This is a genomic window from Limnoglobus sp. (genome assembly GCF_059499385.1).
In genome coordinates this window covers 1-55,998 of record NZ_JCABYM010000028.1, presented here as the reverse complement: position 1 = coordinate 55,998, position 55,998 = coordinate 1, and the positions used below count along the sequence as shown (strand labels likewise).

53 protein-coding genes and 1 tRNA gene (1 of these 54 only partly in view) are annotated in these 55,998 nt (G+C 67.0%); 36 read left to right on the top strand and 18 right to left on the bottom strand.

The genetic code is table 11. The annotated features are described in order from the left end of the window. The 3 genes from AC5JJ2_RS05155 to AC5JJ2_RS05145 all read right to left on the bottom strand — a co-directional run. On the bottom strand, positions 1–415 hold the 5' portion of the coding sequence (locus AC5JJ2_RS05155) for a YybH family protein (protein ID WP_495856893.1). It extends 59 nt beyond the left edge of the window; only the first 415 of its 474 coding nucleotides appear in the window; it begins with the start codon at positions 413–415; its stop codon lies beyond the left edge, outside the window. A 124-nt stretch (positions 416–539) separates the two neighbouring features. Then, positions 540–1,682, bottom strand: coding sequence for a Gfo/Idh/MocA family protein (locus AC5JJ2_RS05150; protein WP_495856892.1), 1,143 nt, complete (start codon positions 1,680–1,682; stop codon positions 540–542). Positions 1,683–1,854: 172 nt separating this feature from the next. After that, entirely contained in the window at positions 1,855–3,291 is a 1,437-nt protein-coding gene (locus AC5JJ2_RS05145) for a DUF1501 domain-containing protein (protein ID WP_495856891.1), read from the bottom strand. Between the two features lie 147 nt (positions 3,292–3,438). On the opposite strand from AC5JJ2_RS05145, the gene AC5JJ2_RS05140 reads away from it, so the two are divergent. Then, positions 3,439–5,367: a DUF4129 domain-containing protein gene (locus AC5JJ2_RS05140; protein WP_495856890.1), complete on the top strand. Its 1,929-nt coding sequence runs from the start codon at positions 3,439–3,441 to the stop codon at positions 5,365–5,367. A gap of 288 nt (positions 5,368–5,655) precedes the next feature. On the opposite strand, the gene AC5JJ2_RS05135 is transcribed toward AC5JJ2_RS05140, so the two are convergent. After that, a tRNA-Pro gene (locus AC5JJ2_RS05135) sits at positions 5,656–5,730 on the bottom strand. A 233-nt stretch (positions 5,731–5,963) separates the two neighbouring features. On the opposite strand from AC5JJ2_RS05135, the gene AC5JJ2_RS05130 reads away from it, so the two are divergent. The 7 genes from AC5JJ2_RS05130 (at position 5,964) to wecB (ending at position 14,160) form a co-directional block, all read left to right on the top strand. After that, positions 5,964–7,643 carry a hypothetical protein gene (locus AC5JJ2_RS05130; RefSeq protein ID WP_495856889.1) on the top strand — a complete coding sequence of 560 codons (1,680 nt, stop codon included), beginning with the start codon at positions 5,964–5,966 and terminating at the stop codon, positions 7,641–7,643. 97 nt (positions 7,644–7,740) lie between these two features. After that, complete coding sequence (locus AC5JJ2_RS05125; RefSeq protein WP_495856888.1) at positions 7,741–9,975, top strand: hypothetical protein; 2,235 nt, start codon at positions 7,741–7,743, stop codon at positions 9,973–9,975. A gap of 194 nt (positions 9,976–10,169) precedes the next feature. Further along, the gene (locus AC5JJ2_RS05120; RefSeq protein WP_495856887.1) at positions 10,170–11,480 is read left to right on the top strand and encodes an SGNH/GDSL hydrolase family protein; all 1,311 of its coding nucleotides are present in this window, start codon (positions 10,170–10,172) and stop codon (positions 11,478–11,480) included. Between the two features lie 91 nt (positions 11,481–11,571). Further along, positions 11,572–12,270: a YHS domain-containing protein gene (locus tag AC5JJ2_RS05115; RefSeq protein ID WP_495856886.1), complete on the top strand. Its 699-nt coding sequence runs from the start codon at positions 11,572–11,574 to the stop codon at positions 12,268–12,270. A gap of 17 nt (positions 12,271–12,287) precedes the next feature. Then, entirely contained in the window at positions 12,288–12,761 is a 474-nt protein-coding gene (locus tag AC5JJ2_RS05110; RefSeq protein WP_495856885.1) for an SRPBCC family protein, read from the top strand. Between the two features lie 2 nt (positions 12,762–12,763). Further along, on the top strand, positions 12,764–13,012 hold the full coding sequence (locus tag AC5JJ2_RS05105) for a hypothetical protein (protein WP_495856884.1): 249 nt from the start codon (positions 12,764–12,766) through the stop codon (positions 13,010–13,012). 5 nt (positions 13,013–13,017) lie between these two features. Continuing rightward, on the top strand, positions 13,018–14,160 hold the full coding sequence (gene wecB / locus AC5JJ2_RS05100; protein WP_495856883.1) for a non-hydrolyzing UDP-N-acetylglucosamine 2-epimerase: 1,143 nt from the start codon (positions 13,018–13,020) through the stop codon (positions 14,158–14,160). A gap of 1 nt (position 14,161) precedes the next feature. Here wecB and AC5JJ2_RS05095 read toward each other — a convergent pair whose 3' ends face one another. The 4 genes from AC5JJ2_RS05095 to AC5JJ2_RS05080 form a co-directional block, all read right to left on the bottom strand. Then, a complete protein-coding gene (locus tag AC5JJ2_RS05095) occupies positions 14,162–14,596 on the bottom strand; it encodes a hypothetical protein (RefSeq protein WP_495856882.1) in 435 nt (144 codons plus the stop codon). A 90-nt stretch (positions 14,597–14,686) separates the two neighbouring features. Further along, a complete protein-coding gene (locus tag AC5JJ2_RS05090) occupies positions 14,687–15,958 on the bottom strand; it encodes a sulfatase family protein (RefSeq protein ID WP_495856881.1) in 1,272 nt (423 codons plus the stop codon). Then, on the bottom strand, positions 15,955–18,504 hold the full coding sequence (locus AC5JJ2_RS05085; RefSeq protein ID WP_495856880.1) for a sulfatase-like hydrolase/transferase: 2,550 nt from the start codon (positions 18,502–18,504) through the stop codon (positions 15,955–15,957). Before AC5JJ2_RS05085 ends, AC5JJ2_RS05090 begins: the two co-directional genes overlap by 4 nt. Positions 18,505–18,565: 61 nt before the next feature. Next, the gene (locus tag AC5JJ2_RS05080; RefSeq protein WP_495856879.1) at positions 18,566–20,098 is read right to left on the bottom strand and encodes an extracellular solute-binding protein; all 1,533 of its coding nucleotides are present in this window, start codon (positions 20,096–20,098) and stop codon (positions 18,566–18,568) included. Between the two features lie 203 nt (positions 20,099–20,301). Here AC5JJ2_RS05080 and AC5JJ2_RS05075 point away from each other — a divergent pair, with 203 nt between their 5' ends. From AC5JJ2_RS05075 to AC5JJ2_RS05065, 3 genes are all read left to right on the top strand, one after another. After that, the gene (locus AC5JJ2_RS05075) at positions 20,302–21,000 is read left to right on the top strand and encodes an FHA domain-containing protein (RefSeq protein WP_495856878.1); all 699 of its coding nucleotides are present in this window, start codon (positions 20,302–20,304) and stop codon (positions 20,998–21,000) included. A 70-nt stretch (positions 21,001–21,070) separates the two neighbouring features. Then, positions 21,071–22,189, top strand: coding sequence for an A/G-specific adenine glycosylase (gene mutY, locus AC5JJ2_RS05070; RefSeq protein ID WP_495856877.1), 1,119 nt, complete (start codon positions 21,071–21,073; stop codon positions 22,187–22,189). Between the two features lie 17 nt (positions 22,190–22,206). Beyond that, positions 22,207–23,100 (top strand): amidohydrolase family protein, encoded by an 894-nt coding sequence (locus AC5JJ2_RS05065; protein ID WP_495856876.1) that lies wholly within the window; start codon positions 22,207–22,209, stop codon positions 23,098–23,100. Between the two features lie 71 nt (positions 23,101–23,171). On the opposite strand, the gene AC5JJ2_RS05060 is transcribed toward AC5JJ2_RS05065, so the two are convergent. The 4 genes from AC5JJ2_RS05060 to AC5JJ2_RS05045 form a co-directional block, all read right to left on the bottom strand. Then, complete coding sequence (locus AC5JJ2_RS05060) at positions 23,172–24,491, bottom strand: DoxX family protein (protein WP_495856875.1); 1,320 nt, start codon at positions 24,489–24,491, stop codon at positions 23,172–23,174. 10 nt (positions 24,492–24,501) lie between these two features. Further along, a complete protein-coding gene (locus AC5JJ2_RS05055) occupies positions 24,502–25,569 on the bottom strand; it encodes an FAD:protein FMN transferase (protein ID WP_495856874.1) in 1,068 nt (355 codons plus the stop codon). A gap of 5 nt (positions 25,570–25,574) precedes the next feature. Continuing rightward, positions 25,575–26,417 (bottom strand): M48 family metallopeptidase, encoded by an 843-nt coding sequence (locus tag AC5JJ2_RS05050; RefSeq protein ID WP_495856873.1) that lies wholly within the window; start codon positions 26,415–26,417, stop codon positions 25,575–25,577. Positions 26,418–26,496: 79 nt separating this feature from the next. After that, positions 26,497–27,681: a DUF4912 domain-containing protein gene (locus AC5JJ2_RS05045; protein WP_495856872.1), complete on the bottom strand. Its 1,185-nt coding sequence runs from the start codon at positions 27,679–27,681 to the stop codon at positions 26,497–26,499. Positions 27,682–28,218: 537 nt separating this feature from the next. Here AC5JJ2_RS05045 and AC5JJ2_RS05040 point away from each other — a divergent pair. From AC5JJ2_RS05040 to AC5JJ2_RS04980, 13 genes are all read left to right on the top strand, one after another. Continuing rightward, positions 28,219–28,428 (top strand): hypothetical protein, encoded by a 210-nt coding sequence (locus tag AC5JJ2_RS05040; RefSeq protein ID WP_495856871.1) that lies wholly within the window; start codon positions 28,219–28,221, stop codon positions 28,426–28,428. Further along, on the top strand, positions 28,425–28,829 hold the full coding sequence (locus AC5JJ2_RS05035) for a hypothetical protein (protein ID WP_495856870.1): 405 nt from the start codon (positions 28,425–28,427) through the stop codon (positions 28,827–28,829). Before AC5JJ2_RS05040 ends, AC5JJ2_RS05035 begins: the two co-directional genes overlap by 4 nt. A gap of 6 nt (positions 28,830–28,835) precedes the next feature. Continuing rightward, positions 28,836–29,726 (top strand): F0F1 ATP synthase subunit A, encoded by an 891-nt coding sequence (gene atpB, locus AC5JJ2_RS05030; RefSeq protein ID WP_495856869.1) that lies wholly within the window; start codon positions 28,836–28,838, stop codon positions 29,724–29,726. Between the two features lie 40 nt (positions 29,727–29,766). Then, complete coding sequence (locus AC5JJ2_RS05025; RefSeq protein ID WP_495856868.1) at positions 29,767–30,063, top strand: ATP synthase subunit C-like protein; 297 nt, start codon at positions 29,767–29,769, stop codon at positions 30,061–30,063. A 42-nt stretch (positions 30,064–30,105) separates the two neighbouring features. Then, positions 30,106–30,765, top strand: coding sequence for a F0F1 ATP synthase subunit B (locus tag AC5JJ2_RS05020; protein WP_495856867.1), 660 nt, complete (start codon positions 30,106–30,108; stop codon positions 30,763–30,765). Between the two features lie 61 nt (positions 30,766–30,826). Continuing rightward, positions 30,827–31,426: a F0F1 ATP synthase subunit delta gene (locus AC5JJ2_RS05015; RefSeq protein ID WP_495856866.1), complete on the top strand. Its 600-nt coding sequence runs from the start codon at positions 30,827–30,829 to the stop codon at positions 31,424–31,426. Then, positions 31,410–33,128 carry a F0F1 ATP synthase subunit alpha gene (atpA, locus tag AC5JJ2_RS05010; RefSeq protein WP_495856865.1) on the top strand — a complete coding sequence of 573 codons (1,719 nt, stop codon included), beginning with the start codon at positions 31,410–31,412 and terminating at the stop codon, positions 33,126–33,128. Before AC5JJ2_RS05015 ends, atpA begins: the two co-directional genes overlap by 17 nt. Positions 33,129–33,258: 130 nt before the next feature. Further along, a complete protein-coding gene (atpG, locus tag AC5JJ2_RS05005) occupies positions 33,259–34,137 on the top strand; it encodes an ATP synthase F1 subunit gamma (protein WP_495856864.1) in 879 nt (292 codons plus the stop codon). Between the two features lie 20 nt (positions 34,138–34,157). Continuing rightward, positions 34,158–34,760, top strand: a complete 603-nt coding sequence (locus AC5JJ2_RS05000) for a hypothetical protein (protein ID WP_495856863.1) — start codon at positions 34,158–34,160, stop codon at positions 34,758–34,760. Further along, on the top strand, positions 34,757–35,242 hold the full coding sequence (locus tag AC5JJ2_RS04995; RefSeq protein WP_495856862.1) for a DUF1569 domain-containing protein: 486 nt from the start codon (positions 34,757–34,759) through the stop codon (positions 35,240–35,242). The genes AC5JJ2_RS05000 and AC5JJ2_RS04995 overlap by 4 nt, the downstream gene beginning before the upstream one ends. Positions 35,243–35,327: 85 nt before the next feature. Beyond that, entirely contained in the window at positions 35,328–36,791 is a 1,464-nt protein-coding gene (gene atpD, locus AC5JJ2_RS04990) for a F0F1 ATP synthase subunit beta (RefSeq protein WP_495856861.1), read from the top strand. Between the two features lie 109 nt (positions 36,792–36,900). Continuing rightward, positions 36,901–37,308, top strand: coding sequence for an ATP synthase F1 subunit epsilon (gene atpC / locus AC5JJ2_RS04985; protein WP_495856860.1), 408 nt, complete (start codon positions 36,901–36,903; stop codon positions 37,306–37,308). Between the two features lie 67 nt (positions 37,309–37,375). After that, positions 37,376–38,893, top strand: a complete 1,518-nt coding sequence (locus AC5JJ2_RS04980; protein WP_495856859.1) for an acyl CoA:acetate/3-ketoacid CoA transferase — start codon at positions 37,376–37,378, stop codon at positions 38,891–38,893. 93 nt (positions 38,894–38,986) lie between these two features. Here the strand turns inward: AC5JJ2_RS04980 and AC5JJ2_RS04975 are convergent, their stop codons facing one another. From AC5JJ2_RS04975 to AC5JJ2_RS04950, 6 genes are all read right to left on the bottom strand, one after another. Next, positions 38,987–40,876, bottom strand: coding sequence for a complex I subunit 4 family protein (locus tag AC5JJ2_RS04975; protein ID WP_495856858.1), 1,890 nt, complete (start codon positions 40,874–40,876; stop codon positions 38,987–38,989). 16 nt (positions 40,877–40,892) lie between these two features. Next, positions 40,893–42,971: an NADH-quinone oxidoreductase subunit L gene (nuoL, locus tag AC5JJ2_RS04970; RefSeq protein WP_495856857.1), complete on the bottom strand. Its 2,079-nt coding sequence runs from the start codon at positions 42,969–42,971 to the stop codon at positions 40,893–40,895. Position 42,972: 1 nt separating this feature from the next. After that, positions 42,973–43,284 carry an NADH-quinone oxidoreductase subunit NuoK gene (nuoK, locus tag AC5JJ2_RS04965; protein ID WP_495856856.1) on the bottom strand — a complete coding sequence of 104 codons (312 nt, stop codon included), beginning with the start codon at positions 43,282–43,284 and terminating at the stop codon, positions 42,973–42,975. After that, complete coding sequence (locus AC5JJ2_RS04960; protein WP_495856855.1) at positions 43,284–43,790, bottom strand: NADH-quinone oxidoreductase subunit J family protein; 507 nt, start codon at positions 43,788–43,790, stop codon at positions 43,284–43,286. The genes nuoK and AC5JJ2_RS04960 overlap by 1 nt, the downstream gene beginning before the upstream one ends. Next, complete coding sequence (gene nuoH, locus AC5JJ2_RS04955) at positions 43,787–44,923, bottom strand: NADH-quinone oxidoreductase subunit NuoH (RefSeq protein ID WP_495856854.1); 1,137 nt, start codon at positions 44,921–44,923, stop codon at positions 43,787–43,789. The genes AC5JJ2_RS04960 and nuoH (AC5JJ2_RS04955) overlap by 4 nt, the downstream gene beginning before the upstream one ends. Before the next feature lie 181 nt (positions 44,924–45,104). Continuing rightward, a complete protein-coding gene (locus AC5JJ2_RS04950; RefSeq protein ID WP_495856853.1) occupies positions 45,105–45,995 on the bottom strand; it encodes a sugar phosphate isomerase/epimerase family protein in 891 nt (296 codons plus the stop codon). Between the two features lie 189 nt (positions 45,996–46,184). On the opposite strand from AC5JJ2_RS04950, the gene AC5JJ2_RS04945 reads away from it, so the two are divergent. The 12 genes from AC5JJ2_RS04945 to AC5JJ2_RS04890 all read left to right on the top strand — a co-directional run. Then, a complete protein-coding gene (locus AC5JJ2_RS04945; protein WP_495856852.1) occupies positions 46,185–46,640 on the top strand; it encodes an NADH-quinone oxidoreductase subunit A in 456 nt (151 codons plus the stop codon). Beyond that, positions 46,637–47,236, top strand: coding sequence for an NADH-quinone oxidoreductase subunit B (locus AC5JJ2_RS04940; protein ID WP_495856937.1), 600 nt, complete (start codon positions 46,637–46,639; stop codon positions 47,234–47,236). Before AC5JJ2_RS04945 ends, AC5JJ2_RS04940 begins: the two co-directional genes overlap by 4 nt. A 132-nt stretch (positions 47,237–47,368) precedes the next feature. Beyond that, positions 47,369–47,866, top strand: a complete 498-nt coding sequence (locus AC5JJ2_RS04935) for an NADH-quinone oxidoreductase subunit C (protein ID WP_495856851.1) — start codon at positions 47,369–47,371, stop codon at positions 47,864–47,866. A gap of 9 nt (positions 47,867–47,875) precedes the next feature. Further along, positions 47,876–49,102, top strand: a complete 1,227-nt coding sequence (locus tag AC5JJ2_RS04930) for an NADH-quinone oxidoreductase subunit D (protein ID WP_495856850.1) — start codon at positions 47,876–47,878, stop codon at positions 49,100–49,102. 87 nt (positions 49,103–49,189) lie between these two features. Beyond that, positions 49,190–49,489 (top strand): virulence factor, encoded by a 300-nt coding sequence (locus AC5JJ2_RS04925; RefSeq protein ID WP_495856849.1) that lies wholly within the window; start codon positions 49,190–49,192, stop codon positions 49,487–49,489. 7 nt (positions 49,490–49,496) lie between these two features. After that, the gene (locus AC5JJ2_RS04920; RefSeq protein WP_495856848.1) at positions 49,497–49,976 is read left to right on the top strand and encodes an NADH-quinone oxidoreductase subunit NuoE family protein; all 480 of its coding nucleotides are present in this window, start codon (positions 49,497–49,499) and stop codon (positions 49,974–49,976) included. A 5-nt stretch (positions 49,977–49,981) separates the two neighbouring features. Then, the gene (nuoF, locus tag AC5JJ2_RS04915) at positions 49,982–51,349 is read left to right on the top strand and encodes an NADH-quinone oxidoreductase subunit NuoF (RefSeq protein ID WP_495856847.1); all 1,368 of its coding nucleotides are present in this window, start codon (positions 49,982–49,984) and stop codon (positions 51,347–51,349) included. A gap of 17 nt (positions 51,350–51,366) precedes the next feature. Beyond that, the gene (locus AC5JJ2_RS04910; protein ID WP_495856846.1) at positions 51,367–51,852 is read left to right on the top strand and encodes a hypothetical protein; all 486 of its coding nucleotides are present in this window, start codon (positions 51,367–51,369) and stop codon (positions 51,850–51,852) included. A gap of 111 nt (positions 51,853–51,963) precedes the next feature. Further along, positions 51,964–53,667: an NADH-quinone oxidoreductase subunit G gene (locus AC5JJ2_RS04905; protein ID WP_495856845.1), complete on the top strand. Its 1,704-nt coding sequence runs from the start codon at positions 51,964–51,966 to the stop codon at positions 53,665–53,667. Positions 53,668–53,814: 147 nt separating this feature from the next. Next, positions 53,815–55,047 carry an NADH-quinone oxidoreductase subunit NuoH gene (gene nuoH / locus AC5JJ2_RS04900; RefSeq protein WP_495856844.1) on the top strand — a complete coding sequence of 411 codons (1,233 nt, stop codon included), beginning with the start codon at positions 53,815–53,817 and terminating at the stop codon, positions 55,045–55,047. Continuing rightward, positions 55,047–55,520, top strand: a complete 474-nt coding sequence (locus AC5JJ2_RS04895) for an SMI1/KNR4 family protein (protein WP_495856843.1) — start codon at positions 55,047–55,049, stop codon at positions 55,518–55,520. The genes nuoH (AC5JJ2_RS04900) and AC5JJ2_RS04895 overlap by 1 nt, the downstream gene beginning before the upstream one ends. 12 nt (positions 55,521–55,532) lie before the next feature. Further along, the coding region (locus tag AC5JJ2_RS04890; protein WP_495856842.1) for a NuoI/complex I 23 kDa subunit family protein at positions 55,533–55,998 on the top strand (466 nt) is incomplete at its 3' end.

Sequence of the window (55,998 nt, the reverse complement as noted above, 5' to 3'; positions counted from 1 at the left end):
TCATCTGCAAGGTAAACAGCCCCTCCGGCTTCCCGGTACTCAGGTCGAGCTTCCACCGCCCGCGGACGAGGGCCACGTCGCTCGTGATGACTTCGATCCGCACGTCGTCGAAGGTTAGTTTGCCCATCTCCTTGCCGTCGGCCTGGTACCGCTTGCGGTAGCGGTCGAGGGTGGCCTGCCAGCCCTTCGTGACGGTGCCGCCGGAACAGAACGTCATCTCGTCGCTGTTCCAGTACCCGGCCATGAACCCGTCGAGGTCGCCGCGATTCCAGGCGGCGACTTGCGCGTCGAGGACGTACCGAATTTCGCCCGGCGCTTCCTGATAGCCCTTCACGACCTTGATCCGCCACAGGCCGAGTGCGCCGACGGCGACGAGTACCGCGAAGACGAGAAGGTACTCGGCGAACCGGCGCACGGGGCCTCGTGGCTCGTGGGACATGGGCAAATCCTGTAGGGCGGGTCAAGGCTTTGCGCCGACCCGCCGGGGCGCGGTTGGCGTCGGCGGGTCGGCGCAAAGCCTTGACCCGCCCTACGGGTCGTCAGAACTGCGGGATCGCGACGCGGTCGCCGCCCTTCATGGCGCTCTCGTGGGCGCACAGGCCCACGAGCGTCCAGTTCGCGCTCGTCACCGCGTCCGGGAACGCCGGCTGTTGTCCCAGCACGGCCATGAGGAAGTTGTGCGTCAGGTGCGGGTGGCTGCCGCCGTGCCCGCCGCCCTGGAGGAACGACAGGTGGTCGGCGTCCTGGATCGCCGCCGGCATCGTGAACTTCCGGATCGGCTCCGGCAGCCGGCTTGCGTAGTCGGGGACCTTCACGCGCTGCGGAATCTCCTTTTCCGTCAGCGGCCGCGCGGCCGTGTTCTTCGTGTGAATGACCGGGTCCTCGTCCTCGACCTGCTGCCACTCGAAGCTCTTCTTGCTGCCGGTCGCGTCGAAGCTCTCGCGGTACTGCCGGGCCACGTCGAACAGCGTCCGCGTCACCTCCGCGACCACGTCGGACCCCTTGATCTTGAACGTCGCCGTTTCCAGGGCGAACGGAGAGTTGTACTTCTTGACGAGGTCTTCGCGGATGCGGCCGGACCCGTGACAGACGACGCTCTCGGCCAGCGCCGGCTGCCCCGGCTTGCTCAGGAGTGCCAGGCACGGGCTGACGCAGTGCGTGGCGTACCACATCGGCGGCAGGCCGGGCCAGTAGTCCGGCCACCCGTCCATGTCCTGCTGGTGCGACCCGCGGAGGAACTGGATGCGGCCGAGTTCGCCCTTCTCGTACAGCTCCTTCACGAACAGGTACTCGCGGGCGTACACGACCGTCTCCATCATCATGTAGACCTTCCCGGTCTTCCGCTGCAGGTCGATGATCTGCTTGATGTCCTCGGCGTTCGTCGCCATCGGCACGGTGCAGGCGACGTGCTTGCCGGCCTTCAGTGCCGCGATGCTCTGCGGCCCGTGGTCCGGGATCGGGCTGTTGATGTGGACGGCGTCGATGTCGGGGTCGGCGAGGACTTCCTCGTAACTCGTGTACCGCTTCTTGATGCCGTACTTGTCGCCGACCTTGTCCATCTCGGCCTTGTTCCGCCGGCAGACGGCGGCCATCTCCGCGTTCGGGTGGGCCTGGTAGATCGGGATGAACTCGGCCCCGAACCCGAGGCCGACGATGGCCACGCGGACTTTCTGTGTGCTCATGAGAGGTTCCTACAGCGCAGAAAGGAGATGATGCCTGCGGAGAAGCCTACAGGAAGCGCAGGGGTCGGCCATAGTAGTAGGCACACTCCGTGTGCCGTCTGCTGAGGGTCGCAGCGACTCGGACGAACTCGCCGCGACGGTGAACGAGACGGCACACGGAGTGTGCCTACTACTATGCGAACAACTCGCGGATCGGCTCGCCGCCGTCCGGCAGGAGGTGGTACGGGCGGTTCGTCGCGTCCGCGTAGGCGCTGTCGAGCGGGACGCCGAAGTAGCGGTAGATCGTCGCCGCGAAGTCGCCGGGTGACACCGGCCGCTCCTGGACGTGGCCGCCGTCCTTAGTCGAACTGCCGATCACCTGGGCGTGCCGCAGCCCGCCGCCGGCGAGCAGCATCGACATGACGTAGGGCCAGTGGTTGCGGCCGTCGGTGCTGCCCTGCGTGCCGACGGTGGGCGTGCGGCCGAACTCGCCCATCGCGACGACGAGCGTGTCGTCCAACTTGCCCCGCTGCCGCAGGTCCTCGACGAGCGTGGTGAACAGGTGGTCGAACAGCGGCAGCAGCGGGCCGAGGCCCTTCTTGATGCCGCCGTAGGGCGGGATGTTGTCGCCGTGCGTGTCCCACGTCCCGGACGCGGTGTGGTAGCTCAGGTCGAGCGTGACGAACGCGGACCCAGCCTCCACGAGCCGCCGCGCGAGCAGTGCCTGCTGACACCACAGGTGCTTGCCGTACTTCTCGCGCGTCCCCTTCGGCTCCTTCTCCAGGTCGAGCGCGTCGCGAACGCGGCCACTCGTCAGCATCTCGACCGCCTGCCGGCCGTACTTATCGAGGCCGCCGGCATCGGAATCGAGGCTGTCGCGGAGCCGGTCGAAGTTCTTTAAGAGCGACTGCCGGTCGTCGAGCCGGTCGGTACTCACGCCGACCGGTAGCTCGAACATGCCGCCGCCGGATAGCTTGCCCGAATCCTTGCCGACGAGGTCGTAGACCGGCAGCTTCGCCGCGTCGTTGGCCAGGAACGGGTCGTACTGCTTCCCGGCCCGCCCGGCGAACGCGAGGTGCGACCGCGACTTGATGAACGCCGCGTAAGCGGGAACGGCCGGGTGGTTTGACCCGTGGAACTTCGACACCAGCGACGCGATGGCCGGGTAGCTGCGGGCCTCGGGGTTCGTCCGCGGCTCGGCGAGCAGGTTGCCGGTGGTCATCACGGTGTTCGGCTCGTGGCTGCTATGCCGGCAATCCACCGAGCGGATGACAGTGCAGCGGTCGAGCATCGCCGCGAGCTTCGGCAGGTGCTCGCACACCAGCACGCCGGGCAGCTTCGTCTTCGTCACGCCGAACGGCCCGCGGTTCTCCGGCGGCCGGTCCGGCTTCGGGTCGAGCGTGTCAATTTGGCTCGGCCCGCCGGTCATCCACAGGAGGATGACGCTCTTTTTCTTCGGCGAGGAACGACCGGCTTCGACCGCCTTCGCCGAGTTCGCGAGCAGCATCGGCAGCGACAGCCCCGCGAGGCCGCCGACACCCGCCTTCAGCAAGTTGCGGCGGGTCGGCAGCGTCAGCCCCTCACGGGCGTGCGGCAGGAGCGACGTGAAGGCGTGGGAATGGCGGTGCATGTCGGGTTCCGGCGAAGGAGAGGCCGGGTGGCGGGATGTCGAGAGTGTACCAGACACGGATGTGGGTTGGAAGAGACTAACCCGGCGGCTCACGCCGCTCGGCTCGCCGATATGGTACACTGGTGTCAACTCGTCACGGAACCCCGCATGGCCGCCGAGAAGCAATCGCAAACGATCACGGACTGGGTGGTCATCGCCCTCAGCCCGCTCCTCGTCATGTTGATGGTCGGCAGCCTCGTCTTCTTCCTCGTCGAGGTGCTGTACGCCGGGCAGTACAGTTCGCGTCTGCTCTACACGCTGTTCTTCTTCGTCGTCGGCGCGGTCCTCATCGCCCGCATCAGCATCGAGCAAGGGTCGCTGAAAGCCCGGCTCTACGGCATCGGCCTGGGGATCGCCACGTTCCTCGCGATGATGGCATTCGTCGAGTACCCGGCGAGCGCCGTCAAGCCGATCGCGCCGCTGATTAACCTCGTGCTCATGGCGATCGTCTGGTGGTCGGCGAACAAGCTGACGTGGGACTGCACGCACCTGGACGAGGACCGCAAGGCGTCCGGCCGCGGCGTCCTCGCGGCGGCGGGGTTGGGCGAGGGCAGCGCCAACGCCGCCGCCGACCGCGCGAAACAGAAGCAGGGCGAAACGGACGAGGAAGCGGCCGCGGCCGAGAAAGCGGAAGACAAGAAGCGGCGGAAGGACCCCGAGGGCTTTTCCGGCTGGCTCGCGCGGTGGAAGCGGTTCCGCGAGGCACAGAAGAAGAAGCCGCACACGCCGGGGACGTGGATCGTCTACTTCTCGCTCGCCGCGTTCCCGATCTTCGGCCTCGGCCAGTCGCTCATCGCCGCCGACGACGCGGCCCGACGCCGGGCGACCTTCATGCAGATGGCCGTGTACGTCGGCAACGGGCTGATGCTGCTCGTCACGACGAGCCTGCTCGGCTTGCGGAAGTACCTCCGCGAGCGGAGTGCGAAGGTCCCGGCCCAGATGACGATGGGCTGGCTCGGCATCGGTGCGGGGTTGATCCTGCTGTTCCTCGCGGTCGGGGCGCTACTGCCGCGGCCGCACTCGGAGACGCCGCTGATCGACCTGCCGCGGGCCGGGAAACAGGATCGCAAGGCGTCGAAGTACGCCCAGAAGACGGACGACGGCGCGGCCGGCAAGGGCGAGGGCAAGGCCGGGCAGAAGAATGAGGCCGGCAAGGACGCGAAGAAGTCCGGCAAGAACGGCGAGAAGGGCGGCAACGCCGGCGAGAAGGGCGACGGCGGCGGCAAGGGCGACGACCAAGGCGGCCGGCAGAACGACGGCGACAAGGGCGGGAAGCAAGGCGAGCAAGGGAAGAACAAGGGCAACGACAAGAACCAACAGAAGAAGCAGGACGATCAGAAGAACGGCCCGAACGCCAAGAAGGACGACCAGGGCGAGAAGAAGGACGGCGAGGAGGGCGAGCAGTCCGACGACGCCGACGGCAAGGCGGAAGAGCAGGACAAGTCGAGCGACGACAGCAGCTCCTCGCGGCCGAGCGTGTCGCAGATGATGGAGGCCATCGGCGGGTTCCTCAAGTGGGTGACGTGGTTCGTCATCGCCTGCCTCGTCATCGTCGGCGTGGTCATCTTCTTCTTGAAGTACCTCGCGCCGTTCACCAGTTGGGCGAAGAACCTCCTCGACTGGCTGCGGAACCTGTTCGCGCGGAAGGCTAAAGTGAAATCCGGTGGTGCGAACACGGACGACGAGGAAGAAGAGGCCGCGGTCGAGCGACCGCCGCCGTTCAGCGATTACCCGAACCCGTTCGAGGACGGCACGGCGAAGCGGATGACGCTGCCGGCGCTGATCGCGTACACGTTCGCGGCGTTCGAGGCGTGGGGCTACGACCACGATCTCGGCCGCACGCCGGACGAGACGCCGAACGAGTTCGCCGCGAAGGTCGGCGAGCAGTGCGAGGAGCTGAATGACGTAGGCCGGCAACTCGCGACCCTGTACGTGCAGTCGCTCTACTCGAAGGCCGACCTGCCGGCCGTGGAAGCGATCAAGACGCTGAAGGAGTTCTGGAAGGAAATCGAAGTCGCGGAGGTGGTGGCGACATAGTAGTAGGCACACTCCGTGTGCCGTCTGCCGTCGGTCGCAGCGAGTTCAGTGGACTCGCCGAGACGCCGAACAGACGGCACACGGAGTGTGCCTACTACGTTGGCTTCACCCCAGCACTTCACCCACGACGCCGCTGCGGGTGGTTCGGCCCCGACCACCGTGGGGGTAGAGTGCGTGAAATCTTGGAATCCTGGGAATCTTGGACATCTAGCCTGCCAGATTGGCAGATATTCCAGGGTCGAAGTGTGAAAAAACGAACCCCGGCGGTTTTCACCGCCGGGGTTCAGGTCGGACCGGGGAGATTTGAACTCCCGACCTCTTGCACCCCAAGCAAGCGCGCTAGCCAAGCTGCGCTACGGCCCGATGCGTTCGTTTTACCGGTTCCCGCCGCATCGACAATCGGACTTTCCGCACGATCACGACGGGCTGCCAACAAAGACGCCGCATTCCCCGTCGGGGTTCGCCGGCGGCTTGCATCCCATCGGGTTCGCTGATAGCTTGAACGAAATACGGGGGGCGGCCGCGCCAACACTTCGCCCGCACACCCGTTACGCCTTTACCAATCCGTGTCTTTCCACCGCCCGCGGACCCCGACCATGCTCCGACTCCGACCCGGACTCGCCGCGACCCTCTTCCTCGGTTCGGTCCTCGCCCTCAGCGCCCAGGCCCCGCCCGCACCCCCGCCGAAGGCCGATCCCAAGCCGGCCGTCACTCCGGCCAAACCCGCCCCGCCGCCCCCGGCCGCCAAGCCGCGGGCCTACGTCCCGCTCTCGGCGTTCACCCTGCCGCTGCCGACCATCCTGGGCAACGCCCGCGGGCAAGTCCAGGAAATGCGAGACGGCAAGATTGTCGTGCAAGACCCGGCCACGAAGAAGCCGCGGAAAGAGCTACAGGACTCGATGAACCTGATCGCGAAGGAGTTGGTGTACGCCATCACGGACCCCAAATACTACACGCAGCCGGGGCCGAACCGGCAGAACGTCCTCGCCCCGACGCCGGCGGAACTGACGCTCGAATCCCGGTTCGAGGCGGCCGAGCGGTTCGTCCTCGTGCCGTCGTGGGGCCGGAAGTTGACCATCGACCAGTACGACTACATCGTCGGGTTCGGGGAGGCGATGAACGCGGCCATCCTGGACATCCTCGAGCCGAAGCCGGCGAAGGCGGGCGACCCGCCGCCGGCCGTCCCGGACATCATGCGGGTGAACGCCGCCCGGATGCTGGCCACGGCCGCGAAGTCCGGCGCGCCGGCCCTCTACCCGACGATCCTCAAGCTCGTCGGCAACCCGGACACCGACCCCGGCGTCCTGATCTACGCGCTGAAGGCGGCGGAAGGGTTCATCGCGGCGTACAACCCCGTCCTGGTGAATGACGCCAAGTACGCGATCCACGTCGTCCGGGACGCCGAGATGCTGAAGCTGACGGAGGCGCTCGACGCCGTCGTGAAGCGGACGAAGCCCTACGGCGTCCAGCCGAAGAAGCCGACGCCCCCTCCCCCGCCCGCGCCGAAGGCCGGGGAGTTGAAAGGTGGCGAGTTGAAGTCGGGCGACCCGAAGGCCCCGCCACCGCCGGCGGCGAAGGCCCCACCGCCTGCCGCGAAGGCCCCGCCGGTTCAGCCGAAGACGGAGCCGAAGGCCGCGCCCCCGATGCCGCCGGTGCCGGTCGGGCAGCTCGAGACTGAGACCGTCTCCCCGGAACAGCAGATGGTAGTCCGCTACTTCCGCCGGGCGGCGCTGCGGGCGTTGGCCCAGTGCCGCTACCCGCAATTCATCGACCCGGCGAACGGGAACGCCTTCCGCCCGCTCGCCACGCTCGCGAAGATCGCCGTCGGCGACCCGTCAATCACCACGACGCCGGGGAACGACGAGATCGCCATCGCCGTCATCGGCCTGTGCAACCTGCACGACTACAAGGACGTGAACTTCGACGCGCTGTGCGACTGCATCGCCCAGGGCGTCGTGAACTTCGCCGGGAAGAAGGCCGGGAACGCCCAGGACAAGTCGATCCCGTGGAAGGTGACCGGCAGCCTCATCATGACCGCGATCCTGGACATGAAGAAGGCCCCGAACGCCGGCCGGTTCGCGAACAAGATCGACTCGCTGACGACCGTGCTCGTGGACCGGGTGCTGGCCCCGCTGGAGAAGGTCGGGAACGCCGGGCAGGCCCCCAACTTCGAGGCCGTCGCCCGGTGGCGGGAGCAGAACGGCGTCCAGGAGTTGAAGCTGTTCGTCGAGGCGAAGGAGCCGCCGGTGCGGCCGGGGTTCGTGTCGGCCCGGTGACGGAACCGGAATGGCCGTTGCGATTCCCCCGATTGTCGTCAACAATACAGGTATCTCATTCGGTCCGGGTCTTCCGGACCATTCGCGGAGGGCGACTATGCGACGCTGGCTCCTGCTCCTCGGGGCGGCCCTGGTCGGAAGCGTATCGACGGCTCACGCCCAGAACTCGCGGGACGTGACGTACCCCGGCTACCTGGTGATTCGCGTGGTCCTGGACGCCGGCGGGGCGGCCGCCCCGGTCGGCGGCGCGCCGCCGGGGGCCCCCGGCGACGGTGGCGAGGGGCAGTACGGCCCCGGCAGCGGCGCGCCGCCCGGCGACTCCGGTACTCCCGGCTCGTTCGGGTTCGGCGGCCCGATGGGTGGAGGCCCGCCCCGCCCGGCGGGGGCGGACGCGGTGAAGTCGATCTACGTCGTCGCCCCGTTCCGGTCGATCAACTTCAAACTCCTCTACACGGACCGCCGGCCGGGGCCGAACAACCCGGTTTACCCGGCCGCGAAGACGAAGTACGGAACGACGTACCTGTACCACGACGGCACGTCCGTCTTCGTCGAGCCGCTCCGCGAGGACGCGAAGGGGACGATCCAACGGCAACTCGACGCCGCCATCCAGGAACGTTACCGGAAGTGGACCAACAACCGCACGTTCGACCCGATTTTCGAACTCACCCTCGACGCGCTGGCGGCCGGGATGATCGACGACGCGTTCAAGTACGCGAACGAGACGCTGACGCTGATGGACGTGTTCAAGGACAAGACGCCGCCGCAGAAAGTCCTGGACTTCGCGAAGGCGTGGAAGGCCGTGGCGGCCAAGCTCGACGCCGCCGCTACCCAGCCGAACGACGCCGAGGAGTGGCGGTCCCGGCTGTCCGCCGCGGCGGTGAAGAACGGCAAGCACTACTCGATCGTCTACTGGGGCGACCGGCAGATCAACCCGGCCGAGATCGACCGCCGGCTGAACGCCCTCGAGCGGAACATGAAGGCGTTCTACCTCTGGCACGCCCTCCAGGGCATCACCCTGTCCGTGCCGGACAAGCCGATGGTCGTCATCCTCACCGACCGGGTGACGGACGTGACCCCGCTCCACAACAAGCTCGACGGCCTGGCCCTCCAGTCGGACGCCTTCTACTCCCCGTCGCACGACGTGCTCGTGCTCTCGCCGGAGCGGATGGACCAACTCGGGGCGGCGTTCGCGGACATGGCCCGCGCGTCGTACAAGAACGGCTGGAGCCGGGACGAGTTGCTCAAGGGCATCCCGCCGACCGGCGGGCAGAAGCAGTCCCCGCAGGAACTCGCGCGGATGATGACGCTGGCCCTCGTGGACAAGCTGCTCGAGGAGGAGATGGACCACTCGGCGATGAGCCGGGAGGCGAGCCGGCAACTGTACGTCGCGAGCGGGCTGATCCCCAAGAACGTGCAACTCCCGCACTGGACCGAGTCGGGCATCAGCAGCTTCATGCAGCACCCGAAGGGGCCGATGTTCGTCAAGGACTCGAAGGGTGGCCAGTCGATGGTCGTCGGGCTGGCGTTCGGGTACGGGTCGCCGAACTATATCCTGCACCGGCACTACAAGGAACTCGACAAGGAGCAGGGTCGCCAACTGCACCCGAAGGCCGAGGAACTCCTCAAGAACGTGCTGACGGACCGGTACTTCGAGGGGGCGAAGACGGGCGTGGACCCGGACCCGCCGCCGGCCAAGCCGACCACGAACCCCGGCGAGCCGAACGGCCCGACGGGGCCGGGGTTCGGCCCGATGGGCGGGGGCGGCTTCCGGCCCGGCGGCAGCGGGCGGCCGCCCGGCGGCGGCGGCCCCGGCGCGATTCCGCCCGGCGGCCCCGGCGAGGAAGGCGAGTCCTACGGCCCCGGCGGCGCGGCCCCCGGCGGGACCGGCGGGCCGGTCGTCCTGGAGAACGAGGCGGCCAACAAGCGGAACGCCCGCGAGCGGCTCCAAACGAAGGCCGACGCCACCGCCTGGGCGCTGACGTACTACCTGTCCCGCGGGCAGATGTACGGCGTGCAGAAGTATTACGCCGAGTTGCGGCGGATGCCGCGGGACATGCGGCTCGACGAGCAGTTCGTGCTGAAGACGTTCTGCAAGTGCTTCAACCTGATGGACAAGCAGAAGCCGGAGGAGATCGACCAGGCCGCGTTCAAGAACTTCGCCGAAACGTGGGTCCGGTCCATGCGGAACGTCCCCGTCTACGGCGTGGACCTCCCGCTCCAGGCGTCGAGTTCCGGCGGCGGCAACCCCGGCGGTGCCGGCCCGATGGGGCCGGGCGGTGCCGGCGGCCGGCCCGGCGGTCCCGGCGGCGCGCCGGGCGGGTCCGGGAGCTGATCCCGGCGTGCTAAATCTTCCGAATCCGACCCGACACCGCTCGGGTCGGATTTTTTATTGAACCGGTCCGCCGAATAGCGGAACATCTGAGACCTACGCTCGTGGAACCCGGAGCGGTAGCGACGGGGTGTCTTCTGCATAGCACCCCGTCGCTACCGCTCCGGGTTCCAAAAAAGCAACCGGAGTCCAGCCCGATGACCGTCCTCTCCCGCCGACCGTTCCTCGCCGCATTCGCGCTCGTCGCCATGACCCCTTTCGCGTTCGCCCAGGCCCCGCCCAAGAAGGCCGAGTTGAAGAAGGGCGTCCGGGTGGCCGTCGTCGGCGACTCGATCACGGAGCAGAAGCTCTACAGCCGGTTCCTCGCCGACTACCTGACCGCCTGTTACCCGGACTTGGAGGCCCGCGTCGTCCAGTTCGGCTGGAGCGGCGAGCGGGCGGCCGGGTTCCTGGCCCGCATGGACAACGACCTCATGCCGTTCAAGCCGGACGTGGTCACCCTCTGTTACGGGATGAACGACGGCGGCTACGCCCCGTTCAACGAGCAGACCGGCCAGAACTACGAGAAGCCGCTCGTCGCGATCGTCAAGAAGTTGAAGGCGGCCGGGGCGACGGTCGTGGTCGGGTCGCCCGGCGCGGTGGACGACTACTTCTTCCGCCGCGACCCGAAGGCCGACGGCGTCACGGAGCAATCGAAGATGTACAACCCGACGCTCGCGAAGCTGCGGGACATCGCGAAGAAGACGGCGGCCGACGCGGACATGCCGTTCGCGAACGTCCACGACGCGATGATCGACGCGATGCGGAAGGCCCAGGCGTCCGACAAGCTCGGCAAGACCTACGCCGTCTGCGGGGGCGACGGGTTCCACCCGGACGCCAACGGGCAGCTCGTCATGGCCTTCGCGTTCCTCCGCGGGCTGAACCTCGACGGCGACCTCGGCACGATCACCGTGGACCTGGCCGGGAAGTCGTCCGCCGAGAACGGGCACACGGTCGTCGGCGGCGAGGGCGGCACGGTCGAGGTCGAAAGCTCGCGGCTCCCGTTCGCGTTCGGGGACGACGCGAAGTACGGGAAAGTCACCGGCGGCATCACCCCCTTCCTGCCGTTCAACGAGGAGTTCAACCGCCTGACGCTGAAGGTGAAGAACGCCCCGGAGAAGGTGAAGGTGACGTGGGGCAAGGAGTCGAAGACGTTCGCGAAGGCCGAGGTCGAGCAGGGGGTCAACCTCGCGGCCCACTTCCGGAACCACCCGCTGGCGGCCGCGTTCGCGGAGATCGACAAGGCGATCGCGAAGCAGCAGGACTTCCAGACGTTCATGATTAAGAGCGTCATCACGAACCACCGGGCGCTGGCCGGGCTGGCGAAGGACGACGCGGAGCTGGCCGCGGCGCTCGCGAAGGTCCGCGACCGGCTGTGGGCGAAGGAGGACGCGAACCACGCGGCCGTCCGCGCCGCCCTGCCGAAGTTCCCGGTCAAGCACACGATTACCGTCGAGAAGGCCGAGTGACCGGCGGGTTCGTCGTCTAAACGGAAGGAACCGCGGCCGACCGCCCGCGTCCAACACCGTAACACCCACCCTCCGAATCAAGGACCGCGCGATGAATCGCCGACTGCTTGTTGCCCCGGCCTTGCTCGCCGGGCTGTTCCTCTGCTCGATTTCGGCCGACGACAAGGCCGACGCCGCGAAGGCGAAGAAGGCCCTGCAAGACGTGAGCGAGTTTATCGGCCAGTGGAACCTCGACGCCAAGCCCGCGAAGGGGTCGTCGTGGCGGGAGACCGCCACCTGGGGCTGGAAGTTCAAGAAGGACGACGCCTGGATCGAACTCGACGTGAAGGACGGCAAGTACTTCACAAAGGGGGAGCTGAAGTACCTCGCGGACAAGAAGCAGTACCAGCTCACGACGACGGACAAGGACAAGAAGGCGGACGTGTACGCCGGCGAATTCAAGCGGGGCACGCTGAAGTTCGAGCGGAAGGACGCGAAAACCGGCGACGTGCATCGGATCACGATCAACACCCTCGGCGAGGGCGTGCGGATGGCGCTCACCTACGAGGTGCAGGCCGGCGGCAAGGGGCTGTTCGCGGCCGTCTACAAGGCGAGCGGGAACAAGGAGGGCGAGACGTTCGCCGGCGGGACGGCCAACAAGAAGCCGGAGTGCGTCGTGACCGGCGGCGTCGGCACGAGCACCGTGTCGTACAACGGCAAGACGTACTACGTGTGCTGCTCGGGCTGCCGCGACGAGTTCAACGACAACCCGAAGAAGTACGTGGACGCGTTCGAGAAGAAGAACAAGTAACCGGGGGCCGCCCGCCCATGCACTTGCACCGGACCGTCACCATCGGGGCACCGCCGGCCGTGGTCTGGCGGTGCCTGACCGACCCCGACTTCCGGCCGAAGTGGCTGAGCAACTTCGTGTCGGAGGAGCCGGACGAACCGGGCCGGACGGGCGCGGGGACATCCGCGACGGTACGGTTGCGGCAGAACAACCGGGTGGTCGAGTACCGGTCGTCGGTCATCGAGTGGGACCCGGAGCGGCGGCTGTCCGTCGGCCTGACCGGGGGCGGGCTGCCGAAGGACGAGGTGATGGGCGTGATCTATACACTCTCCCCCGGCGACGGGCCGGCGGGCACGGCCGTGGATTACGACTTCCATTTCCCGGTCCGGAACTGGTTCTTCAAACTCCTGTCGCCGCTCATCCGACTCGGGGCGGGGAAGCAGATCGAGATCAACCTCGCGAACCTGAAGGCCCTGGCCGAGTCACTCGCGAACGAAGGGGAAGGAACGTAACGATGGTCGCCGCCGTCCGCTGCCCGAACCCGAAGTGCCGGAAGTTCATGCTCGTCGAGGACGCGGACCAGGGGAATGTCGTCCCGTGCCTGATCTGCAAGCAGCCGGTGAAGGTCCCGACCGCGGGCGCGGCCCCCGTGAAGGCCCCGCCGCCCGCCCCGGCGGTTTCGGTCCCGCCGCCGGGTGAGGGCGACCTCATGCCGATCTTCGACGACGACCCGCCGCCGGAACCGCAGTTCAAGTTGGACTGATCCCGATGAAGTCCGGCCCGCCGAAAAACGTCTGCGTCGTGTTCGGTACGCGGCCGGAGGCGATCAAGCTCGCGCCCGTCATCCTCGCGGCCCGCGGCGACTCGCGGTTCGCCGTCGAGGTGTGCGTCACCGGACAGCACCGAGAGATGCTCGACCAGGTGCTCGGCACGTTCGGCATCAAGCCGGACGTGGACCTGAACCTGATGACGCCGGGCCAGTCGCTCGCGGAGTTAACGGCGCGGACGATCGCGTCGGTCGATGCCCACCTCGCGAACTCGAACCCCGATCTGGTACTCGTTCAAGGCGACACGACGACGGTACTCGCGACGGCGCTGGCGGCGTTCTACCGCCGCGTACCGGTCGGCCACGTCGAGGCCGGGCTGCGGACCGGCGACCTCGGCTCGCCGTTCCCGGAGGAGGCGAACCGCGTCCTCACCTCGCGGCTGGCCGCCCTGCACTTCGCGCCGACGCCCGCCGCGGCCGACAACCTGCACGGTGAAGGTGTGCCACCGGGCCGCGTGTTCGTAACGGGTAACACCGTCATCGACGCGCTCTTGCACACCGTCCGCGACGTGGAAGCGAACCCGCCGACCATCCCCGGCCTGCCTTTAGACGCGCTCCCGCCAGGCCGCCGGTTCGTCCTCATCACCGGCCACCGCCGCGAGAACTTCGGGGACGGGTTCGAGCAAATCTGCCGGGCGGTCGCGGCACTCGCGGACCGCTTCCCGGACGTGGCGTTCGTCTATCCCGTTCACCTGAACCCGAACGTCCGCGAGCCGATATTCCGCGTCCTCGGCGGAAAGCGGCCGAACCTCTTCCTGCTCGAACCGTTGGCGTACCGCGAGTTCATTGACCTCTTCCGCCGCTGCACGCTCGTGCTGACGGACAGCGGCGGCGTACAGGAGGAAGCCCCGACGCTTCAGAAACCGGTGTTGGTGATGCGGGACACGACCGAGCGGCCGGAGGGGGTGGCGGTCGGCGCGGTAAAGCTGGTCGGCCCGCGGTTCGACGGCATCGTGAACGGCGTGACCGAGTTGCTGACGAACCCCGCGGCCTACGCCGAAATGGTCGGCAAGCCGAACCCTTACGGCGACGGCACGGCGGCGCGAAAGGTCCTGGAGATTTGCGCCGGCTGGTCGGGGAAGTGAATCACGCGACGCCGAGGTCGCGCTTCATCCGGGAGTACCAGTCGCGGGTCCACCACTTCTTCGCCCGCGAAATCCCGTTGTCGTCCATCGTCGTGACGACGAGCTTCCGCACGTCCCGCTCCCCGCGGGTCGTGCCGGACACGAGGCCGAGGGCCGTGCGAACGACGGTCTCGAACCCGGCCCGCTCGACGGTCCCCTTCCCGGCCGCGTGGGCCGTCAACAGGTCGCGGATCTGCTGCACGACCGTCGCCTCGATGACGTACCCCTTCTCCCGGCACACGTCCGCGAGGAACCCGCGGGCCCGCTCCAGCGGGAACCCGTGCTGGATCGCGATCTGCATGAGTTCCCGCTCCTCGACGCCGTCGATGTACCGGTCGTCGAAGCCGCGCTTCTCGATCTCCGCGACGTACCGCGAGTGCAACTCTTCCGGGGACATGGGACACCTGACGCCTGACAAGCCGCGAGTCTTCGGGGTTATTCGTAGGACGAACGCGAACATCGTGAGAAACTTGCCGGATGTTTCGAGTTAAAACTTGTCGTCGCCCCACGCCTTCCGTTCCGCGTCCATCATTTCCTTCATCCGGTCCAGCACGGCCCGTTGCTCGGCCTTCTCGGTCAGGTCGTGCAGCTCGTCCGGGTCGGCGGTCACGTCGAACAACTGGTACTTTTGCACCTTCGGATACCACAGGAGCTTCCACCGGACGGTCCGCACCATCCGCTGGCAGTCCTTGTACGCCGCGAACAACTCGTCTCGCACGCCCTTCTCCCGGCCGGCCAGCACGGGCACGAGGCTCTTCCCCTCGCACGTCGGTGGGGTCGGCGTCTTCGTCAACTCGCACACCGTCGGGAACAGGTCGAACAGGTAGACGAGGGCGTCGCTCTTGCCCTTCGGCACGCCCGGCCCGGCGAGGACGAGAGGCGACTTGAAGTGCTCGTAGAGGTTCTGCTTGCCCATCAGCCCGTGGCGGCCGCCGACGGCCAGCCCCTGGTCGCTCGTGAAGACGACGACCGTGTTCTCGTACTTCCCCGCCGCCTTCAGCGCGTCGAGGATGCGGCCGAGGTGGTGGTCGAGCGACGTGACGCAAGCGTAGTACTCGGCGAGATGCTTCTTCATCTCCGGTTCGGTCCGCGGGATCGGGGCCAGCTTCTCGTCGCGGACGGCCAGCTCGCCGTTATCGAACGGGTGCTTCGGCAGGAAGTTCTTGCTCAGCGTCACCTTCGCCGGGTCGTACAGCTTGTGGAACTCCGGCTCGGCCGTCCGCGGGTCGTGCGGCATGCTCGGGGCGTAGTAGATGAAGAACGGCTTCGCGTCGGCCTTGTTCGCGGTCACGTGGTCGATCACCGCATCGGCGCACTTCTGGTTTGTCGCCGCGCCGACGTGCGGGACGTGGACGACCTTCTCGAACGCATCGTGCCCGACGCGGAACGAGTTCCCCGGCTTGCTGACGCAGAGCGTGGCGTACCCGGCCGCGCGGAACGTGCCGCCGAGCGTCGGGCCGTCGTAGGTCTTCGCGTTCGGCGGCGGGATGCGGAACAGCGACTTGCCGGTGAGGATCATGGTGCGGCTGGGCGCGCACACGGCCGGGACCATGCTCCCCTGGCAGTAGGCGTTCGTGAAGTGGAACCCGCGGTCCACGAGCTTGTCGAGCGTCGGCGTTTGAATCTCGGCGTTGCCGAGGGCGCGGATCGTGTCGAACCGCTGGTCGTCGGTCAGCACGAACAGCACGTTCGGCGGGGCCGCGCGGCCGACGGTGGCGAGAAGCAAGAGCGCGAACACGGAGAGGAGATTTCGGGTCATCGAGCGGTTCCGGTGGAAGGTTTGTCGTCGCCCGCCTTCACCCAATCCTCGGTGAACGCGACGTGCTTCATGCTCTTGCCGTCCTTGACGAAGTAGCTGTAGACGGCGTGGACCGTCCCGTCGCGACCCTGGACGATCGCCGGGTAGTGGTACGACCCCGACTCGTGGCGTTCGAGGTGGCGGGTCCACTTCCACGTCTTCCCCTCGTCGTCGGAGATCGACACGGCGAGCGAGCTGCGGCCCCGCGTCGAGTCGTTGTAAATCAGGACGAAGTGGCCGTTCGCCAGCCGCACGGCGTCGAGGCCGCTGCCGGGGTTCGGCAGGTCGAGGCTGGTCACCGTGCCCCAGGTCATCCCGCGGTCGGTCGATTCGGATACGCGGACCTTGCGGAAGACGCCGTTCTCCCGCATGTACGCGACGAGCGACCCGTCCTTCCGCTCCAGCACGGCGGGCTGAATGCTGCCGAACCCGGCGAGCGGCTTCGACGCGGTCCAGGTCTTCCCCTCGTCGTCGCTGATCGCCATTAGGCCGGCCGAGTACGTATCGGAATAGAGGGGCAGCAGGATGCGGTCGGTGGACAAGACCGTCGGCTTGCACCGCGGCTGCCAGCCGAGGCGGGAGAGCAGCTTGTCGCCGACCTTCTTCTTGACGTACTCGTCGCCGAACGCGGCCGGGATCGAAACGTCGAGCGTCTTCTTCCAGGCCGCGAACTCGCGGAGCATGGTCGCCTCGAAATCGACCGGCTTCAGGAACAGGCTGCCCTGCCAGTCCCACGTCGGCATACCGGTAGCGTACTTCGACGACACGCGGTACTGCGTGACGCACGACTCCCATGAGTTCGCGAGGATGACCGGCCAGAACAGCCAGAGCCGCTCCTTCGCGTCGATGAAAAGCGTCGTGTTGCAGTCCGGGAAGCCCGGCGTGTCCGCGAGCAGGAACTCGTCGGACCACCTATCCGCGCCCTTCGGCAGTCTCGCGCCGAGGACGCTCACGTCGTCGGCGCTCCGCTCGCCGCTGCCGCGGTACCACGAGACGAGCAAGTCGCCGTTCGGGCACTCGACGATGCCGGGGGCGTGGTTGTGCTTCGGGTTCAGCGGGAACACGAGTTCGGATGAAAACTGTTTCGCCGGCGGATCGGCGACCCGGCCCGGCTCGCGCGTCCCGCTGCCCCTCCGCTTCGTGAGTGCGTCGCCCAGGTCGGCCCGTGCCCGCTCCGCGTGGTCGAGCATCGCCTTCAGCACGTCGGGATGCCGGTCCGCGACGTTCTTCGTCTCGCCGACATCGGCCCCCAGGTCGAACAGCATGGTGTCGAGCTTCACCTGTCGGTAGCCGGCGGGCTTCCCGTCCTGGCCGGGGGCGCGGTCCTCGATCATCCGGCAGGTGTGCGGCAGGATGAGCTTCCACTTCCCGCTCCGCACGGCCTGCAACTCGCCCTGCGCGAAGTAGTGGAAGTACGCCGCGTGCGGGCACTTCGCCCCCGGCTTCGCGAGCAGCAGGTCGCCGATGTCCTTGCCGTCGATCGGCAGCTGCGGCAGGTCGGCCCCGGCGAGCTTCGCGATGGTCGGCAGCAGGTCGATGGTCATGGCGGGTTCGGTCTGCACGCTCTTCGGCGGAATCTTGCCCGGCCACTTCGCGACGAACGGGACCCGGACGCCTCCTTCCCACACGCTCCCCTTCCCCTCGCGGAGCGGCCCCTTCGTGCCGGCGTGGTTGCCGTAGCTCAGCCACGGGCCGTTGTCGCTGGTGAAGATGACGAGCGTGTTGTCCTCGACCCCCGCGGCCTTGAGCGCGGCCAGCACGTCGCCGACGGCGGAATCGAACTCCTGGAGAACGTCGCCGTAGACCCCGCCTTCAACGGAGGAGCCGCGGAACTTCTCGCCGACGAACAGCGGGACGTGCGGGAACGTGTGCGCGAAGTAGAGGAAGAACGGCTTCGTCTTGTTTTCCTGAATGAACTGCACCGCCCGGTCGCGGTACTTCGCAGTAAGGAGCGCCTGGTCCTCGGCCGTCACGTCGTGGTCGATGACCTTGTCGCCGTCGATGAGCGGGAGCTTCGGGTAAGCGCCCTTCTTCGCCTCCGGGTGGTGCGGCCACATGTCGTTCGAGTACGGCAGCCCAAGATAAGAATCGAACCCGTGCCTCGTCGGCAGGAACTGCGGGTGGTGGCCGAGGTGCCACTTGCCCACCATGCCGGTCGCGTAGCCCTTCGCCTTCAGCACCTCGGCGAGCGTCGTCTCGTTCGCGTGGATCCCGTGCCTTGCCTGCGGCCCGAGCGCGCCGTGGATCCCGAGGCGGTTGGCGTAGCAGCCGGTGAGCAGGCTGCACCGCGACGCGGAACAGACCGGCTGGGAGACGTGGAAGTCGGTGAACCGGACGCCCTCGGATGCGATGCGGTCGAGGTTCGACGTCTTCCACTTCGTCGCGCCGAAGCACCCGAGGTCGGCGTAGCCGAGGTCGTCGGCGAAGAAGAGGACGACGTTCGGCGGGGCCGCGACGGCGAGGGACGCGCAAACAACAAGGGCGATCGCGGAGAGGGCGAATCGCATGGGGAACCTCCGGGGCGACGCCTGACGTTATCGCCGCGTCGCGGCCGGTGCAACTGTTTATTCAACGAAGGCCCGCGGCCTGTCGCCGTTCCGCGCGGAGGGCGTCGGCCGGGCGGGCGGCGTCCGCCTTCCGCCACGCGGCGTCGGCCGCCTTCATCGCGTCCTCCGGCGACGCCGCACCGGTCCCGACCTTGCGGACCTCAGACGCGAGGAGCGTCATCAGTTCCTGCTGGTCCGCGCCGCGCGGGGCGACGACCTGATTCGCCATGCCGATGCCGACGTAGTGCCGGATCGCGCTCGCCAGCTGGCGGCTCCGCTCCGCGTCGAAACCGTACCGCTGCCAGATCGCCTCGCGGGCCTCGTCGAGGTGCTCCGCGCGGAACGGGCCGAAGCCGAGGGCCGGTTCGCTCAGCAACTCCGCGCTGCGGCTCAGGCCGGACAGGTCGCTAAGTAGGTCGAACGCGGCGTCGGGGTTCTGGCACGAGTTCCGGACGACGGCCACCCACCCGCCCTCGCCGAAGTACGGGATGTAGTTCACCCCCTTCACCTTGTCGCCGGGCGGTTTCGGTTGGCCGTCCTTCGGGTCGAACCAGACCTTCGTTCCGGGTAGCGGCGCGACCCCGATGGTCGGCGGCGCGGCCGCACCCTCTTTCGGAAGCCGGCCGAGTTCTGCGAGCGAGACGACGGCCAGGACCGCCGGCCCCGTGGCGACCGCCGCCGCGGGGTTGTCCCCCGGCCCGGCCGCCCGGCAGCGGGCGGTGCGCTTCACCCACCGCGCGGCCTCGACGAACGCCGGCTTCCGCAGCCGCGGCTCGCCGGTGTCGATGGCGTGGTGGAACGCGAGCATCTCCGCGGCCGACGTGTCCGACTTCGACTCGACCCGCTCGGCCGTGGCCGTCGTCCCGCCCACGACGAGCCGGTCGTAGCAGGCCGCGACCATGTGGAACTCGCGGAGGGCGCGGTGCGGCTGCTCCGCCGGCGCGGGGAGGCTCGGTTGGCCGCGGTCGGCGAAGAATTCCGCCACGTCGGCGAACTCTTCCCACGTCGCCGGCGGGGCGAGCGGGCGGCCGTACTTCGCCGCGTAGTCCGGTGCGGCCTTCGGGTCTGCGAACCGGTCGGCCCGATAGATGAGGACGTACGCCTCGCCCGCGAGCGGGATCGCGCGGGCGTCGCCGCCCCACCCGGCCAGCCGCTCGGCCGAGATCGTCAACAGCCGCGGCCACTGGAGCGGGTGCGTCGATCCGCGAATCTCTTCCGGAACGGGCTTCGCGTCGTTCTTCGCCACCCACGCCCCGAGTTCGCGGGGCGGGATGACCACCACGTCCGCGTCGGCCGGCAGCCCCGGCTCGACCGTCGCCGCCGCCCCGGTCCGCTGCGACCACGGCCCGGCCCGGCGGGCGAGTTCGACGGCGACCCGCGGGTCGGCACAGCCGACCTTCACTTTCACGCCGGCAAACGGCTGCCGATTTTTCGCGGCCGGCGGCGGGGCGGAACTGTCCGAACAACCCGACGCGAGTACGACCGCCAGGGCGATCGAGCCGATCAGTTTGCCCAGCCGGGAAAGTTTACCGGGTTTGGCAGATTTCCATTGCATGTTGAAGGGGCCGTGAAATAAGATGCTCGTAGAGGGAGACGATTTCGCCCGATGGTATACTACGAGCGTCTTCGCCTTCCGCTCACGACGTTTACAACTCGTCCGCGTCTGTCGCACCGGTACTCGCGCCGGTCCCCGACCGACCTTTGACAAACCCTCTCCCGCGTGGTTCGGCGCGGCGCGGTTTGCCAGAAGGAAGTCCTATGAAAGTGAGTTTGGTGGTAGCCAGTGGGGTTCACCAGGGGAAGGTGATTCCGGTGGTCAGCCAGCAATTCGTTATCGGTCGCGATCCCCAGTGCCAGCTCCGCCCGGCCAGTCAGGCGATCAGCAAGCAACATTGCGCGATCCTGGTCAAGGGCGGGAAGGTCTTCCTCAAGGATTACGGCAGCACGAACGGCACGTTCGTGGACGAGGAGCAGATCGAGCCGAACGCCGAACTCGAGGTGGCCAACGGGGTCCGCGTCCGCGTCGGCCCGCTCGACTTCAACATCCAGATCGTCCTCCCCCGCCCGTCCGACTCGACCCCGCTGCCCGACGCCCTGAACCTGACGAACACGCCGGAAGCCGACAAGCTCAAGGCGGCCGCCGGCGCGAAGCCCGGCTCGACGACGACGAAGCCGGTCCAGAAGGCCGAGAAGCCGCAACCGATCCCCGGCCCGCCGGCGTCCTCCGGGAGCGACAGCGAGGACGACATCGCGGCCATGCTCCTCGGCATGGGCGACGAGTCGAGCGTGCCGGAAGGCAGCACGGTGTTCGAGATGCAAGGCATCAACCCGGACGGCACGCCGAAGAAGGAAGAAACCCCGCCGCCGGGCAGCGGGGAGAAGAAGGTTCTCAGCCGCGAGGACTCGTCGAACGCGGCCAGCGACATCCTGCGGAAGTACATGCGGCGGCCCCGCTAACGAGGTCCGTCTCTCCCGAAGGCTTCCGGCGGCTTGCCGTCGGGAGCCTTTTTCGTTTCCCCCACCCGCCATGTCGTTCCCACTCCCGCCGGGTTGGTCGAACCGGACGCTCCCCGTACTACGCCGGAAGCTGCTCGCGTGGTTCGACCGCCACCAGCGGGATTTACCCTGGCGGGCCGACCGCGACCCGTACCGCGTCTGGGTCAGTGAGGTCATGCTCCAACAGACGACGGTGGCGGCCGTCGTGCCGTACTTCCATCGCTTCCTCACGGCGTTCCCGACGGTCCAGGCGCTGGCGGCGGCCGACGAACAGGCCGTGCTGAAGCTCTGGGAGGGCCTGGGTTACTACCGCCGCGCCCGACACCTGCACGCGACGGCGAAGCGAGTCGTCGCGGACCACGGTGGCGTCTTCCCGGACGACTCGGCGGCGTGGGCCGCGTTCCCCGGCGTCGGGCGGTACATTCTCGGCGCGGTGCTGTCGCAGGCGTTCGAGCGGAAGCTGCCGATCGTCGAGGCGAACAGCCTCCGTGTGCTCGCCCGGTTGTTCGGCTACCGCGGCGACCCGCGGGAGGGCCAGGGCAAGGCGTGGGTCTGGGAAGCGGCCGCGGCCGTGCTGCCGGACCGTCGCGTCGGCGACTTCAACCAGGCCGTGATGGAACTGGGCGCGACGGTCTGCACGCCGGCCGCGCCGCGGTGCGGACTGTGTCCGCTCGCGGGAATCTGCGTGGCGAACCGCGAAGGGCTGCAGAGCGTCATCCCGCCGGCGAAGAAACCGCCCACCGTCATCGAGAGCCGTGAGGTCGCGGTCGTGATCCGCCGGCGCGATCAGGTGTTGCTGTGCCTTCGACCGCCGACCGCGATCCGGTGGGCGAACATGTGGGAATTCCCCCACGCCGAGACGGCCGCTGGCGAAACGGTGGACGACGCGGCCGTCCGGATCGCGAAGGAACTGACCGGCCTCGCCGTGAGCGTGTCGGAAGAACTGTTGACCGTGAAGCACGGCGTCACGCGGTTCGCCATCACGATGACGGCCCTCGAAGCCGCGAGCGCGCGGGGCACGCCGCGGTCGGACTTCTACGCCGAGTGCCGGTGGGTGCGGCCGGCCGAACTTTCGTCCTTCCCAACGAGCACGCCGCAGCGGAAACTGTTTGAAGCCGTCGCGACCGGCCGCCAGAAGCGGCTGTTCTGACGGCCGGAGGCTACCCGATGCCGACCCGCCGCGACTTCCTCGCCGCCCTTCCCGCCGCCGCGCTCGCGGCTCGCGCCGTCGCCGCTGAGAAGCCGCTCGTGATCGACACGCACTTGCACTGCTTCGCCGGCAAGGATGACGCCCGGTTCCCGTACCACAAGGACGGCCCGTACCAGCCGCCGGACGCCGCGACGCCGGATCACCTGTTGAAGTGCATGGCCGACGGCGGGTTCGACCGCGCCGTCGTCGTCCACCCGGAGCCGTACCAGGACGACCACCGCTACCTCGAACACTGCCTGACGGTCGGAAAGGAAAAGCTGAAGGGGACGTGCCTGTTCTTCGCGGAGCGGCCGGACACGGGGAAGCGGATGCGGGAACTGGCAAAGAAGGTGACGCTCGTGGCGGCGCGGGTTCATGCGTACAACCCGGACCGGCTGCCGCCGTTCGAGAAGCCGGAGCTGGCGGCGATGTGGAAGCTGGCCGGCGAACTCGGCCTCGCGGTACAGGTCCACTTCGAGCCGCGGTACGCGCCGGGGTTCGAGCGGTACATCAAGGACTTCCCGGCCGTCCGCGTGCTGATCGACCACCTCGGCCGGCCGTTCCAGGGGACGGAGAAGGAACACGCCGTCGTCGTCGGGTGGGCGAAGTACAAGAACGTGGTGATGAAGTTGTCGTCCGTGCCGGACCGGAGCAAGTACCCACACCGCGACCCGGCGAAGGTGGTGCGACAACTGACGGACGCCTTCGGCGCGGACCGGCTCATGTACGGCGGCGGGTACGACGGGAAGGCGACCGGCGCGAGCTACCGCGCCGAGCGCGAGCGGGTGCGGGAGGTGTTGGCGCACCTGTCGGCGGACGACCAGGCGAAGGTATTCGGCGGCACGGCCGCGAAGGTGTTCAAGTTCGGGTGATGATATATAGCCGCCGGCTTGCCGGCGGGATTTGCGACGCCCAGAACCCCGCCGGCAGGCCGGCGGCTAAATCAAGAAGCCGCCGCCTCCGGCTTCGGCTTGCCGCGGAAGACGTAGCTAATCAGCGCGTCGATCCCCAACCACTTGCCCGTCGGCATGCACGCCAGCGCCAGCAGCGCGAAGAACTCGATCGCGTTCTTGTTGATGAACAGCGGGTTCCCCTCCGTCCCCGGCGGCAGCGTGTACCACGGGAACGGCGGGTGCGTCAGGTACGTCAGCAGCAAGAACCCGGCCGCCATCACGCAACTGATCCGCGTCAGGAACCCGAACAGGATGAACGCCCCGACGACGGCCAGGAACCACCGCGTCAGCCAGTCGTTCTTCTGCGTCATCGTCATGTCCTTCGACGGCTCCAGTGGTTTGCCGTCGTTCACCTTCGTCTTCAACTCCGTGACGAAGGCGTCGATGTCCTTGACCAGTTCCGCCTCGGCGTTCCAGTAGTCGGCGCGGGCGGATTGGGCCTTCTTCACGTCGATGCCGTACCCCGTGCCGAGGTTCTCGTCGAGCCGCTTCTCGGCCTCCTGCTTCTCCTTCTTCAACATCTCGATGTAGTGCAGGCGCTGCGGGGCGGTGAACGTCACATCTCCGGTGATGCGGGTCATCTTCAGCGGTCGCCGGTCCACGCCGTACACCCACCGGGCGTACTCGGCCTTCGCGGCTTGAATCTCCGCCGCCACGATGTCCTTCGCGGTAGCCGCCCGCTTCTCGATCTGTGCCTTCAGTTCGGCGTGCGCCTCGTTCTCCTTCTTCCGGGCGTCGTCGGCCTTCTTCTTCGCCGCGTCCTTCCCGGCTTGGTCCTTCGCGGCGTCGGTGTCCTTCTTCTCCGTGTCGGCGATGTCCTTGAGCGCCTTCTCGTGCAACTCGGCAACCTTCTCCAACTGCGACTTGGCGTTGTCCCGCGTCGTCGCCTCGGCGGTGTCGGCCATGCTGTCGAGCTGCTTCGCAACCTCGTCGTGGCAAAGCGCGGCCTGCTCCGCCTCGTTGAGTTTTGCGAAATCGTAACTCGTCATCGGCTTCTTCTGGGCCAACCTGTCCGCGATGATCTTGGTCGGGTCGCCGTTCATCGACCGCATGAACCCGGCGAGCGGGCCGGGGGCTTCCTTGAAGTACGGGTCGCTCTTGAACGGCTTGCTCGACTCGACCTCGCCGACGTAGTGCGACTGAATCTTGTGCAGCCCCTCGAACAGGAACTGCCAGCCGATCGCCAGCCGCAGGGCGAGAAGGAAGAAGACCTTCGGCTTCCACTTCTGCTGCGCCGTCGCGACGACGAGCGCCAGGAGCGTGCCGACGAGGCCGGCGTACACGACTTGGATCGGGATGGGGAGGGTCATCGGGGGCCGTTCAGTCAGGGTAAGCGAGCGTGTTCAGGTACGTCTCGCGGAGGGTCGGGGGCGCGTGCCGGTCCGTCATCGTGCCGAACGTCGTGGGTTGGTCGTCGCCGTCGGCCAGCATCAGGCCGCCGAACCGGGGGCGGGACCGGGCGAACTCGGCCGCGGCCGCCGGGCCGAGGACGAAGAACGCCGTCGAGACGGCGTCGGCTTCCGCCGCCGTCGGGGCCGTCACGCTGGCGCTGGCCGTCCCGGTCGCGGGCGACCCGGTCCGCGGGTCGAGCAGGTGGCCGTACTTCTTCCCATTGTAGATGAAGTGCTGGAAGGTGGCCGCTGACGTGGCGAAGCCCTCGTCTTGAAGGCGGACGGTGCCGAGCGTCCGCGCGTCGTCCCACGGGTGGCGGACGGCGACCGGCCAGCCGCGGGCGTCGTTCGGCGGCCGGCCCACGGCGTATACGCTACTCCCGCCGCCGTGCAGCAACGCGGACACGATCCCCCACTTCGATCTCAGCAACCCCGCGGCACGATCGAGGGCGTAGCCCTTCCCGACGGCCCCGAGGTTGATCTCCAACCCCGGCACGCGGAACTTTACAGACCGCGTGCCGGCATCTAGCATCAGGTGGCGCGAGCCGGTCGTCGCCATCGCGTCGGACCGTTCCGCGGCCGACGGCACGCGGCCCTCGCGGCGATGGAAGCCCCACGCCTTGACGAGCGCCCCGGTCGCGATGTCGAACGCCCCGGCCGTGTCGTTCGTCAGCCCGGCGGAGAACGCCAACAGGTCGAACAGCTTCTCCTCGACGACGACGGGCCGTCCCGCCGCGGTCGCGTTCAGCCGACTGACTTCGCTGTGGTCGCGGTAGACGGTGAGTTGGTCTTCCAGGTCGTCGATGAGGTCGAGCGCCGCCGTCGCGGCGGCGAGGGCGTGCGGCGTGCCGTAGGGGATCGCGACCTCGAACGTCGTCGCCATCGCCCGGCGGGAGACGCGGAGCAGGTGGTAGTCCCCCGCTTCCGCCGCCGGGAGCGGGATCAGCGGGGCGAGCGTGCCGCCGGGCGTCGCGGAGAGGAAGTCGCGGCGTTCCATGGTCTTTACCGCCGGTCGTCTTCTTCGTCGTCCTCGTAGCGGTTGCCGCCCTTGGACTTCGACTTCGACGGCCGGTCGTCCTCGCGGTCGGCGTCCTCGTCCGGGATCATCCGGGCGATCCGCCGGAGCATGAGCGGGTAGTAGAGTTGCTTCTCGGCCTTCTTCGTCAGCCGGTCGTCTTCCACGGAAATCGCCTGCCGCTCCAGGGCGGCCTTGTTCACGCTCGCGAACAGTTGTGGGCCGACGAGGAGCAGGCTGAGCGCGTCCCGCCCGGCGTCGTACCCGACCATCGCCGCGGCGACGGCGTCGCACGTCAGCTCGTCGAGCCGGGACAGCGGGCGGTAGAGCAGGCTGACCTGCGCGCGGATCAGCCCGGTGTGGCCGAGGGCGTGGTGGGCCAGCTCGTGCGCGATGATGAACCGCAGGACGTTCTCGTTGTTCGTCTGCTTCGCCCCGAACACGATGTCGTCGAACAGGACGACGTTTTTCTTCGCGCCGATCTTCACCGCGAACGCATTCTGCTGGTTGCTCTCGACGATGTAAACGTCCGGCGGGTCCATGTCGAGCGCGTCGGCGAGGTCGGCGACGTGCTCGTATATCTCCGGGAACTGCTTCGGCCCGACGCGGAGGGCCGACCCGCGGAGTTGCGCGAGCGCGACCTTCAACCGCAGGTAGTAGAACACCAAGCCGACCAGCATGATGACGAGGCCGACGCCGAACGTCGCGACCGCGAACACGATCATGCCCAGGCCGGTCGAGAGGAAGAACAGGATGTACCCGAGGGTCTGGGCGAAGCCGGTCCCCGGCTCGACGTAGTCGCGGGGGTTGACGGCACGGGTGCGGGCCATGAAGTCACCGGTCGGTTGGCGAAACGAAAATGCCCACGAGCGGGGTCGTGGGCATAGTCTACGAACCGCGGCGAGGGGGTTAGTTCTCGCCGTACATGTCGTGCGTCGTCGGGTCGAGGTGCTTGGTGTTCCGCTCGATGGCCAGCACGATCGTCCGCTCCTCCATGCCGTCCGCGGACTCGGCGACCGCCGGGAGGATTTGCCGGCCGTCGGTCAGGGCGTATCGCATGGTGAACGACCCGTCCGGCCGCAGTTTCACCGGCTCGTTTTGGAGCGTCACGTGGGCCGACGGGTCGGTCTTCCCGGTGACGATCAGTTCCGCGTCGATGGTGAAGTCGAACTTCTTCAACTTCTCCGGCAGTACCGCGCCCGTGCCGAACATGCTGTCCTTGCCGGTCCGCTTGAGCTGCTCGTCGAACAGCTCGCGGAGCTGCGGCGGGCCGTCGGTGGTCTCGAACCCGGTGGACATGGCGAGCAACCGCTCGGCCGTCATCTCGTCCACGTCGGTCTGCCAGTTGTCCTCGAGCGCCTCGCTCGCCCCGGCCTTCGGCGGTGTGACGACGTTCGACCGGGCCAGCACCTTGAAGTCGCCGCGGCGGGACAGGTAGCCGATGTCCGCCCGGTAGCTCCGCGGGGGCTGCGGCACGTCGATGTACCAGTGGCTGCACCCGCCGTGGATCACGATGTCCCGCACGGCCGCCTCGCTCGTGCTGGTCGTGTCCTGCGAGGTCACGTCGAACAGGCGGATGATCGGCTTCGCCCCGTGCCAGTCCTGGCCGAGCGACGCCTCGGCCCGCTGGACCGATTGCATCGTCAGTTCCCAGTGGGCGTGCAGCCAGTGCGGGTCCGGGACCATCAGGAAGATGCGGTCCTTCGCCGCGGCCTTCGTCTTCGTGGACAGGTCCTTGTCGGCCGGGATCGGCGTCTCGATGACCTTCAGCGGCGCGGGGGCCGGGCGGGCGTTCTTCCCTTCCGGCTTCGTCGGCTTGTGGCTGCCGTTGACGACGGGCTTCGTCACCCGTGCCGGGGGCGTGGGGACCGGTGGGGCCTTCTTCACCGGCGCGGCCGGCTTCACGGCCTTCGCCACGAGCTTCGCGGCCGGCTTCGGCTTCACGATCCGCGCGGCCGCCTTGAGGGGCTTCCGTACCTTTTGCGGCTTTAGCGGCTTAACGGGCTTACGTCGCGTCGGCTTGGACGCGCGAGCGGCCGCGGCCTTCGGCTTCTTCGTGGTCTTGGCGACGGAAGGTACGGGAATCGATTTCACAGTGCGCTCGGGGTCGTCGGAAGGAGAGTGTTTTTTCAACGGGAACGGCTCTCGCCTGAATATTATTCCGGCAAAAGAGCGAACGGGTGTCAAAAGACACCACAAATAACCGCGGCATTCAAGCCACCGGCCGGGGTCCGTCCCGGATGTGCTGTACGGGTACTAGATATTCTATTCGTCTAATGCCGTTGACCCGAAACGGGTTCGGGAGATACTGACGCGGCGTCAGCGAATCGGGTGGGGCGTCCGGCGACAACGGCAGTTCTTTGAACCTTCCCTGTCTCAACACAAGTAGTGTAAAAAAAGTCGGTTAAGTCTGTCAACGCGATTTGGGAATTGTTCTGCATCTTTGTCGATTTTTTGGCGGGCGAAACCTCTCCCGCTCACCTCGGCCACGACCTCTGGAAGCTGCTTCCGCGAAAGCGGGAGAGGCCCGATGACTTTGTGAAAAAATTCACAAAGTCCCGTTGACGATTTTTTCACCCCTTTGATAATGCCAACAGACAACGAGTTACTACACCACCCGCGAGGTGGTGAATGGCCGAGACGAAGCCGAAATCGATGAAAACCGGCGCGGTGGTCGTCGGGTCCGAGATGGTGGGCTTCGCCCTGGTCGGCGTGCTGATCGACTACCTGATCGGCACGCTGAACACCGTCCCGTGGGCGACGTTGATCCTCGCCCCGCTCGGGTTGCTGGTCGGCATGGTTCACCTGGTCCGATTCGCGAAATCGGAACAAAAGCCGTGAACCGCCGGGATTATGCTTGGATTTCGCTGCCGAGTTTGGCGATACTCGCGGTCGCCCCGGCCCTCGAAATTTGGACCGCCCCCGGACTGATGCTCGCGGCGGTCCTCGCGGTGGTGGTGGTGTGGCCGGCCGCCGCCCTCTCGCTGTGGTGGATGCGGCGGCTGATGGCCCACGACCCGAAACGGTCGGCCGTCGGGATGATCGCGACCGCCCTCCTTCGGATGACGGTCGCCTTCGGCGGCGGGTGTCTCGCGTTCTTCGGACTGAACTGGGAGCCGACCGCCGGGTTGGCCCTCTGGCTCTTGATAGCAGTGGCCTACCTCTCCACGTTGGCCGCCGAGGTCTTCGTTCTCGCGAAGCCCGGCTGGGTCGGACGGGGAGGCGTCGGCCGGAAGGGTTGACCTCCTATGGCTCACGCCGCCACGCCAGGCAAGCCGCTCGACATCGACCCGTTCCACCACGTCATCGACAACCCCGAAATCGAACTGTTTGAATCTCTCGGCCTGCACCTCCACCTGCCGAAGATCGCCGGCTACCAGATCACGAAGTTCCACGTCTTCCTGGCCCTGGCCGCCCTGCTCGTCGCCGTCGCGATGATTTGGCTCGGCAAGAAGATGGCCACCGGGCAGAACCCCCGCGGCAAGCTGTGGAACATGCTGGAGTCGCTGCTCTACTTCGTCCGCGAGAAGATCGCGAAGCCCGGCCTGCACGACGAGGCCGACAAGTACGTGCCGTTCCTGACGACGCTGTTCCTGTTCATCTTCTTGGTGAACCTGCTCGGCATGATCCCGTTCCTCGGGTCGGCGACGGCGAGCATCGCCGTGACGTTCGCGTTGGCCCTGTGCGCGTTCGTGGTCATCCACGTCGCCGGGATTCAGGAGATGGGCCTGCCGAAGTACATCAAGTCGTTCGTGCCGCACATCCACCTGGAAGGCGGCCCGGCGATCCGCGCGATGGGGTTCATGATTACCGTCGGCATGGCGGTCCTCGAGTACGCGACGGCGTTCATCCGGCTCGCGGTCCTCGCCATCCGGTTGTTCGCGAACATGCTGGCCGGGCACACGGCCCTGTTCATGATCCTGTTCTTCATCAGCTACGTCTCGCGGCCGGTGTCCGACCCGATGGGCGGCTACCTCTACGACGCGCCGGGCTGGCTGTATTACGTGATTACCCCGGTGAGCGTCCTGCTCTCCGTCGCCCTGAGCTGCCTCGAACTGTTCGTGGCCGGGCTGCAAGCGTTCGTGTTCACGCTTCTCACGTCGATCTTCATCGGCCTGGCGAAGCACCCGGCCCACTGACCCGAAACCCTCCGTTTTCCTCGAAAGGACGAGTCGTATCATGCAGCGTCGCATCCTCCCGCTCTTCGGTGCTCTGCTCCTGGTCCTCTGCTCCGGCAACCTGGCGTTCGCCGCCGCCGGCGCGGGCAGCGCCGCCGCCATCGGCATGGGCCTGAGCGTCCTCGGCATCGGCCTGGGCCTGGGCCTCATCGGCAACGCGGCCATGAGCGGCATCGCCCGCCAGCCGGAGCAAGCCGGCACGATCCAGACGGCCATGCTGATCGTCGGCGGGCTGGTCGAAGGGGCCGGGATTCTCAGCCTGATCCTCTGCCTCGTCACCATCTTCGTGGGCAACTAACGAGCCGGGGCCTCGAACCACTCGTTTCCCGGAGGTGGAATCATGTTCGCAAAACGACTGGCCGCCGCGGCGCTGTTCGTGCTGCTCGCCTTCGTGGCGACGACGCCGTTCGCCGCCGCGGAAGCGAAGGGCGTGACCGGCGCGGGCACGGTCGCCGAGACGAAGGCCGGCGACGGGCACGAGAAGGACCCGACCGCGTTCATCGACCTGCCGAAGCGGTGGGACCTGAGCCTTTACACCATCGCCGTGTTCGTGCTCCTGTTCCTCATCCTCTACTTCTTCGCCTGGCCCAATATCTCGGCCGGTTTGCAGAAGCGGGAGGAGATGCTGTCCGCCGTTAAGGACGCGGCCGAGCGGGCCAAGCGGGAGGCGGAAGAGGTCTCCGCGAAACTGGCCGCCGAGTTCGCGACCGCGAACGACAAGGTTCGGGCGATGCTGGAAGAAGCCCGCCGCGACGCCGACGCCCTGCGGGCGAAGGAGCGGGAGCTGGGCCAGAAGGAAGCGGCGACGGAGCGCGACCGGGCGAAGCGGGAGATCGACGCGGCGAAGGACGCGGCCTTGCAGGAGATTTACCAGAAGGCCGTGGACCTCGCGACCCTGCTCTCGACGAAGGCCGTGAAGAAGAACCTGAGCGCCGACGACCACCGCTCGCTGGTGGACGAGGCGCTGGCGGAACTCAAGGCACAGCCGTCGCGGAACTAAGTATTGGGCGAAGCCCACGGACGAACGTCCGTGGGGAATCGCGGGCGAACGGGAAGAACTCATGGCCGAAACCCACGATACCGTCCTCGACGAAGGCGTCGTCCGCAGCCGGTTGGCCCGCGTCTACGCCGAGGCGCTGCTCGGCGTCGCGGCGAAGGCCAACCAACGGGACGAGGTCGGCGCGGAACTCGACGACCTCGTCCGCAACGTCCTCGCGGCGAAGCCGGAGGTCGAGGCGTTCCTGAACAACCCGACCGTCGGCAAGCGGCAGAAGGAGCCGGCCATCGCCGAGGCGTTCGCGTCCGCGTCCGAGCCGGTCCGCAACCTGCTCGGCGTGCTGAACCAGAACAACCGGCTGCGACTGCTCCGGTCGATCGCCGGCGTCTACCGCGACCTGCGGGACGTGCAGGCCGGCCGCGTCCGCGTCACGGTGAAGTCGGCCGTGCCCCTCACGGACGACCAAAAGAACAAGTTGAAGACGACCCTCGAGAAGAGCCTGAAGAAGACGCCGGTGATCGTTCCCGTCGTCGAGCCGGACCTGATCGGCGGGCTGATCGTGCAGATCGGCGACCGCGTCATCGACACGTCCGTCCGCACCCGCATCCAAACCCTCCGCGCACAACTGATGGAGCGAGGCACGAGCTATGTCCTCCAAAATTAACGCCGGCGAGATCGTCAAGGTTTTGACCGACCAGATCGCGAAGTTCGGCCAGAAGGCCGAGGCCCGCGAGGTCGGCCAGGTGCTGGAAGTCGGCGACGGCATCGCCCGCTGCTACGGGCTGTCCGGCGTCATGACCGGCGAGATGGTGGACTTCCCGGACGCCGGGGTGAAGGGCCTCGCGTTCAACCTGGAAGAGAATTCGGTGTCCGTCATCATCATGGGGGACTACCTGAAGGTCCGCGAGGGGATGGAGGTCCGCACGACCGGGCAATTGCTCAGCGTGCCGGTCGGCCCGGCCCTCGTCGGCCGCGTCGTGGACCCGCTCGGCAACCCGGTGGACGGCAAGGGGCCGATCATCACGGACAAGCGCCGTGCCCTCGAAAGCCCGGCCCCCGGCATCGTGGACCGGCAGCCGGTGAAGCAGCCGCTGCAAACGGGCCTGAAGGCCGTGGACGCGATGACGCCGGTCGGCCGCGGCCAGCGGGAACTCATCATCGGCGACCGGAAGACCGGCAAGACGCAGATCGCCATCGACGCGATCCTGGCGCAGAAGGAAGAGAAGGTCATCTGCGTGTACGTCGCGTGCGGGCAGATGGAGTCGAAGATCGCGGCCGTCGTCGAGAAGCTCCGCGAGGCCGGGGCGCTCGACTACACGATCGTCGTCGTCGCGTCGTCGTCGGACGCCGCCCCGTTGCAGTACATCGCCCCCTACGCCGGGTGCGCGATGGCCGAGTACTTCATGTACGAGGAAGGCAAGGACACGCTCGTCGTGTACGACGACCTGTCGAAGCAAGCCGCCGCGTACCGCCAGCTGTCGCTGCTCGTGCGTCGGCCGCCGGGTCGGGAAGCCTATCCGGGCGACGTGTTCTACTGCCACAGCCGCCTGCTCGAACGGTCCGCGAAGATGGCCGAGCGGTACGTGATCGTGCCGAACGACGCCGACGCCGCGAAGGTGCAGGACGACTGGGCCGTGAACGCCGAAGCCGACCCGACGCGGAAGCGGAACAGCGGCGAGGCCGGGAAGGTCTACAAGGGGCCGCTCGACAAGGAGCACGCCGAGAGCCACGACCTCGCGAAGTTCCCCGGCCACAAGCTGGCGAAGATCGGGACCAGCGGCGGGTCGCTGACCGCGCTGCCGATCATCGAGACGCTCGAAGGCGAAGTGTCGGCGTACATCCCGACGAACGTAATCTCCATTACCGACGGTCAGATTTACCTGCAGCCGGACCTGAAGAACGCCGGCGTGCTGCCGGCCGTGGACGTGGGCATCTCGGTCAGCCGCGTCGGCGGGAACGCCCAGATCGGCGCGATGAAGGACAAGCGGGTCGCCGGCGGGTTGAAGCTCGCCCTCGCCGCGTTCCGCGAGTTGGAGGCGTTCGCCCAACTCGGCACGGAACTCGACAAGGTGACGCAGCAGCAGCTCGACCGCGGCTACCGGATGGTCGAGATTCTGAAGCAGGACGCATACAAGCCGCTGCCGGTGCTGGACCAGGTGATGATCATCTACGCCGGGAACAGCGGGGCGCTGGACAAGGTGGACCGCAAGAAGGTGAAGGCGTGGGAGTCGCAGTTCCTCACCTTCGTCCGGGAGCAGATGCCGGAGGTCCGCGAGCAACTGGCGAAGGACAAGAAGATGACGGACGAGGTGGTGAAGCGGCTCGACAACGCGATCGCGACGTTCCAGCCGCAGTTCAAGGCGTAGTTGTGGCGACAGCACGGCGTAAGCGTGCCGGTCTGACAGGCGAACGGCACGGCGTAAGCGTGCCGGTTGTGGCAGTGTGGAATACCGGCACGCTTACGCCGTGCCGTTCGCCAAAGCGAGCTTAACCCCAATGGCCAACCTGCGCTTACTCGTGAAACGCCGCAAGGCGGTGCGGAACATCCGCAAGATCACGAAGACGATGGAACTCATCGCCACGGCGCGGTTCAAGAAGGCGCTCGACCGGGCGACCGAGGCCGAGGCGTACACGAAGAAGATCGCCGAACTCGCCGCCGACCTCAGCCAGAGCGCCGGCGAGGTCAGCCACCCGCTGCTCGCGGTGCGGCCGAAGGTTCAAAAGGTGTTACTGTTAGTCTGCACCTCGAACCGCGGGCTGTGCGGCGGGTACAACGGCGGCATCCTGCGGGAAGCCCAGGCGAAGATCCGCCAACTGCGGGCCGACGGCGTCCCTTTCGACCTGGAAGTGTCCGGCCGCCGCGGCGCGACGTTCTTCAAGTTCCAGGGCGTGCCGATGGCCGCCCAGTACCAGCAGTTCGAGGACAAGCCGGCGTTCGAGCAGGTGGACGAGATCGCACAGAAGTACATCGACCTCTACGTCGGCGGCAAGGTGGACGCGGTGTACGTCTGCTACCAGAAGTTCGTCACCGCGTCCCGCCAGACGCCGGTGGTCGAACAACTCCTGCCGCTGGCCAGCGTGCCGACGGCGGCGACGACCGCCGCGGCCGGGCCGAAGGCGGACTACGAGTTCCTGCCGGACGCGACGGAGATTCTAAACAACCTCGTGCCGGTCGCGTTCAAGGTGCGGCTGTTCAAGTGTTTCCTCGACGCGGCCGTGAGCGAGCAGATCGCCCGCCGCGTCGCGATGAAGGCCGCGACGGAGAACGCCGGGGACCTGATTAAAGAGATTTCCCGCGAGTACAACCGGACGCGGCAGGCGAACATCACGAAGGAAATCAGCGAGCTGATCGCGGGCAGCGAGGCGCTGAAGTAAGAAGCGGCCGGGGGGTAGCCATGATCCTCGCACAAGCGGGTCTCGGGGCAATCGGCGGCGGGGTCGTCGTCGGCGGCGGCTTCCTCTTCATGCTCGCAATGATGGCCCTCGCGGCGCTCGTGTTCCGCGGCCGCCGGAGCTACACGGCCGACGGCGACGTGGTCATGCAGTACGGTCTCGGTTACCGGATCATGGCCGCGTTCGTGTTGGTCTGCGGCGTCGGGTCCGTCGTCGGGACGGTGCTCATGGTCGCGAACGTGATCCCGTACGACGCCCTCGGCCTCTGGATTCTGTACGGGGCCGCGGTGCTGTTCACGCTGATCGGGTTCGCCGGCGTGCTGGAGGCGTTCCTCCGCAACGTCGTGATCTACGACGACGGCCTCGGCGGCCGCGGCGTGTTCGGCAGCGTCGGCCTGATGCGGTGGGAGGACATCGAGAGCGTCACGTACCACCGGTTGATCGGCGGGTTCGTGGTGAAGGCCGGCCGGCAGTCGCTCTGGGTGATCGACTTCCTCGGCGGCCGGAAGGAGTTCATCCGCATCTGCAAGAAGAACCTCGACAAAGAGGTGTACGGGAACGTGTTCAAGAAGTACGGCAAGATGCCGTTCGAGTTCGGCGGATGAGCGTGACCCGGCGAGCGCTGAAGTTCGACACCCTCGACGACGTTGTTCGCGATGCGGACAACCTGCTTGAGAAGGGCTATGACCGGGCGGGCAACTGGGACTTGAGCCAGTGCTGCCACCACCTGGCGTTCTGGATGACCTGCCCGCTCGACGGATTTAGCGAGGCCCCGTTGCCCGTGCGAGGGTTAATGTGGCTCGCCCGGAACACGGTCGGGCCGGGGCAGTTAAGGAAGGTGCTGGCGAACGGCTTCCCGCCCGGCGGCATGACCGACCCGGCGTCCGTGAAGCCGTCCGACGGGGACGACGCCGGCGCGGTCGCGAAGCTGAAGGGGGCGGCCGAGCGGTTCCGGGACCACGCGGGGCCGATCGTCCCGTCGCCGTTCTTCGGGCCGATGGACAAGGCGACGGCGACGCGGCTGCAACTGACGCACGCCGCCCACCACCTGAGCTTTCTCGTGCCCAAGGCGAACGGCACGGCGTAAGCGTGCCGGTGGCGGCAGCAGACAGAACACCGGCACGCTTACGCCGTGCCGTTCGCCGAAGACAACATACCGGGGAGAGTCATACATGGTTGCTACCGCGCAGAAGACCGGCAAAATCGTGCAGATCATCGGCTCGACGTTCGACGTGGAGTTCGAGGACGGCCACCTGCCGGAGATTTACAACGCCCTCCGGATCGAGGACGCCACCCGCGGCGTCGCCATCGGGTTGACCGGCGAGGTCCAGCAGCACCTCGGCGGCAGCCGCGTCCGGTGCGTCGCCCTCGGCAGCACCGACGGCCTCGTCCGCGGCATGTCGGCCACCGACACCGGGGCGGCCCTGTCCGTGCCGGTCGGGTACGGCACGCTCGGCCGCGTCTTCAACCTGCTCGGCGAGCCGATCGACGGCCGCGGCCCGGTAAAGGCCGACGAGAAGCGGCCGATCCACCGCGAGCCGCCGAAGTTCAACGAGCTGTCGCCGAAGTCCGAAATCCTCGAGACCGGCATCAAGGTCATCGACCTGCTTACCCCGCTCGCGCGGGGCGGCAAGGCCGGGCTGTTCGGCGGGGCCGGCCTCGGCAAGACGGTCATTCTGCAGGAACTCATCTCACGGATCGCGAAGGTGTACAAGGGGTACTCGGTGTTCGCCGGCGTCGGCGAGCGGACCCGCGAGGGGAACGACCTCTGGCTGGAAATGCAGGAGACGAAGACCGGCGTGGGGGCGGACGCCAAGCAGGTGCTCGAGAGCACGGCGATGGTGTTCGGCCAGATGAACGAGCCGCCGGGCGCGCGGCTCCGGGTCGCGCTGTCGGCGCTGACGATGGCCGAGTGGTTCCGCGACGCAACGGGCGCTGAGACGCTCATGTTTGTAGACAACATCTTCCGGTTCAGTCAGGCGGGGTCGGAAGTGTCGGCCCTCCTCGGCCGGATGCCGAGCGCCGTGGGCTACCAGCCGACGCTCGCCACCGAGATGGGCGAGTTGCAGGAGCGGATCACCTCGACGGCGAAGGGGGCGATTACGTCCGTGCAGGCCGTGTACGTCCCGGCCGACGACCCGACCGACCCGGCCCCGGCCAACACGTTCCAGCACCTGGACGCGTTCATCTACCTCGAGCGCTCCATCTCGGAAAAGGGCATCTACCCGGCCATCGACCCGCTCGCGTCGAACAGTCGCCTGCTCGACCCGGCCATCGTCGGCGAGGAGCACTTCGTCGTCGCGGACCGGGTGAAGCGGATTCTCCAGCGCTACCGCGAACTGCAGGACATCATCGCCATCCTCGGCGTGGACGAGTTGTCGGAAGAGGACAAGCAGGTCGTGGCCCGCGCCCGGCGGATCGAGCGGTTCCTGTCGCAGCCGTTCATCGTGGCCGAGGCGTTCACCGGCAAGCCGGGGAACGTGACGCCGCTGAAGGAGTCGATCCGCAGCTTCAAGGAGATCGCGGACGGCAAGTGGGACCACCTGCCGGAGTCGGCGTTCATGTACGTCGGCACGATCGAGGAAGCGGCGGCCCAGGCGGAAGAGGCGCTGAAGAAGGCGACCGGCGGCAAGTAGGACATCGGGTCTATCGGGTATCGGGTTTCGGGTTTCGCAAACAAGCGACCCGCCCGGTGTCCGGTTCTGCGATACCCGAAACCCGATACCCGACATACCCGAGTCTCAAATGGCCGATACCACGGGCAAAACGCTGAAGGTGGTCGTCGTCACCCCCGAGCGGGCGGTGCTGGACGAGGCCGCGGACATGGTGGTGCTGCCGCTGTTCGACGGCGAGTTCGGCGTGATGGCGAACCACTCGCCGTTCGTCGGCCAGCTCGGGCCGGGCGAGTTGCGGATCAAGCACGGCGGCGAGACGCGGACGTTCTTCATCGACGGCGGGTTCGCGCAGGTGGCGAAGAACGTGGTGAACGTGCTGACGCAGTTCGCCCGCAAGAAGGACGACGTGACGGCGGCGCTGATCGCGGCCGAGCGGTCGAAGGCGGACGCGCTGCCGGCGTCGAACGACGCGGAGAAGGCGACGAAGTCGAAGATGGCCGCCCGCGTCGCGGCGATGAGCCGGATGGCGAAGAAGTAGGTCTTTCTTTTCCCGTGAAAGCCCAGGCACGGCCGTGCCTGGGCTTTCGCGTTTCTACAACAGTCGCATGCCCCGCCGCGACCGCCTCCTCTCTTCCGCCGACGACGCCGTGGCGCTCATCGCCGACGGGCAGACCGTCGCTTCCGGAGGGTTCGTCGGCGCGGCCCATCCGGAAAGCCTCACCGCCGCCCTCGAACGCCGGTTCCTTGCCACCGGGCGGCCGCGCGACCTCACGCTCGTGTACGCCGCCGGACAAGGCGACGGCAAGACGCGCGGGCTGAACCACCTCGGCCACGAGGGGCTGCTCCGCCGCGTCGTCGGCGGGCACTGGGGCCTCGTGCCGAAGATCGGCCGCCTCGCCGTGGACGAGAAGATCGAGGCGTACAACTTTCCGCAGGGCGTCGTCTGCCAGCTCTACCGCGACATCGCCGCGGGGCGGCCGGGGTGCGTCACGCACGTCGGCCTCGGCACGTTCATCGACCCCGCCATTTCCGGCGGCCGGTTGAACGGCCGGGCGGCGGAGCCGCTCGTCGAGCGGGTCGAACTCGGCGGCCGACCTTGGCTGCTCTACAAGGCGTTCCCCATCCACGTCGCGCTCATCCGCGGCACGGCCGCCGACCCGCACGGCAACCTCGTCATGGACGAGGAGGCGATCCTCGGCGAGGTGCTGCCGATGGCGCAGGCCGCGCGGAACAGCGGCGGGACGGTCATCGCCCAGGTGAAGAAGTTGCTCGACCGCCCCGCCGACCCGAAGCACGTCCGCGTGCCGGGAATCCTGATCGACCGGATCGTCGTCGCGGTTGACGGGGAGCACGACCAGACGTTCGCGGAAGCCTTCAACCCGGCCTACGGCGAGCCGGGCCTCGACATCGACTACGAGTTCGCGACGATGCCGCCCGACGCCCGGCGCATCATTGCCATCCGCGCATGCGACGAACTGCGGCCCGGCGACATCGCGAACCTCGGCATCGGGATGCCGGAGGGGATCGCGAGGGTGGCCGCGGAGCGGAAGCTGCTCGACCGCGTGACGCTGACGGTCGAGAGCGGGCCGATCGGCGGCGTCCCGGCCGGCGGGCTGAGTTTCGGGGCGGCCGCGTTCCCGCAGGCGGTGATCGACCAGCCGAGCCAGTTCGACTTCTACGACGGCGGCGGCCTCGACTTCGCCGCCCTCGGCGCGGCCCAGATCGACGCGACCGGCAACGTGAACGTCTCCCGGTTCGGCAGCCGCGTGGCCGGCGTCGGCGGGTTCGTGAACATCAGCCAGACCGCGCGGACGGTCGTGTTCTGTGGGACGTTCACGTCCGACGGATTGGAGGTGGAAGTCGAAGGCGGGAAGCTGCGGATCGTCCGCGAGGGCCGGGTGCGGAAGTTCGTGCCGGCCGTGGAGCAGATTTCGTTCAGCGGCCCGGTCGCCCGACGGAAGGGCCAGCGGGTGCTGTACGTGACGGAGCGGGCCGTGTTTCAACTGACCGCGGACGGCGTCGAGCTGATCGAGGTCGCGCCGGGCATCAATGTCGAGCAGGACGTGTTGCACCGAATGGGGTTTCGACCGATCGTAAGAAATGTGAACAATTTTACATTATAAGTGTCGCGTCAACCCAAGTGGCGATTCCGCCACGGGGGGCCACCCGTGGCGGTGGCGGCGGTGGCGGCGACGCCTGCCAACCCGGCAGGTTGCCTATTTTTTAAGCACGCTCAGGTTTTCGACCCACCCGGCGATGCTCGGCTCGACCCAACTCAGGATCAGCACGCTCGGGAACAGGCCGAGGGCAATCGCCAGCAGCACGAACGGCAGCAGGATTACGAACTCGCGGGCGGTCAGGTCCGGGTAGTCCTTCGCCTTCTCGTTCACGCCGAGGAACGCCCGCTGCCACGCCCAGAGCAGGTACGCGGCCGTCAGGACCGTCGCCAGGATCGCGGCGACGGCCAGCGGCGGGGCGAACGCCCACGCGGCCATCATCACCTTGAACTCGCCGACGAACCCGCACAGCGGCGGTACCCCCATCGACGCGAAGAACAGGACGACACTCATGCCGGCGTACATCGGCATCGGTTCGGTCAGCCCGCCGAGGTGGTTCAGCTCGCGGTGGTGCGCCCGCTCGTACACGACGCCGACGACGAAGAACAACGCCGACGCCGTGATGCCGTGGGCGAGCATCTGGTAGACCGCGCCGTTGACGCCGAGTTCCCAGTACTGCGAGTTCTCGGCCGACGACCACGCGGCGAGGCCGAGGATGACGTACCCCATGTGGCTGACGGACGAGTACGCGAGCAGCTTCTTGAAGTCGGTCTGCCCCATCGCGACGAACGCGCCGTAAACGATGCCGACCGCGCCGAGGAGGCCGACCCACCACGCGAGTTCCGCCGCCGCCCACGGGCAGAGCGGGAACGCGATGCGGATGAGGCCGTACCCGCCGAGCTTCAGCAGCACGCCGGCGAGGATCATGCTCACCGGCGTCGGGGCCTCGACGTGCGCGTCCGGCAGCCACGAGTGCAGCCCGACGACTGGAACCTTCACCGCGAAGCCGAGGAACAGGAGCGCGAAGACGACGTACTGGAACGTCGGGTTGCAGACGTTGGACGCCTTCAACCGCTTGAGCGCCGCGTCACGGTCCACGCCGGGGGCGAACAGTTCGACCGGGGCCTTCGCCGACGGCGGGGCGAGTTCCTTCGCCGGGTCGCGGACGGCGATGCGGTCCTCCTGCCCGGTGAGCACGAGCATGGCGGCGCGGCCGAGCTTCGAGAGTGTGACGATGTCGAAGCTGTGGACGGCGACGAACCGGCGGGCGTCGGTCATCTGCAGCGACCGGTTGCGGCGGACCATCTCCTCGGCCTGCCGCTCGACGACGCCCTGGTCCACGAAGTCCCGCACGTCCACCGTGTAGAGCGCGATCATCGCCGCGAGCAGGCCGACGCTGCCGGCGAGCGTGTAGATGACGAACTTCAGCGCCGCGTACTTCCGCCGCCCGCCGCCCCATAGGCCGATGAGGAAGTACATCGGCAGCAGCATGACCTCGTAGAAGACGTAGAAGAGGAACAGGTCGAGGCTGAGGAACGCGCCGATGACGCCGGACTCGAGCGTGAGGACGAGGACGAGGTAGCCCTTCGTGCGGTCGTCGATCTTCCAACTGGCCGCGACCGCCAACAGCGTGACGAGGGCCGTGAGGATCACCATGAGCAGGTTCAGCCCGTCCACGCCGAGGGCGTAGTTCACGCCGAACGCGCTGATCCAGGTGCGGACGGTGACGAGGTCGATGCTGAGGTACGGCCCCGGCACGGCCTGCGACGAGAGGCTCTGCTGGTGTTCGACCCGCGCTTCGAGGCTTGCGGCCGGGTGGTACATCGACTCGACGGACCGGTCGGAGCGGTACTCGAGGACGCGGTGGTAGTAATCGACCCACAGGCAGAGCGAGAGCGCGAGCGTGGCGGCGCAGCCGAACAGCGCGAGCCACCGCATCAGCTCCTTGAACCGCCCTGGCACGACGAGCAACAGCGCGGCCACGGCCAGCGGCAGGAACACCTGCGCCGACAGCCAGATCATGTCCACTTCGCGAGCGTTCGGGTCCATCCGGTCATCCCGTGATTCAGCGTGAATATCGGAGAAGAATCCCCAACCCAGCCGCGACCGTCAACCCCAACGCGAGGACGTAGCCCCGCAGCCGCCCGGTCTGCAGGCGGCGAGCGCCCTCGCCGAGGGCGACGAACGTGTCGGCGATCGCGTTCAGCACGCCGTCGAGCGAGCGGAGGTGGAACGGCTTCACGTCCGGGTTCTTGTCCGCGACGGCCGAGACTTCGGCAAGCTTCACCGTCGGCCGAGTGAACAAAGCGTCGTACAGGTCGTCGAAGTAAAACTTCTTCGCGAACAGCCGGTGCAGCCACAGCGGGCGGCCGGGCGTCAGGAGCTTGCCTTGCCGGTGCGAGACGAGCGCGGTGGCGAAGGCTAACGCGGCGACGGCGAACGCGAGGGCCGTCGTGGGCAGGTGAAACTCTTCTGCCGCGTGATGAGCCTTCGCGTATCGAGAGGTTACAATTTCCGGTTGGCCGTGGTGCAGCAGCTTCCCGAGCTGACTCGCCTCCGAGTCCCATACCGGCCAGCCCCACGCGACGCCGACGCTGAAGACTGCGAGGACGACGAGCGGCAGCGTCATCACCGGCGGCGACTCGTGGGCGTGTTCGTACAGGTGCTCGTCCCGCGGCTCGCCGGCGAACGCGAGGAACCAGAGGCGGAACATGTAGTAGCTCGTCAGCCCGGCCGTCAGAAACGGTAGGAACAGCAACAACGGCCGGGCCACGCCGTCGGCGGCCGCGGAGCCGACGACGTGCGACAGAATCATCTCCTTCGAGTACCACCCGGAGAGCAGTGGCATCCCGGCGATGGCGAGGACGCCGACGAGCATCGTGTACGCCGTCACCGGCATCTTCCGCCGCAGGCCGCCCATCTTCGACAGGTCTTGCTCGTGGTTCAGCCCGTGGATCACACTCCCGGCCGCGAGGAACAAAAGGGCTTTGAAGAAGGCGTGCGTGAGCAGGTGCAGGAGGCCGGCGGTCCACGCGCCGAGGCCGAGGGCGAGCATCATGAACCCGAGCTGCGAGCAGGTCGAGTACGCCAGCACCCGCTTGATGTCGGTCTGCACGACGGCGACGAGGGCGCTCAAGATCATCGTCGCCGCGCCGAGGTACGCGATCACGAGCAGCACGTCCGGCGTGAACAGCGGGAAGCAGCGGCCCACGAGGTACACCCCGGCGGCGACCATCGTGGCGGCGTGGATGAGGGCGGACACCGGCGTCGGGCCTTCCATCGCGTCCGGCAGCCACGTGTGTAGCGGAACCTGTGCCGACTTCCCGGCGCACCCGCAGAGGATGCCGAGGCCGAGCAGCCAGAGGGCGTCGGCCGGCATCGCGGACGCCTTCGCGAACAGCACGTCGAGGTTGAAACTGCCGACGTGGACCCACGCGACGGCGAGCGCGATCAGGAACCCGGCGTCGCCGACGCGGTTGACGATGAACGCCTTGTTCGCGGCCGTGCTCGCCGACTTCCGTTCCGTGTAGAAGCCGATCAGGAAGAACGACGACACACCGACGAGTTCCCAACCGACGAAGATCTGGAACAGGTTGTCCGCGATCAGGATGTTCAGCATCGCGAACGCGAACAGCGACAGGTACAGGTAGAATCGGCCGAACCGCCCGCGACGACGGACGTGGGCGTGCTGGTCCTCGACGACGGCGTTCCGCTCGTCCTTCATGTAGCCGAGCGAGAAGACGAAGATGAGCGTGCCGACGACCGTGACCATCGTGACCATCGCGGCCGTCAGGTGATCGACGCGGTAGCCGATTTCGATGCTGCGGGCCTGTCGGTGGTCGGCCTTCCAGCCGCCGATTTGCAGCCACTCGACCCGCTCGCCCCACCGCGCGGACATGGTGTGGGGTTGGTCGTGAAGGTGTTCCGCGTCGTGCAGGAACCAGGAGAGGCCGACGACGGAACACGCGGCGGCGAGGGTGAGACAGAGGGTGGCAAAAACGGCGGTCAGCGGCGAGCGGTCGGCTTTCAGCTTGTAGATACGGCCGACCATACCGACGCATAGCAACACCGCGAACGCCAGCAGCGGCAGCAGCGTCGCGGCCAGGAAGAGGCGGCCGGGCACGTCTCGCAGGAAGTCGGGCATGTCACCCCTTCAGCTCGGTCGCGTCGTCCACGTCCACGCTGCCGCGGTTGTTGTAGAAGTTCAGAATGATGGCCAGCGCCACGGCCGCCTCCGCGGCCGCCAGGACGATCACCATCACGGCAAAGATTTGGCCGTCCGCGCGGAACGCCGGCGTGTACCGGGCGAACGCCACGAAGTTGATGTTCGCGGCGTTCAGCACCAGTTCGACACCCATGAGGACGCCGATGGCGTTTCGCTTCGTGGCGATGCACAGGACGCCGCAGGCGAATAGGAACGCGGACAGGGCGAGGAAGTGGGAGAGGCCGAGGTCCATCAGGGCGGACTCGCTTTCTTCTTCGCTCGGGCGAGATAGGCCGCGCCGATCAGCACGACGAGCAGGTGGACGGACACGATCTCGAACGGCAGCAGGTGCGTCGTCAGGAACGACAGCCCGAGCGGACCGGGGCCGGGAATGTCGTGGGTAGTCGTCCGGCCTTCGCCGAGTTCGAGCGACACCTTCACGAGAACGGCGAAAATCAGTCCGGCCACGCCGAGGCCGAGAACCCACTCGGCGACCTTCGTTTTCAGAACGTGGAACGGCCCGCCGGACGTGAGCATCCCGCCGAAGACGAGCAGCACGAGCGTGCCGCCGACGTAGACGATCAACTGCGTCGCGCCGAGGAACTCGGCCCCGAGGAGGAAGTACAGGAACGCCACGCCGATGAGTGTGAACAGCAGGAACACGGCCGACCGGACGATCGACGCGGACGCGACGACGCCGACCGCGGAGGTCGCGATCACGGCCGCGAGGATCGTGAAGAGAATCGCGTCGAGGGTCATGACTTCGCGAACGCCCCCGACGCCTGTGGGGTCGGCTTTATCCGGGCCGCGGCGATCAGAACGCCGAGCGTGCCAACGACGGAGCCGACGGCAAGAACCAACTTCGTTCCTTCCGCGACCGATTTCGGCACGAACAGTTGCCAGACGCAGACGCCGACGAGCAGGCCGCAACTGATCGGCAGGAAATACTTCAGGCACGTCAGCATGACCTGGTCAATCCGCAGCCGCGGCAGGCTCCACCGCACCCACATCATCACCACGACCAGGACGGACCCCTTCAGGATGAACACGCCGAGGTCGAGCAGGTTGCCGACGACGCTGCCGAACTGGTTGGCCGGCTCGAACGGCAGGACGCCGGGGTGCCAGCCGCCGAGGAACAGGAGCGTCGCCAGCCCGCTGACGGCGAACATGCTCGCGTACTCGGCGAGGAAGAAGTACGACCACCGCATCCCGCTGTACTCGGTCAGGAACCCGGCGACGAGTTCGCTCTCGGCTTCCGCCAGGTCGAACGGGGCGCGCTTGCAGCTCGCCGTCGCGACGATGAAGAAGAGGAAGAAGGCTACGAATGTGAACGGGTCGTGGAAGACGTACCAGTTCCAGAAGAAACCTTCCTGCTGCCGCGCGATCGCGTTCAGGTTTAACGTCCCGCCGATGCAGATCGGGACCAGCACGCAGATGGACCGCGGGATTTCGTAGCTGACGACCTGCGCCGCCTCACGGACGCCGCCGAACAGCGACCACTTGTTCGCCGACGAGTACCCGGCGAGCATCACGCCGAAGACCTCGCTGCTCAGCACGGCGAGTAGGAAGAACGCGCCGACGTTCAGCGACTGGGTGACGACGCCCTCCGCGAACGGTAGGGCGATGAACCCGGCGAACGACGCGCAAAACGCGACGAACGGGGCGATCCGGAACAGCAGCTTGTCCGACCCGGCGGGGACGAAGTCTTCCTTCGTGACGAGCTTGATGCCGTCGGCGAGGGATTGCAGCAGGCCGAACTTGCCGACGCGGGTGGGGCCGAGCCGGTCCTGGATGCGGCCGGAGACTTTACGTTCGCCCCAGATGAACAGGAACGCGGCGAGGCCGACGAACGCGAACACCAGCCCGGCCGCGACCAAGGCTGCGAGTATCAACGCGAGCGAGTCAGGAACGAACTGTGAAAGGGCTTCAACCATCGGAAGTCATAGTAGTAGGCACACTCCGTGTGCCGTCTGTTCGTCGTAGCCGCGAGTTCATGAAGGTTTCCGCGGCACTCAGCAGACGGCACACGGAGTGTGCCTACTACTATGGCCGCCGCGGGTCTGGGCAACACGATTACTTTTTCCACGTCCTCGGCGACGGCTTCGCCCCCGGCGGTTTGCCAGCGAGCTGCGGCACGAGCCAGTCGAGGCCGTCGAGGTTGTCGAGCAATCGCTGTTCAACGTCGTCGTCCGTGTGGCCGATGATCCCGACGCGGCCGTTGTACCCGCTCTCGGCGATTGCTTTCAGTAGCTTCAAGTCCTCGTCCCCCTGGCCGAGCGGCAGAATCTTCTTCCCCACTTGGTCCCCGCCCTTCACCATGCCGTTCAGGTTCAGCGCGTACAGGTGCGGCTTCATCGCCTTTAACAGCGTGGGAAAGCGGTCGAGGTGGTCGTGGCCGTGGTGCAGGTTGTAGACGACGCCGACGTTCTTCAGCTTCAGCTCGTCGATGATCGCGATTTGATTCTCCGGCTCGCCGAACCAGCCACCATGGTTGTAGAGACCGACGGTGCAGCCGATCTTGTCCGCCGCTTCCGCGATGGGTCGGATCGCGTCGGCGTGCAGCTTGACGCGCTTCGACTGTTCCTCCGGTGTTGTCGTGACGGAGCCGCCGTTCATCGTCACCCAGAGTTGTGCCCGAATCTTGTGCTTCGCCAGGGCGTACAGGAAGAACTTCGCGTTCTTGTCGAGCGACGCCGGGAACCACACCGCGTCGAGCGTGATGCCCTCCCGCTTGATCGCGGCGAGTTCCTGCTCGAACGTCGGCAGGTGCTGGTCCCGCCAGTCGTAGGCGTAGTGGCGGAAGCCAAGCTTCGCCATCATCGCGGCCCGCTCGTCCGGCCCGCGCTTCTTGCCGTCGAACGGGACGACGCACCACGCGACGAGGTTCTCGCGGGCGAACAGCTTCGGCGGCTCGGCCGCAACCGGGGACACGATCACGAGCAGGGTGAGGACGGCGAGCCGCATGGCAACCTCCGAGAAGCGGGTGCGGAATTGCTATGACCGTTCGCGCCGACGGGAAACCCCCGTGCGGCCGCTGGGTCATTTCTGAACTTCCTTGACAGTCCCCGGTTCGCACCTACCATAGCGGTGTCGAACGATGCTTGTGAATTTTTTCACAAAGTCGCGCCCCTCGTCGAAGGGAGTGACGAACCAATGGCCGTAGCCTCTCCCGTGCTCACGCCCGCCGGCCTCGAACCGGCGTTCGACCTGTCCGCGTACTACCCGCTGCTCATCTACGTCGGCGTGATCGTCGGCCTCGCGATGACGATGCTCGCGGCCACACACGTTGGCTACTTGCTGCCGTTCCTCAAGCCGCAACGCCCGACGGCGGTGAAGCAGATGCCCTACGAGTCCGGCATGGACCCGATCGGGTCCGCCCGGATGCAGTTCGATATTAAGTTCTACCTGATCGCGATCCTGTTCCTCGTGTTCGACGTGGAACTCCTGTTCCTGTACCCGTGGGCGGTGATCGCGTTCTCCGGCGGCGGCGACCCGTACTGGAAGTCGGTGTTCGGCCTGATCGTGTTCGTCGAAATCCTCGTGTTCCTCGCGACGTTGGCCATCGCCTACGTGTACGCCTGGAAGAAGGGGGTGTTCCAGTGGCGATGAAGCTCGACGAGAACGTCTTCGTCAGCAACCTGGACGCATTGGCGTCGTGGGTCCGCAAGCACAGCCTCTGGCCGATGCCGTTCGCGACCGCGTGCTGCGGGATCGAGCTGATGGCGACGGCCAGTTCGCGATACGACATCGCCCGGTTCGGCAGCGAGGCGATGCGGTTCAGCCCCCGGCAGTGCGACGTGATGATCGTCGCCGGCCGGGTGGTGATGAAGATGGTCCCGGTGATGCAACGCATCTGGCTGCAAATGCCGGAGCCGAAGTGGTGCATCAGCATGGGGGCGTGTGCCAGCAGCGGCGGCGTGTTCGACACCTACGCGGTCGTGCAGGGGATCGACCGGTTCATCCCGGTGGACGTGTACGTGCCGGGCTGCCCGCCGCGGCCGGAGCAACTGATCCGGGCCGTGCTCGACCTGCAAGAGAAGATTCAGGCGACCGGCACGGTCAACGCCCGTGAGTTCTTCCGCCGCACGGCCTACGAGGGACCGGCCCCGCTGGTGAACGACCTGCCGCCGGAGCAACTGGTGACGACACCCGGCGACTACCGCACCGGGACGCGGGTGCGACATCTGCCACTGGTGGGACAATAAGAAGTTTCACCGCAGAGGACGCAAAGACCGCGGAGGGGAATTCAGAGAGAAATAACCGAGATTTGTTTTGAATTTTTTCTTTGTTTTTTCTCTGCGTACTCAGCGTTCTCTGCGGTGAATAAGGGTTTCGTTATGCCCGCGAACTACCTCGTACCGTTGCAGCAGAAGTTCGGCGACGCCGTCCGCGGCGAAGAGTTCCGCGACAACCTCCGCGTCGTCGTCGGGCCGGAGAAGGTTTACGACGTGTTGCGGACGCTCAAGGAGCAGTTCGGGTTCGACATGCTCTGCGACCTCGCGGGGATCGACTACCTCGGCTACCCGGATGCGACCGACCGGTTCGGCGTGGTGTACGCCCTCACGAACGTCAGCACCGGCGAGCGGCTGTTCGTGAAGACGCACGTGAACGACCCGGACCCGGAGCTGCCGACGGTGACGAACCTGTGGCGCGGGGCCGACTGGATGGAGCGGGAGGTGTTCGACATGTTCGGCATCTCGTTCCCCGGCCACCCGGACCTGCGGCGCATCCTGCTGCCGAGCGAGTTCACGAGCTACCCGCTGCGGAAGGACTACCCGCTGCGGGGCTACGGCGAGCGGCACAACTTCGAGAAGGTCACGCGGGCCGAGGGGTGAGATTGAACCATGCCACTTGAATCGCTCGATCTCGCGACGGAAGCTGGCGCGGACCAGGAGTTCCTTTACACCCTGAACTTCGGCCCGCAGCACCCGGCCACGCACACGACGCTGCGGCTCATCCTCACGCTCGACGGCGAGACGATCGTGAAGGCCGTGCCGGACATCGGGTTCCTGCACAGCGGGTTCGAGAAGCTCGGCGAGGACCTCGACTTCAACCAGTACGTGACCATCGTTGACCGGATGAACTACATCTCGCCGGTCGCCAACGAGGTCGCGTGGCACCACACGGTCGAGAAGCTGCTCGGCATCGAGATCACGCCGCGGTGCAAGTACGTCCGCACCATCCTCGCGGAGTTGGCCCGCATTTCGGACCACCTGCTGTGCGTCGGGGCGGCGGCCCTCGACCTCGGCGGGCTGACCGCGTTCCTGTACGCGTTCAACGAGCGGGAGAAGATTTACAACATCATCGAGCAGGCCAGCGGCCAGCGGTTCCACCCGAGCTACACCCGCGTCGGCGGGCTGATGGCCGACGTGACGGACGACTGGGTGCAGCTCATCCGCGTCTTCCTCAAGAGCTTCCCCGGCGTCCACGCGGACGTGTGCCGGCTGCTGAACCGCAACAAGATTTTCCTCGACCGGACCCGCGGCATCGGCGTGCTGACGAAGGACGAGGCGATCAACATGAGCGTCACCGGCCCGGTCGCGCGGGCGTCCGGCGTCGTGCGGGACCTGCGGAAGGACGAGCCGTACCTGGCCTACGGCGAACTGAACGGCGCGTTCAAGATCGCCTGCTCGAAGGGCGGCGACTGCCTGGCGCGCTATCTCGTTCGCATGGAAGAGATGTTGCAGTCCTACAACATCATCCAGGCGGCGGTCGAGAACTTGCCGAGCGGCCCGGTGAACATCGCGGCGGACGACAAGCTCGGCATCCCGGACAAGGCGTCCACGTACCGCAGCATCGAGGGGCTGATCCAGCACTTCGAGCTGTTCATGTGGAACCGTCGGTTCGAGACGCCGGTGAACGAGGTGTACGGCGCGAACGAGACGGCCAACGGCGAACTCGGCTTCTACCTCGTGACGAACGGCGGCGGGACGGCGTGGCGGGCGCGGACGCGGCCGCCGTCGTTCATCCACTTCGCGACCTTCCCGCACCTGATGGAAGGCCACCAGATCAGCGACGTGCCGGCCGTGCTGGGGAGCTTGAACATCATCGCGGCGGAGCTGGATCGATAGCGAGGTACGACGATGGCAACCGGAATCCTCGAACAACCTGCGTCCGCACCACTCCGCCAAGGTCTTCCTGACGAGACGGGAGGCCGCATGTATGCCATCGCGTTCGACATGGACATCGAGTCGCTCCGGCAGCACTACGGCGACCCGTACAACGGGGCCCACCTTGAAATCCGCCGAGTGCTCGAACGCTACGGATTCCGCTGGCAGCAGGGCAGCACGTACTTCGGCGGCGAGGCCGTCAACGCGGTGACGGGCGTGATGGCGGCGATGGAACTGGGCCGCGCGTTCCCGTGGTTCTCGGTGAGCGTCCGAGACATCCGCATGTTGCGGATCGAGGAGTTCAACGACCTCATGCCGGCCGTGCAGCAGGCCGCGGGGAGCGAGTGAGGCAACGATGGGCGTGCTGAGCGAAGACATCAAGAACCGCATCAAAGCGTACATCCCCCGCTACCCGCGGAAGCAGGCGGTCACGCTCCCGGCGTTGCACCTCGTCCACGACGAGTACCGGACGGTGTCGAACGAGGCGATCGTCGAGATCGCGGAGTTGCTGGACCTCCACCCGGCGGAAGTCCACGACACGATGACCTTCTACGAATTCTTCAAGACCGGCGACGACAAGCTCGGCAAGACGCGACTGTGGGTCTGCCGCGGGCTTGCGTGCATGCTCCGCGGGGCCTACGAGTTGATCGAACACTGCGAGCACAAGCTCGGCGTGGCGTGCGGCCACACCACGAGTGACGGCAAGATTACGTTGGAGTTCGCGGAGTGCATCGGGGCGTGCGACGGCGCGCCGGCGTGCCTCAAGGACGACGAGCACGTCATGAACGTGACGCCCGAGGCGGCGGACAGGCTGATCGCGGAACTCAAGAACTGAATCGCATGGCAACCTTTGAACCCACACTCCTGGCCCGCGTGGAGAAGCCGAACAGCGGCAAGCTCGAGGGCTACCTCGCCGACGGCGGGTACGCCACGTTCGAGCGCGTCCTCAAGGACAAGAAGCCGCTCGACGTGGTCACGCAGGTCAAGGACTCCGGCCTCCGCGGCCGCGGCGGGGCGGGGTTCCCCACCGGCCTCAAGTGGACGTTCCTGCCGAAGGACCACCCCGGCCCGATTTACCTGTGCATCAACGCCGACGAGTCGGAACCCTGTACTTACAACAACCGCATCCTGATGGAGAAGGACCCCCATCAGGTACTCGAGGGCATCATGCTCTCGTGCTACGCGATCAAATCGGCAGTCGCCTACTTCTACATCCGGTACGAGTACGGCACGGCCTACCGCTCGTTGCAAGCCGCTATCGACGAGCTGTACGACGCGAAGCTGCTCGGCAAGAACATCAACGGGTCCGGGTTCGACCTCGACATTTACTTGCACCGCGGGGCCGGGGCGTACATCTGCGGCGAGGAGACGGGCCTCATCGAGTCGCTCGAAGGCAAGCGGGCGTGGCCGCGGATCAAGCCGCCGTTCCCGGCGATCGAAGGGGCGTTCCGCAAGCCGACGATCGTGAACAACGTCGAGACGATGGCCTGCGTCACGCACATCATGAAGAAGGGGAACGACTGGTTCAAGTCGCTCGGCGTGCCGCCCGACCCGAAGAACCCGCGGGACGCCGGCAGCTACGGGCCGAAGCTGTACACCATCGCCGGGCACGTCAACGAGCCGAAGTGCGTCGAGCTGCCGATGGGCGTGACCTGCCGGGAACTGGTCGAGAAACACGGCGGCGGCGTGTGGAAGGGGCGGAAGGCGAAGTCCGTCAACCCCGGCGGCCTGAGCATGGGGTTCATCGACTGCGACGCCCCGCTCAAGGGCGAGGACGGTAAGACCGAGTACGACATCCCGCTCGACTTCAACGGCCCCGGCAAGGTCGGCTGCCTCGGCCTCGGCACGGCGGCCATTGCCGTGGTGGACGACCAGACGAGCATGGTGGACGTGCTGCACAACGTCTGCCAGTTCTTCAGCCACGAGAGCTGCGGGCAATGCACCCCGTGCCGCGAGGGGACGGGCTGGATGCTGAAGATAACCGACCGCCTCCGCCGCGGGTTGGGGCGGCGGGAAGACCTGGACGTGCTGGTGGACGTGGCCGACCGCATCGGCATCATCCCCGGCACGACGATCTGTGGCCTCAGCGACGGCGCGGGCTGGCCCGTGAAGACGGCCATCCGCAAGTTCCGCGCGGAGTTCGAGGCGGCGATCAAGGACGGCACGAGGAGCAAGTACGCGAAGCTCCAGATGGCGGGGGCGCATTAACCACGGGAGGGGCGGCCATGCGGTTCTTCACGCTCATGCTGATCGGCGCGACGCTCGCCGCGGGCGGGTGCAAGAAGAAGAATTCGGCCGCGCCGGCCCCGAAGCCGAACGAGCAGGCCCCCGCCCCGCAGCCGGTGCAGGTGGACGATCGAAACACGGCCCCGGTTCCCGGCAGCAGCACGCTCGGCGGTGTTCGGCAAGCAGGGCGGCGGACGGTGGCGCTCAACGACATGAGCCAACTCGGCACGCTGATCTTCGCGATGGAGCTGGAAAACAACCGGATGCCGTCGGCCAGCGACATCAAGAACAGCCTGAAGCGGGACGCCCCGAACATCTTGAAGCAGATCGACGAGGGCGTCATCATCCTGACGGACACGAAGAACAAGGGCGGGCTGTGGGCCTACGAGATCGACGCGGATAAGGCCGGCGGGATCGTGTTAGTCGCCGGGACCGCCAGCCGCGCGTCGGCCGACCAAGTTAAGCAGTACCTCGCGAACAAATAGTAGTAGGCACACTCCGTGTGCCGTCTGCTCGGGGCCGCAGCGACTCGGACGAACTCTCTGGGAGCATGAAGGAGACGGCACACGGAGTGTGCCTACTACTTTGGAAGACCCATGCCAACGGTTTACGTGAACGACGAGCCGGTCGAGATCGGCACCCAGAAGCTGAACTGCGTCCAGGCGGCCGAGCTGGCGGGCGTCCACGTCCCGCACTACTGCTACCACCCCGGCCTGTCGGTCGTCGCGTCCTGCCGCATGTGCCTCGTCGAGATGGGCGACCTCAAGGACGGCAAGGTCACGATGATCCCGAAGGTCTTCCCCGGCTGCCAGACGCCGGTGAAGGACGGGACGGTCATCGTTACCGGCGACTACGAGAAGCGCGACCCGAAGCTCGCGAAGCTCGGCTACGACCCGGCGTACCAGCCGGGCGACCGGGCGAAGAAGTCGCAGGCCGACACGCTCGAGGGGCTGCTCCTCAACCACCCGCTCGACTGCCCGGTGTGCGACAAGGCCGGGGAGTGCAAGCTGCAGGACTACTCGTACCAGTTCGGGCGGAGCGAGTCGCGGCTGGTGGACGAGAAGAACACGCCGCCGAACAAGCCGCACCTGAGCAGCAAGATCACGCTGTTCACGGACCGGTGCATCCTCTGCACCCGGTGCGTGCGGTTCACCCGCGAGGTGTCCGGCACGGGCGAACTGCAAGTCGTCGGCCGCGGCCACCACGAGGAGATCGACGTCTTCCCCGGCCGGCCGCTCGAAAACAAGCTGTCCGGCAACGTCGTGGACCTTTGCCCGGTCGGGGCGCTCGGGTCGAAGGACTTCCTGTACACACAGCGGGTCTGGTACCTGAAGACGACGGACAACGTCTGCCCCGGTTGCAGCACCGGGTGCAGCGTCCACACCGACACGAACAAGGACATCGTCTACCGCCTCCGTGCCCGCACGAACCTCGACGCGCAAGGCTACTGGATGTGCGACGAGGGCCGGTGGGGCTACCACTACGTCCGCTCGCCGGACCGCGTCACCCGGCCGCTGGCGAAGGCCGGCGGAACGTGGCAGCCCGCGAACTGGACGCAACTGCTGCCGAAGCTCAAGTACGCCCTCGACGAGGCGGTGCTGATGAGTCCGAAGCGGGTCGTCGTCGTCCTCTCACCGTTCCTGACGGTCGAGGAAGCGTACGCCCTCGGCAACGCCTTCAAGAAGATGTCCGAACTCGTCCGCCTCGTCCTCGGCCCGGTCCCGGTCGTCGGCGAGGACGACCGCTACCCGAAGGACGTGAAGGGCAACCCGGTCGAGCCGACGAAGTTCACGATCCGGGCCGAGAAGTGCCCGAACCGCAAGGGCGTCGAGGCGGTGCTGACGAAGCTGCAAGGCGAGGTCATCCCGTTCGCGGACGTGCTGCCGGAATTCGGCTCGCTGTCCGCGGTCTGGTTCGCCGGCGGCTACCCGAACCCGGAGTTCGTGAACGCGGCCGTGCAAACGCCACACGCCCCGCCGTCGCTGCTGGTGGTGCAGGACTTCTTCCCGACGAAACTGTCGGATGCGGCGACGTACTTCCTGCCCGCGACCGCCGCCTTCGAGAAGGACGGCACGTTCGTCAACCACGCGGGGCTGGCCCAGTCGTTCCCGCGGGCCGCGAAGCCGCCGGTCGAGACGCGGGCGGAGTTGCAACTGGCCTTCGACATCGGCAGCCGCAAGGGGCTGGCGACGGCCGCGACCGTCCGCAAGGACGTGGCGAAGGCGATGCCCGCGTTCGCCTCTCTCGCGGACGTGAAGCTGCCGACCGTCGGGAAGCGATTGGAACTGGCCACGGTTTAAAGATTTTCACCGCAGAGGTCGCGGAGAACGCAGAGAGGAAAACAGAGAGAAGATTGGTTTGAAGACAAAATAACTCTGTCTGGATTTTCTCTGTATTCTTCTCTGCGTTCTCCGCGACCTCTGCGGTGAAAAAAGGTTTTCAACGATATGCCGACGTTCAACTGGCTGTACACGGGACTCATCATCGGCGGCGTGGTCGCGGTCGTGCTGGGGACCGTCGCGTACCTGATCCTCGCGGAGCGGAAGGTCGCCGCGTGGGTGCAGGACCGGCTCGGCCCGAACCGCGTCGGCCCTTGGGGGCTGCTGCAGCCCATCGTGGACGGCGGGAAGATGTTCCTCAAGGAGGACGTCATCCCGGCCCACGTGGACAAGGTGTTCTTCCTGCTCGCCCCGATGGTCGCGTTCGGCACCGCCATGCTCGCCATCGCCGTCGTCCCGGTCGGCGGGACCGTCGCCCCGCCCGCGGCCGTCGCCACGGCGGACGGCAACGCCCTGCAGCGGTACGAGGCCGCGCAGCAGCCCTACGCCGAGTCGTTCTCGTTCGTGATCGCGCCGGGCCTCGACATCGGCATCCTGTACACGTTCGCGGTCGGGTCGCTGGCCGTGTACGGCGTCATCCTGGCCGGGTGGAGCGCGAACAACAAGTACGCCCTCCTCGGCTCGCTGCGGTCGTCGGCCCAGATCATCAGCTACGAGATCCCGCTCGGCATGAGCATCCTCGGCGTCGTGCTGCTAGCCGGGTCGCTGAACCCCGAAACGATCATCGCCCAGCAGATCGCAGGCGGCGTCTGGTACGTGGCGTACATGCCGCTCGCGTTCCTGCTGTTCATGACCAGCGTGTTCGCCGAGTGCAACCGCCTGCCGTTCGACCTGCCGGAATCGGAACAGGAACTCGTCGGCGGCTACCACACGGAGTACTCGTCGCTGAAGCTCGGGATGCTGCTCCTCGCCGAGTACGCCCACATGATTACGACGAGCTTCCTGATGAGCGTCCTGTTCTTCGGCGGCTGGCACTTCCCCGGCCTGACGGCCGCGGACGACCTCACGACCGCCGGCGTGCTGCTGAAGCTCGTCGTCCTCGCGGCGAAGATGTTCGCGTTCATCGCGCTGTTCCTGCTCGTGCGGTGGACGATCCCGCGGTTCCGGTTCGACCAACTGATGTCGCTGGCGTGGAAGGTGATGATCCCGCTCGCGCTGTTGAACCTCGTGTGCGTGCTGTTGATCTTGCAGTTCGAGTTGCCGAAGTGGTCGATGACGGTCGCGTCCGCGGTGCTGTTCCTCGGCGCGGGGATGTGGGGCGTCATCACCGGCGGGAACGTGACCGCCCCGAAGCGGAAGGTCGCAAAACTTCCGCCAGGCTTGCCGGCGGGCGTGGTGTGATGGATGAAATCGTACCGCTGCTAGATCGCATGAAGGAATTGGAGCAGGAAACCTACGTCTACGGACCTGCATCGGAGGATTCAGTCCGGGAATTAGAGGCGGTCTTCGGCCGAGCGATGCCGCCAACTTACAGGACGTTCCTCAAGACCTTCGGAGCTTTCAGCATCATCGAAGGCACATACGCTGGGATCATGCAGGGGATTGTCGATGGTGGGCGAGAATGTGCTTGGACCGTTACAAAGTTAGGGCGTGAACACTGTAAGTTGCCAGACCAGTATTTGGTCGTGGAACCGGATCAAGACGGATACGTGTGTTTAGATTTCAGCCGCACCAGACCGGACGGTGAGCATCCCGTGGTGTACCACATGCCATTTCGGGAAACGCCGTTCAACGAATTAGCCGGCAGCTACGGTGAGTGGTTGAAGGAAACACTCAAAGCCTACGTCGATGCATGGTCGAACGGGGTGGACTAACGAGGTGTTGGGATGCCGATCACCGAGAAAGACGTGGCCTGGGTGCAGGAGCCGAAGCTCGGCCTGCTCGGGCAACTCTACCTGCCCGCCATCGCGGACGGCCTCCGCACGACCGTCGGCCACATGTTCAAGAAGAAGGTCACGGAACAGTACCCGGAACAGGAGCCGACGCTGCCCGGCAACTACCGCGGCGTCCACCGGCTCAACCGCGACCACGAGGGCCGCACGAAATGCGTCGCGTGCTACATGTGCGCGACCGCCTGCCCGGCCCACTGCATCGACATCGTCGCCGCCCCCGCCCCGGCCGGGTGGACGGACCGCGAGAAGTACCCGGAGACGTTCGTGATCGACGAACTCCGGTGCATCTACTGCGGCATGTGCGAGGAAGCCTGCCCGGTGGACGCCATCGAGCTGACGACGCTCTACGACCTGACCGGCCTGAGCCGCGAGCAGATGATCTTCGACAAGGAAAAGCTGC

Coding starts and splice junctions, on each gene's coding strand:
- AC5JJ2_RS05150 (WP_495856892.1), bottom strand. CDS start 1,682: ATGAGCACACAGAAAGTCCGCGTGGCCATCGTCGGCCTCGGGTTCGGG.
- AC5JJ2_RS05145 (WP_495856891.1), bottom strand. CDS start 3,291: ATGCACCGCCATTCCCACGCCTTCACGTCGCTCCTGCCGCACGCCCGT.
- AC5JJ2_RS05140 (WP_495856890.1), top strand. CDS start 3,439: ATGGCCGCCGAGAAGCAATCGCAAACGATCACGGACTGGGTGGTCATC.
- AC5JJ2_RS05130 (WP_495856889.1), top strand. CDS start 5,964: ATGCTCCGACTCCGACCCGGACTCGCCGCGACCCTCTTCCTCGGTTCG.
- AC5JJ2_RS05125 (WP_495856888.1), top strand. CDS start 7,741: ATGCGACGCTGGCTCCTGCTCCTCGGGGCGGCCCTGGTCGGAAGCGTA.
- AC5JJ2_RS05120 (WP_495856887.1), top strand. CDS start 10,170: ATGACCGTCCTCTCCCGCCGACCGTTCCTCGCCGCATTCGCGCTCGTC.
- AC5JJ2_RS05115 (WP_495856886.1), top strand. CDS start 11,572: ATGAATCGCCGACTGCTTGTTGCCCCGGCCTTGCTCGCCGGGCTGTTC.
- AC5JJ2_RS05110 (WP_495856885.1), top strand. CDS start 12,288: ATGCACTTGCACCGGACCGTCACCATCGGGGCACCGCCGGCCGTGGTC.
- AC5JJ2_RS05105 (WP_495856884.1), top strand. CDS start 12,764: ATGGTCGCCGCCGTCCGCTGCCCGAACCCGAAGTGCCGGAAGTTCATG.
- wecB (WP_495856883.1), top strand. CDS start 13,018: ATGAAGTCCGGCCCGCCGAAAAACGTCTGCGTCGTGTTCGGTACGCGG.
- AC5JJ2_RS05095 (WP_495856882.1), bottom strand. CDS start 14,596: ATGTCCCCGGAAGAGTTGCACTCGCGGTACGTCGCGGAGATCGAGAAG.
- AC5JJ2_RS05090 (WP_495856881.1), bottom strand. CDS start 15,958: ATGACCCGAAATCTCCTCTCCGTGTTCGCGCTCTTGCTTCTCGCCACC.
- AC5JJ2_RS05085 (WP_495856880.1), bottom strand. CDS start 18,504: ATGCGATTCGCCCTCTCCGCGATCGCCCTTGTTGTTTGCGCGTCCCTC.
- AC5JJ2_RS05080 (WP_495856879.1), bottom strand. CDS start 20,098: ATGCAATGGAAATCTGCCAAACCCGGTAAACTTTCCCGGCTGGGCAAA.
- AC5JJ2_RS05075 (WP_495856878.1), top strand. CDS start 20,302: ATGAAAGTGAGTTTGGTGGTAGCCAGTGGGGTTCACCAGGGGAAGGTG.
- mutY (WP_495856877.1), top strand. CDS start 21,071: ATGTCGTTCCCACTCCCGCCGGGTTGGTCGAACCGGACGCTCCCCGTA.
- AC5JJ2_RS05065 (WP_495856876.1), top strand. CDS start 22,207: ATGCCGACCCGCCGCGACTTCCTCGCCGCCCTTCCCGCCGCCGCGCTC.
- AC5JJ2_RS05060 (WP_495856875.1), bottom strand. CDS start 24,491: ATGACCCTCCCCATCCCGATCCAAGTCGTGTACGCCGGCCTCGTCGGC.
- AC5JJ2_RS05055 (WP_495856874.1), bottom strand. CDS start 25,569: ATGGAACGCCGCGACTTCCTCTCCGCGACGCCCGGCGGCACGCTCGCC.
- AC5JJ2_RS05050 (WP_495856873.1), bottom strand. CDS start 26,417: ATGGCCCGCACCCGTGCCGTCAACCCCCGCGACTACGTCGAGCCGGGG.
- AC5JJ2_RS05040 (WP_495856871.1), top strand. CDS start 28,219: ATGGCCGAGACGAAGCCGAAATCGATGAAAACCGGCGCGGTGGTCGTC.
- atpB (WP_495856869.1), top strand. CDS start 28,836: ATGGCTCACGCCGCCACGCCAGGCAAGCCGCTCGACATCGACCCGTTC.
- AC5JJ2_RS05025 (WP_495856868.1), top strand. CDS start 29,767: ATGCAGCGTCGCATCCTCCCGCTCTTCGGTGCTCTGCTCCTGGTCCTC.
- AC5JJ2_RS05020 (WP_495856867.1), top strand. CDS start 30,106: ATGTTCGCAAAACGACTGGCCGCCGCGGCGCTGTTCGTGCTGCTCGCC.
- AC5JJ2_RS05015 (WP_495856866.1), top strand. CDS start 30,827: ATGGCCGAAACCCACGATACCGTCCTCGACGAAGGCGTCGTCCGCAGC.
- atpA (WP_495856865.1), top strand. CDS start 31,410: ATGTCCTCCAAAATTAACGCCGGCGAGATCGTCAAGGTTTTGACCGAC.
- atpG (WP_495856864.1), top strand. CDS start 33,259: ATGGCCAACCTGCGCTTACTCGTGAAACGCCGCAAGGCGGTGCGGAAC.
- AC5JJ2_RS05000 (WP_495856863.1), top strand. CDS start 34,158: ATGATCCTCGCACAAGCGGGTCTCGGGGCAATCGGCGGCGGGGTCGTC.
- AC5JJ2_RS04995 (WP_495856862.1), top strand. CDS start 34,757: ATGAGCGTGACCCGGCGAGCGCTGAAGTTCGACACCCTCGACGACGTT.
- atpD (WP_495856861.1), top strand. CDS start 35,328: ATGGTTGCTACCGCGCAGAAGACCGGCAAAATCGTGCAGATCATCGGC.
- atpC (WP_495856860.1), top strand. CDS start 36,901: ATGGCCGATACCACGGGCAAAACGCTGAAGGTGGTCGTCGTCACCCCC.
- AC5JJ2_RS04980 (WP_495856859.1), top strand. CDS start 37,376: ATGCCCCGCCGCGACCGCCTCCTCTCTTCCGCCGACGACGCCGTGGCG.
- AC5JJ2_RS04975 (WP_495856858.1), bottom strand. CDS start 40,876: ATGGACCCGAACGCTCGCGAAGTGGACATGATCTGGCTGTCGGCGCAG.
- nuoL (WP_495856857.1), bottom strand. CDS start 42,971: ATGCCCGACTTCCTGCGAGACGTGCCCGGCCGCCTCTTCCTGGCCGCG.
- nuoK (WP_495856856.1), bottom strand. CDS start 43,284: ATGGACCTCGGCCTCTCCCACTTCCTCGCCCTGTCCGCGTTCCTATTC.
- AC5JJ2_RS04960 (WP_495856855.1), bottom strand. CDS start 43,790: ATGACCCTCGACGCGATTCTCTTCACGATCCTCGCGGCCGTGATCGCG.
- AC5JJ2_RS04950 (WP_495856853.1), bottom strand. CDS start 45,995: ATGCGGCTCGCCGTCCTCACCCTGCTCGTGATCGTGTCCCCGGTTGCG.
- AC5JJ2_RS04945 (WP_495856852.1), top strand. CDS start 46,185: ATGGCCGTAGCCTCTCCCGTGCTCACGCCCGCCGGCCTCGAACCGGCG.
- AC5JJ2_RS04940 (WP_495856937.1), top strand. CDS start 46,637: ATGAAGCTCGACGAGAACGTCTTCGTCAGCAACCTGGACGCATTGGCG.
- AC5JJ2_RS04935 (WP_495856851.1), top strand. CDS start 47,369: ATGCCCGCGAACTACCTCGTACCGTTGCAGCAGAAGTTCGGCGACGCC.
- AC5JJ2_RS04930 (WP_495856850.1), top strand. CDS start 47,876: ATGCCACTTGAATCGCTCGATCTCGCGACGGAAGCTGGCGCGGACCAG.
- AC5JJ2_RS04925 (WP_495856849.1), top strand. CDS start 49,190: ATGTATGCCATCGCGTTCGACATGGACATCGAGTCGCTCCGGCAGCAC.
- AC5JJ2_RS04920 (WP_495856848.1), top strand. CDS start 49,497: ATGGGCGTGCTGAGCGAAGACATCAAGAACCGCATCAAAGCGTACATC.
- nuoF (WP_495856847.1), top strand. CDS start 49,982: ATGGCAACCTTTGAACCCACACTCCTGGCCCGCGTGGAGAAGCCGAAC.
- AC5JJ2_RS04910 (WP_495856846.1), top strand. CDS start 51,367: ATGCGGTTCTTCACGCTCATGCTGATCGGCGCGACGCTCGCCGCGGGC.
- AC5JJ2_RS04905 (WP_495856845.1), top strand. CDS start 51,964: ATGCCAACGGTTTACGTGAACGACGAGCCGGTCGAGATCGGCACCCAG.
- nuoH (WP_495856844.1), top strand. CDS start 53,815: ATGCCGACGTTCAACTGGCTGTACACGGGACTCATCATCGGCGGCGTG.
- AC5JJ2_RS04895 (WP_495856843.1), top strand. CDS start 55,047: ATGGATGAAATCGTACCGCTGCTAGATCGCATGAAGGAATTGGAGCAG.